This window comes from Streptomyces sp. NPDC031100, assembly GCF_055570785.1.
Genome location: NZ_JBVIGN010000008.1, coordinates 173893 through 228080, shown reverse-complemented (window position 1 = coordinate 228080; position 54188 = coordinate 173893). Strand labels below are relative to the sequence as shown.

Sequence of the window (54188 nt, the reverse complement as noted above, 5' to 3'; positions counted from 1 at the left end):
ACACCGCGGCGCAGACGGGCGGTGCCGAAGGGGTCGGCGCCCTCGGCCGCCGGCCGCACGTACTTGCTCACGTTCACACTCTCCTCATCGACCTGAGGACGACGGTACAGCGCGAGCAGGGCGGCCGGGGCTCGGGTGCCGACGGGTGGCCGGATGGGAGACGCCCCTCAGCCGCCGAGGAGGGGCAGGGAGAGGCCGCAGCTGACGGGCTGTGCGTGGGCGGGGTCGAGGGCGTTGCGCACGAGTTGGGCGGCGTTGGAGTCGTACGCGATCGAGACGTGCTCGGAGAGGTCCCGAGGGCAGATGTCCTGGATCGTGATGTTCTTGACGGTTGCGCCCGGTCCCGCGGTCAGGAACTGGTGCGTGTAGGGGGTGACGACCTCGTCCAGCCTGGTGGCGATGACGGTGTAGTCGACCCCGGGCTGCGTGTCCCCGTCCCGGTCCAGCGTCGTGTTCACCTCGGAGCCGACCAGCTGATCCTCGTACGCCTCGCCGACGACCAGGGACACGGGCTTGTTGAGACCCAGCTTCGTGGTCAGGGTGCCGAGGCCGGAGCCGGTGGTGCCGTGGTTGGACGGCGCCAGGCCGATGAGGCTGTGCACCTTGTTCCGTTCCGGGTGCGCGGGGTCCGTGCCGCCCGCGAACCGCAGATACCAGCGGGGTGTCAGACCGCCGCCCTGGGAATGTCCGACGAGGTCGACCTGGTGGGCACCGGTGGCCTTGAGCACGCGGTCGACGTAGTCGGCGATCTGCCCGGCGGACACCGGGATGTGCGCGGTGGCCTTGACCGGATTTCCGGGCGCCCCGCCGTAGTTGACGGCGAAGACGCAGTAGCCCAGCTGCTTCAGGTACGGGGACATCAAGCCCCAGTTCTCGTGGGCGTTCGCCCAGGTTCCGTGCAGCAGGACGACCGGGCGCGGGTGTTCCTTCGTGGGCTTGCAAGTCCAGTCGTCGGCCCCGGCCGGCGGCGCGTCCGGGTGGATGAGCCCGCCGGTCGCCGCCAGGGGCAAGTCGAGGATCTGCCCCCGCGGTACGGGAGGGGCCGGGCTGGCGGATGCGGCTGCCTCACCCTGCCCCACGGCCAGCGCCAGCGCGATTCCCGCGCAGACCCCTGCCCACCTGCTGCGCCGCCGGTTCGACCGTTCTTGGGACACACACCGATCCGCCATCGGACCACTCCTCGCCTCAAGGCCGGCCGAGCGCCGACGCGGCGATGATCGAGGAGCGGGGTCCCTGCGGGGCCTGGCGGCGGGCGCAACACCTCTTATGGAGCAGCCCGTTTCATCCTGTCAGCGGGTCATCGGGTCAGCTGGTGGAGGTGTAAGTCAGGAAATCTGACCAGATGGTGGGGGTGACAAACAACTGCGTTCCCGGGGGCTGCCGTTGGACCCGGCGGCGCTCGGCGGAAATCGGTCTGACACCGGAACGCGGGGATCCGTGCTGCGGTGCCGCGAGCGGTCTTTCCCAAGGAACACGAGGGTGAAAGGACCTCACCAAACCCACCCCTCCCGCCCACGGCGCAAACTCACTCACGCGAGTGAACATCGCCAACTCGGCTGGCGTGGCGGGCGGTTGCACGCTCTACGCTCAGCGCGACAGAGCCTCAGAAATACGACGGCCCTCGCGGGGACTGGCATCCCATGGCGAGGGCCTGACCACCTAGGAAGACCAGCACCTTCCCGATGGACGTTCAGAACCCTAGCGCGCCCCCGCCCGCCCAGTCCCGAGTTGCCGCCAAGATGCACCCGAATCGGCGGCCCCGTCCCGGCGGGCTGATCCACGAGAACACCCGGCACACCGGCAACTTCACGGTGATCGGCAACCACCTGGCCCAGCACCCGACCCTGTCGGGGCTGGCCATCGGCATCGGCGCGTACATCCAGTCGCTCCCGGCCGGCGCCCGGGTGGACATCAAGACGCTCGCCGCCCGCTTTCCCGAGGGAGCGGTCCGTGTCGCCCGCGCGCTGCGGGAGTTGGAGGCCGAGGGCTATCTGCGGCGCGAGCGGGAACGCGGGCCGGACGGCCGTATCGTCACGCGCACGATCTCCTGCAACCAGCCCGGACGCCGCAGGGACGACCACGCCCCCGCCCCGAAGCCCGCACGGCCGAAGAAGACACCCCGCAAGCCCCTGCCACCGGTACCGCGCCCGGCCTGCCCCTCCCCCACGCTCATCCAGCAGGCCACGGACCTCCTCGCGGACCTCCACCGCCACGACCGGCGCCTGCTGCTCTCCGAGCACGACACAGCCCACCTGGCTCCGGGCGTCGCGGCCTGGCTGGAACGGGACGTGACCCCCACCTCCGTACGCCACGCCCTGACCGCGGGCCTGCCACCGGAGCCCCTCTGCCGCCCGGCATCCCTCCTGGCCCACCGGCTGAGGACCCAGCTGCCACCGCCGCCCCCATTTCGGGCCCCGGCGCCACCGCCGACGGTCCCAGACCGCGTCCAGAACTGCGAGGGCTGCGACCGGGGCTTCCGCTCACCGAACCCAGGACTCTGCCGTGACTGCCGCACTCCCTCTGCCACTGCCGCCTGAGCCCGTTCCGTCCCGTTGCGTGCCCTCAGGCCGGATACTCTGGCCGGGGCACCCTCTGGAGGACACCATGAGCACTCAGGCCGACCACCGGAACGAACTGATTCCCCGTCCCGAGATGACCCCTGATGCCCTGCGTGCCGCCCTTGCCATCGTCGCTCCAGGTCGCCTGGACGAGATGCAGGCCATGAAGGACGAGGCCTTCGCCAAGGCAGTCGAGTGGCAGTCTCTGAGCCCGGTAAAGAGCTGGGTTCTGGCCTGGGCCAGGGACATCGAGATCGCCCGTCGGCCGGACCTGTCCGCCCGATACGCCTGGGCACAGAACAACTTGGAACACGAGGATCCGGCCACCGCGTGGGAAGCCCTTCGCGAGCTGAGTGCGGTCCTCGACGAGGCGATGAGGGCAGTTCGCGAGTGAGCTGGAAATGGGAGTACGCGTTCGGAGCCGAAGAATCCGCCCGTACCGCTCCTGCAGACTTCCTCGCCGCTGTGGCACGCAAGGCCGAGGAACTGGTGAGGGCAGCCGAAGCTCTCCACGTCCACGGCCGGGCCCATGAGGAAGTCGACCCGAAGGGCGGAAACGTGAACGTCCCCGGCGGCATGTTCACGTACCAGGTCGTCGTGCGTAGCGAGCGCGTCTACGTCGTCCAGATCACCTACCTGGGCTTCTGAGCCGCCCGCGAGAACGCAAGCGGCCCGCCGCAGCCGACGGCGCTACGAGTGACCCAGTTCCGCCGTCTCCTCGTCGCCCGTCTCCGGGACCGAGCCCGAGTCGCGGGCCGGGCGCAGGGGGAAGACGTCGACCTTCATCTCGTCGATCACCGGCGCCGCCGGCTGGGGCGGCTTCGGCATGACCGCGGCCTCCGAGTGGCCGCCGCAGCCGTACGCCAGGGAGACCACGCGGCCGTCGGCCGGGGAGAACTCGTTCGCGCAGACGCCGAAGGCCTGGCCGAGGGAACCGCCGATGGGGGTGAGGAAGCCGCAGGTCAGGCACGTTGCCGGGGCCGCCTGGGCCATCGGCGTCTTGGGGCCGAACCCTTCCTCCCAGCGGTCGGCCGCGATGTGCAGGCCGTAGCGGGACAGGACGCGGGCCCGGCGCATGCCCAGTTCCTCGGCCACGGCGGCGATGGAGCCGCGGGTGGGGGCCGTCGGCTGGGTGGCCGGGGTGCCCGGGGTGACGTCCGCGTCCTCGGCCTCCGCCAGTTCGGCCATGTCCTCGGACACCACCGAGTTCGGCGGGGGCTGCTCCTCGCCCGTGTAGCCGGGCTCCAGACGCAGGTCCTCCTGGTCGGTGGGGAGCAGGTCGCCGGGGCCGAGGTCGCCGGGGCGCAGGCGCTCGCTCCACGGGACCCACTCGGGGGCGAGAAGGGCGTCGGGGCCGGGGAGGAGGACCACCTCGTCCAGGGTCACGATCTTGGCGCGGGAGGCGCGGGCGACCGTCGCCGCCCAGCGCCAGCCGCGGTATCCCAGTTCCTTGCACTCGAAGAAGTGCGTGACAACACGGTCGCCCTCCGACACCAGGGCGACGTGCTCACCGACGACTCCGGGCGCGGCTGCCTCCTCGGCGGCGGCGCGGGCGAGGTCCACGGCCTCGGCGCACAGACGGTCGGGGGTGCGGCTTCGCGTTGTCGCTGCGCTCACAGGTATCGCTTCTCTCCTACGCCGTCTCTGAGTGCGGCTGCCTCCGGCGGTGAAGCGGACGGAGCGGACCTGGGGACCGCATCGACGTCTGCACTCCGATCGCGCTCGGGCGCACCTCTGCCATCTATTGTGCTTGATGGCTGAGATACGCACGCTACCCCGTCGTCGGTGGTCCGGGACAGTCCGGCGCCTCGCGGCGATGTCTCCGGCCCTCCCCGACGGCCCGGCGGGCCGGGTTCGGGCCGACTCGCTCGGTTTCAAACCGCACTATCGGGGCTTGTCTCGGGGCACTATGAACGACGTGGCAGCCGCGGACAGCAGGGGCGTTCGGGGTGGCGGTTCGGGCCGGGTCGGCGGTGTCGTCCGCGCGGTCGGGCGTGCCCTGCACCTGCCGGTGACCGGCACCGCGCGCGGGATCCGCAAGGCCACGCACGCCCATGGCGCGGGCGAGTCGGGGCTGGGCAAGCTGATCGAGCTGCACGCGGTGAACGGCGCCGGGGATGTCATGATCACCGTCGCCCTCGCCTCCACCGTGTTCTTCTCCGTGCCGACCGACGAGGCCCGGGGGCGGGTCGCGCTCTATCTCGCGATCACGATGGCTCCCTTCACCGTCCTCGCGCCCGTCATCGGACCGCTGCTCGATCGGCTGCCGCACGGGCGGCGGGCGGCCATGGCGGGGGCGATGCTGGCCCGGGCGCTGCTCGCGCTGATCATTTCCGGGGCCGTGGCCAGCGGGAGTCTCCAGCTGTATCCCGCCGCGCTGGGGGTGCTGGTCGCGTCCAAGGCGTACGGGGTGGTGCGCAGTGCCGTGGTGCCCCGGCTGCTGCCGCCCGCCTTCTCCCTCGTGAAGGCCAACTCCCGGGTCACCCTCGCCGGGCTGCTCGCCACCGGTGTGGCCGCGCCGATCGGGGCGGGGCTGCATGCCATCGGGGATCCCTGGCCGCTCTACGGTGCCTTCGTGATCTTCGTGGCAGGGACGTTCCTGTCGTTCTCCCTGCCGCCCAAGGTCGACTCCGCCAAGGGCGAGGACGTGGCGCTGCTCGCGGCCGACGAGCGGCATCTGCACGGGCCGCACCGGCAGGAGACGATCAGGCGGCGGCCCGGGCTGCGGACGGTGGGACCCGCCGTGACCCATGCCCTGGGCGCCAACGCCGCGCTCCGCTGCCTGTCCGGCTTCCTGATCTTCTTCCTCGCCTTCCTGCTGCGCGAGCACCCGCTGACCGGGGAGAGCGCGGCCGTATCGCTGGGGATGGTCGGCGTCGCGGCCGGAGCGGGCAACGCGCTCGGCACCGCGGTGGGGGCCTGGCTGAAGTCCAAGGCGCCGGAGATCATCATCGTGACGGTCGTCGCCGTCGTGCTCGGTACGGCGATCGTGGCCGCCCTGTTCTTCGGGGCGTTGCTGGTGACCTGCCTGGCCGCCGTCGCCGGGTTCGCCCAGGCGCTGGCCAAGCTGTCCCTGGACGCGCTGATCCAGCGGGACGTGCCCGAGCTGGTGCGGACGTCGGCGTTCGCGCGCTCGGAGACGCTGCTGCAGATGGCCTGGGTGTTCGGCGGCGCCGTCGGCATCGTGATGCCCCTCAACGGCACCCTCGGCCTCGCGGTCGCCGCCGTCATCGTGGCCGCCGGCTGGCTGACCACGCTGCGCGGTCTGCTCGCCTCCGCGCGGCACGGCGGCAGGCCGCGGGCGCGAGTGGCGTAACGAACCGGGCACGCCGCACCCCACGTGGCCGGACGGCTCCGGGCGCCCGATAGCCTTCGGCCATGACCACGCTGCCCCGCGGCGAAGCCGCTGATGTACCACGCGTTGTGCGACGCCGCCGCGCCGTCGCCGCCGCCGGCGCCGTTTCCGCCGGACTGCTCGTCCTGTCTGCCTGCGAGAAGCCGACGCCGGTCGCCACGATCACCGTGGGCCGAAGCTCGGTCAACTCCGAGGCCCTCTGCTACAACGACGGCAACAACCTCGACGCCAAGTCTCTGGCCAAGTGCGCCAAGAAGGCCGAAGAGATCGAGTCGATCAAGGTCGACCCGGACCAGACGGTCCGCTTCGGTGTCGACCCGAAGATCGCGGACACCGGCTGGATCATCCTGGTGAACGGCCGCCAGTTCACCGACGTCAGCAAGAAGACCTACACCACCATCCCGGGCAGCGCGTTCTTCAACGCCCAGTACGGCACCCAGGGCACCAGCAACACCGTCTCCATCCAGATGGGCCAGAACCCGCCCAAGGGTCTGTGGTCCTTCAAGCTGAAGAAGGCCTGACCACGCCCCCCGTACGCGTTCTCGTGGCCACCGCGGTCCCCGTCGAACGGGACGCGGTGGCACGGGCGTTCCCGGGGGCGGGCGAGGAGGTCGCCCTGCCCGGGGTGTCCGTCCTGCGGACCGCCGCCGGGTACGACCTGCTGGCCGCCGGTGTCGGGCCCGCCCTGGCCGCCGCCTCCACCGCCACCGCGCTCACCGCCGCCGCCCTCGACGGCAGCCCCTACGGCCTCGTCGTCTGCGCCGGGATCGGCGGCGGCTTCCAGCCCGACGCGCCGGTCGGCTCGCTCGTCGTCGCCGACGCGATCACCGTGGCCGATCTGGGCGCCGAGACGGCCGACGGCTTCCTCCCGGTCACCGAACTCGGTTTCGGGACCGTCACCCACCGGCCGCCGAATTCACTCGTACGAGACGTGTCCGAGGCCCTCGGGGCCCGCTCCGGCACCGTCCTGACCGTCTCCACCGTCACCGGCACCGCCGCCCGCGCCGCCGAGCTGCGCGCCCGCCATCCGCAGGCCCTCGCCGAGGGCATGGAGGGGTTCGGCGTGGCCGAGGCGGCAGCCGGGCACGGCGTGCCCGTCCTGGAGATCCGCGCGGTGTCCAACCCGGTCGGCCCGCGCGACCGCGCCGCCTGGCGCATCGGTGACGCGCTCGCCGCCCTCACCGAGGGGTTCGGGAAGCTCGCGCCCGCATTGGAGAGTTGGAACCCGCATGACCAGTGATGCACTGCAGATCGCGTACTCCCCCTGCCCGAACGACACCTTCGTCTTCGACGCCCTCGCCCACGGCCGCGTCCCCGGCGCCCCCGCCCTGGACGTCACCTTCGCCGACATCGACATCACCAACGGCATGGCCGAGCGCGGCGAGTTCGACGTGCTGAAGGTGTCGTACGCCGTGCTGCCGTACGTCATGGACGAGTACACGCTGCTGCCCTGCGGCGGCGCGCTGGGGCGGGGCTGCGGGCCGCTGGTGCTGACCCGGGAGACGGACGTCGACCTGACGGGGCGTACGGTCGCCGTGCCGAGCGAGAAGTCGACCGCCTATCTGCTGTTCCGGCTGTGGGCCGCGGACACGCTGCCCGGCAGCGTCGGCGAGATCGTCGTCATGCCGTTCCACGAGATCATGCCGGCCGTGCGGGACGGCAAGGTGGACGCCGGGCTCGTCATCCACGAGGCCCGTTTCACCTACCAGAACTACGGGCTGCACAAGCTCGCCGACATGGGCGAGCACTGGGAGCGCACCACCAGGCTGCCGATCCCGCTCGGCGCGATCATCGCCAAGCGCTCGCTGGGAGCCGAGACCCTCGGCCGGCTCGCCGACTCCGTCAAGGCGTCCGTCCAGGCCGCCTGGGACGACCCCGAGGCCTCCCGGCCGTACGTCATGGAGCACGCCCAGGAGATGGACCCGGCCGTCGCCGACCAGCACATCGGCCTGTACGTCAACGAGTTCACCGCCGACCTGGGCGAGGACGGCTATGCGGCGATCCGCGGGCTGCTCACCCGCGCGGCGGCCGAGGGGCTCGTCCCGCCCCTCGGCCCGGATGCGCTCGCCTTCCCCTGACGGGTGCTTATACGTCCAGCTGGTCGGCGACCGCGCGCAGCAGGCCGGCGATCTTCTTGCCGGAGGCCTTGTCCGGGTAGCGGCCCTTCTCGAGCATCGGCGTGATGTTCTCGAGAAGGGTCGTCAGGTCCTGCACGATCGAGGCCAGCTCGTCCGGCTTCTTGCGCTGCGCGGCCGCGACGGACGGCGTCGGGTCGAGCACGGTCACGGAGAGCGCCTGGTCACCGCGCTGACCGGCGACGACACCGAACTCCACGCGCTGTCCCGGCTTGAGCACATCGACTCCGTCGGGGAGAACCGAGGAATGGACGAAGACGTCACCGCCGTCGTCGCGGGAGAGAAAGCCGAAGCCCTTCTCGCTGTTGAACCACTTGACCTTGCCGGTAGGCACGTCTGTCCTCGTCCTCGTACTTGTCGGGAAAACTACTTCGGAAACGGCTCTTGATAGCAGTAGAGCGGGTCGACCATGACCCGCCGCTACCAAGGCTAATGGTCTACGGGCGGGTGACAAGACGTCCCCCGGTTGTTCTCTTGCGCTGGGAACTACCCTGGTCCGGTGCGTGACAAAACCCAAACGAATTCCGCCGGGCCCGGTGACCGACTGATCCGCGCCGGTGCCGTCGTGTTCTTCCTCGGGGCCGTGGCCACCCTCGTCACGGTGGCCCCGCTGTTCCTCGGTGCGAAGCCTTTTCCGACGTACATGTTCGGCTTGAGCATGCTCATGGCCGTCGGCTTCCTGGTCGCCGGGGCGGGTGTGCTGCGCTCGATCGCCGCCGGGCGGCGTCAGGCGCGGGGCGCCTCGCGGTAGCCGGCCAGCCAGGCCGGGAAGGCGGAGAGGTCGTCCAGGACGACGTCCGCCCCCGCGGCGCGCAGCTCGTCGCCGTCGCAGGGCCCGGTGACCACGGCGACCGACAGCGCGCCCGCCGTCCGGGCTCCGCGCACGTCCCCGACGTGGTCGCCGACGTAGACGCCCGCGCCGTACTCGCGCAGGGCGTCCGCCTTCTGCTCGGCCCACAGGTCGCCCACCACCACGTCGGGCTCTATGCCCAGGTGGGACAGGTGCAGCTTGGCGTTCGGCTCGTATTTCGCCGTGACCACCATCGTCCGGCCGCCGGCCGCGCGCACCGCGTCGATCGCCTCCCGCGCGCCCGCCATCGCGGGGGTCGCGGCGATGGCGATCGACGGGTACATCTCCCGGTACAGGTCGGCCATCGCGTCGATCTGCTCCGCCGGGAACCAGTGGACCAGCTCCTCCGCGAGCGGGGGCCCGAGCCGGGTGATCGCCAGGTCGGCGTCGATGTACGTCCCCGTCCGCTCCGACAGCGCCAGGTAGCAGGCGTGGATGCCCGGGCGGGAGTCGATGAGGGTCATGTCGAGGTCGAAGCCGACGGTGAGGGCCGGGGTGGAGGTCATGGGGGCCATTGTGCCGGGTCCCCCTGTGTGACCAGCCGGCGCTAGCGCTTTCGCTGCGACCGCCAGACCAGGAACAGGGCCGACGCGATCGCTGCGCCGCGGACCATCCAGGGCCAGGTTTCGGCCAGGGCGTCGTTCATGTGGCCCTGGGCGACGGGGGCGCCCCAGCGCCCGGTGTCGCGGCCCCACAGCCAGAGCAGGCCGGCGGCCAGGGCGAGGCCGGGGACGCCCAGGACGGCCCACTTGGTCTCCGCCGGGGTCAGCCGACGGGAGCCGTAGGCGATCAGCCAGCCCAGGAGCAGCGCGAACCAGTTGCCGAGCACGGCACCGGCGACCAGCGCGGCGGCGGCCAGCAGCAGGAGCGGGTTGGTCCAGCCCCCGGCGGGGCGGGGGAGGAGGCGACGGTCGGGGCCGTCGGCCGCGGGGGGCTTGCGTGCGAACAGGCGGCGGCGGGGGGCGGCAGCCTGTTCCGCTGCTTCCGCCGGCACTTCCCGCCGGGGCTCCGACTCCTTCTCCCCCGTGTCCTTCGGCGGGCGTTTGAGCAGGTCGGGGATCTCCACTCCGCCGACGAAGCCCGGTACGTCGTCACCGGCGGCCGTCCCGAAGAGGCTGCCCTCCACCCGCCACCAGTCGGGGTGCGTCGCGCTGTCCCCGAGTTCGTGGGCGGCGGCCAGGTGCGGCGGGGAGGGTGCGGGGCTCGGGGCGGGCGTGTCCGGCGCGGCGGGGCGCGGGCGGGGTACGACCCTGCGCAGTCCCTTGGGCCGCTCCTGCTCCGCCTCCGGCTCCCGCTGTACGGGCACGGCGGCGGCCGGCTGCTGCGGCGCGCCCGCGGTGCCGCCCGCGGCCTCTACCACCTCGTCGGGGGTGCCGAGCCGGTCCAGGATGCGGCGTACGGCGGCCGGAGAGTCCACCGCCGCCTTGGCCCGGCGCCGGTCGATCTCGTTCCGCAGCTCCGAGACCAGCCGCATCCGTGTGGACGACGGCAGCTGCCGCTGCTGAGCGACGTCCCCGACGCGGCTCAGATACTCGTAGACGACCTGGTCGCTTTCGATCCCCACGGAACCCCTCCGGGGTGATGCCGACGTAACCCCGGTGAGGACGGTACCGCTTCTCTCCCGTCGCCCGGGGTCGCCCTGGGGGCTCCGCCCCCAGACCCCCGTGCTCGCTCGGCTTGGACGTGCTCACCCGCTACCGTTGGCCGGATGAGCAACGAGGAGAAGTTGGCGGCAACCCCTCGGTCCCTGGCGGAAGCGCTCCGCGCGAGGGACGACGCCTCGCTGGCCGCGCTGCTGCGCAGCCGACCCGATCTCATCACCCCCGTCCCCACCGACCTCACCCAGCTGGCCACCCGCGCCGGCACCCGCGCCTCCGTCCTGCGCGCGCTGGAGCGCCTCGACCGGTTCGCGCTGCAGACCGCCGAGGCGCTCGCCGTGGCCCCGGACCCGGCGTCGTACGAGACCCTGCTCGGCCTGATGGCGGGGGACGCCCGGGACGAGACCGTGGCCGCCGCGCTGCCCCGCGCCGTCGCCACCCTGCGCGAGCAGGCCCTGGTGTGGGGCGACGACGAACGGCTGAGGCTGGTGCGGACCGCGCGGGAGCTGCTCACGCCGTCCGCCCAGCACCCCTCCCCGACCGGTCTCGGCCCGACCGTGCAGGAGGCCACCGCGGGGATGTCCCCGGGGCGGATCCAGGAGATCGTCACGGCCGCCGGGCTGGCCTCGACGCACGACTCGGTGTCCGCCGTGGCCGCGCTCAGCGCCCTGTTCACCGACCGGACGAGGATGGCCGCGCTGCTCGCCGGGATCCCGGAGGCCTCGCGCGAGGTGCTGTCCCGGCTGGTGTGGGGGCCGCCGTACGGGCAGGTCACCGCCGAGCCGGCCGCCCATCTGCGCCGGCTGCTGGACCTCGGCCTGCTGCTGCCCACCGCACCCGGCACGGTCGTCCTGCCCCGCGAGGTGGCCCTGCACCTGAGGGAGGGCCGCGCCCACCGAAAGCCCGAGCCGCTGCCGCCGGCCGTCGAACCGGCCGCGACCCACAGCCCCAAGATCGTGGACGCCACCGCGGCCGGACAGGCGTACACCGCCCTCGCCACCGTCGAGGAGCTGCTGAAGGACTGGGACGAGGGCGGCCCGGCCGTGCTGCGGGCCGGCGGACTGAGCGTGCGGGACCTGAAGCGCACCGCCGTCGCCCTCGACGTGCCGGAGCCGGTCGCCGCGTTCTGGGTCGAGCTGGCGTACGCGGCCGGCCTGCTCGCCTCGGACGGCGAGGCCGACGAGCGGTACGCCGCCACCCCCGCCTACGACGAGTGGCTGGAGCGGCCCGCCGCCGAGCGCTGGGCGCACCTCGCCGAGGCCTGGCTCACGGCCACCCGGACGCCGGGGGTGGTCGGCGGCCGGGACGCGAAGGACCGTACGTTGTCCGCGCTGGGCCCGGGACTCGACCGGTCCGCCGCGCCCGAGGTACGGCACCGGGTACTGACCCTGCTCGCCGGTCTGCCGCAGGGCGCCGCCCCCGCCGCCGAGTCGGTGCTGGCCCGGCTGGCCTGGGAACGGCCGCTGCGCGGCCCGCAGCGCGACGGCGACGATCTGCGCGCCCGGCTCGCCCGCTGGGCCCTCTCGGAGGCCGAACTGCTCGGCATCACCGGGCGCGGGGCGCTCTCGGCGCAGGGGCGGGCGCTGCTCGGCGCGCCGGTCGCCGGGCAGGCCGCCGGCGCCCCGGAACCCTCCGGGCCCGGCGACAAGCTCCCCGTCCACCACCACCGCCCCCTCACCGTCCTCGAACCCCTCTCCGCCGCCGAGCAGGCCGTCGCCACCGCCGCCGCGGCCCGGCTCCTCGCGCCGCTGCTGCCCGAGCCCCTGGACCACGTCCTCCTGCAGGCCGACCTGACCGCGGTGGCCCCCGGCCCGCTCCAGCGTCCGCTCGCCGAGATGCTCGGCGTCCTCGCGGACGTCGAGTCCAAGGGCGGCGCGACCGTCTACCGCTTCACCCCCGCCTCGGTCCGCCGCGCCCTGGACGCCGGCCGGACCGCCGCCGACCTGCACGCCTTCCTCACCGCGCACTCCCGGACACCGGTCCCGCAGCCGCTGGCCTACCTGATCGACGACGTGGCCCGGAAGCACGGCCATCTGCGGGTGGGCGCGGCCTCGGCGTACGTCCGCTGCGACGACGACGCCCTGCTGAACGAGATCCTCGCCGACAAGCGTGCGGCCGCCCTGCGGCTGCGCCGCCTGGCCCCGACCGTCCTCGCGGCTCCGTCGGACCCTGCCACGCTGCTCGAGGGCCTGCGCGCGATGGGCTACGCGCCGGCCGCCGAATCCGCCGAGGGCGATGTCCTGATCACCCGCGCCAACGCCCACCGGACCCCGCCGCGCACCGCGCCCGAGCCGGTGCCCGAGGGTCCGCCGCCGCCCGACGCCACGCTCCTGGCGGCCGCGATCCGCGCGATCCGGGCGGGCGACCGGGCCTCCACCGCCCCGCGCAAGTCCTCCGGCTCCGACCTCGCGGGCGGCGAGCTGCCCCGCACCGGCTCCGCCGAGACCCTGGCCACCATGCAGGCCGCCGTCCTGACCGGCGAGTCCCTGTGGATCGGCTACGTCAACGCCGAGGGCACCGCCAGCCAGCGCGTGATCGCCCCGATCCGCGTCGAGGGCGGTTTCGTGACGGCGTACGACCACACGGCCGACGAGGTGCGGACGTATCCGCTGCACCGGGTCACCGGGGTCGCGGAGCTGGCCGAGGAGTAGAGCCCGTCCGGGCGGACCAGCTCCTGGGGCGGGCCCGGTCAGCAGTCCTCGACCGGAGCGTCCGCGGGCAGGCCGAAGTGCTTGCGGGCGGCGGCCTCCAGGCCGGTGGACGGCACCTCGTCCGCGGGGCCCGGCTCGGCGAAGAGGCTGAAGTGGTCTTCCACCCACTCCCCGTACCCCGCACCGTCCGGCGGCTCCTCCCGTGAGAGGACGCGGTAGCCGCCGGCCGCGCTCGCATCCCGCTTCAGCCGCAGGACCTGCGGGCCGGCGCCGCCGGAGCACTCCACAAGAGCGCCTTTCCGCTCCCCGTACTCCGTGCACAGCGTGGTCACGCCCGCCCGGACGACGCCGTCCTTCTCGTCGAGGTCCCGTGCCTTCGCGCCGCAGAACCACCGCGCCCGGAGAGCGGGCTCCGTCTCCCCGTACCCGTTGCCCTTCGAGTCGGCCGCCAGCCGGGCCTCGATCACCGGCCGCACCTCGCTCCACAGGTGCTCGTCGACGTGCGCCGGCCACACCGCCCACGCCCCCGCCACCAGCACCGCCGTGGCTCCCAGGCCCATACCCCACGTGCGTGGCGACATCGCCCCGCTCCTCCCCGGCCGCGCCTGCGCGCCGCTCCCGCGGTTCAAGACCCGTGTCGGGGGCCCATGGTTGCAGCGGCCCCGCCCTGATCATCCGCTGGTAGGGCACACTGGACGTTTGGCCGTGCGGAAGGGAAGTGCGTTGGTGAACGGACCGCTGATCGTCCAGTCGGACAAGACCCTGCTGCTCGAAGTGGACCACGAGCGGGCCGACGACTGCCGTCGGGCCATCGCGCCCTTCGCCGAGCTGGAGCGGGCCCCGGAGCACATCCACACCTACCGGGTCACGCCGCTCGGCCTGTGGAACGCGCGGGCCGCCGGGCACGACGCCGAGCAGGTCGTGGACGCGCTGGTGCAGTACAGCCGCTACCCCGTGCCGCACGCGCTGCTCGTGGACATCGCCGAGACGATGGACCGGTACGGGCGGCTCACCCTGAGCAAGCACCCGGCGCACGGACTCGTCCTGACCACCACCGACCGGCCGGTGCTGGAGGAGGTGCTGAAGTCCAAGCGGATCGCCCCGCTGGTGGGGTCGCGGATCGACCCGGACACCGTGGTCGTGCACCCCTCCGAGCGCGGACAGATCAAGCAGACGCTGCTGAAGCTGGGCTGGCCGGCCGAGGACCTCGCAGGGTACGTGGACGGCGAGGCGCATCCGATCGAGCTGCGCGAGGACGGCTGGGCGCTGAGGCCGTACCAGAAGCAGGCCGTGGAGAACTTCTGGCACGGCGGCAGCGGCGTGGTCGTGCTGCCCTGCGGTGCCGGAAAGACGCTGGTCGGCGCCGGGTCCATGGCGCAGGCGAAGTCCACCACCCTCATCCTCGTCACCAACACCGTCTCGGCCCGGCAGTGGAAGCACGAGCTGGTGAAGCGGACCTCGCTGACCGAGGACGAGATCGGCGAGTACAGCGGGACGAGGAAGGAGATCCGCCCGGTCACCATCGCCACCTACCAGGTGCTGACGACCAAGCGGAAGGGCGTCTACCCGCACCTCGAACTCTTCGACTCCCGGGACTGGGGACTCATCGTCTACGACGAGGTGCACCTGCTGCCGGCCCCCGTCTTCAAGTTCACCGCCGACCTCCAGGCGCGGCGCCGGCTCGGCCTGACCGCGACCCTGGTCCGCGAGGACGGCCGTGAGTCGGACGTGTTCTCCCTCATCGGGCCGAAGCGGTTCGACGCGCCCTGGAAGGAGATCGAGGCGCAGGGCTACATCGCGCCCGCCGACTGCGTCGAGGTCCGGGTGAACCTGACCGACTCCGAGCGGCTCGCCTACGCCACGGCCGAGACCGAGGAGAAGTACCGCTTCTGCGCCACCACCGACACCAAGCGGAAGGTGACCGAGGCGATCGTCCGCCGGTTCGCCGGGCAGCAGATCCTCGTCATCGGCCAGTACATCGACCAGCTGGACGAGCTGGGCGAGCATCTCGACGCCCCCGTCATCAAGGGCGAGACGTCCAACGCGCAGCGCGAGAAGCTCTTCGACGCGTTCCGCGAGGGCGAGATCAGCGTGCTGGTGGTGTCGAAGGTCGCCAACTTCTCCATCGACCTGCCGGAGGCGACGGTCGCCGTCCAGGTGTCCGGGACCTTCGGCTCCCGCCAGGAGGAGGCCCAGCGCCTCGGCCGGGTCCTGCGCCCCAAGGCCGACGGGCACCAGGCCCACTTCTACTCGGTCGTCGCCCGCGACACCATCGACCAGGACTTCGCCGCCCACCGTCAGCGCTTCCTGGCCGAGCAGGGTTACGCCTACCGGATCGTGGACGCGGACGAGCTCCTCTCCGAAGGCGCCGGCTGAGTCACGAAGAACGCCGCCCCCGCCAGCAGCGCCAGCCCCAGCACGGCGTACGGCGAGGCGAGCGGCTGCTGCCACCACGGCAGGTGCAGGTCGCGGTCGCCCCGGTGGGGGACCAGCCACAGGGTGCGGGCGGTGAAGAGGGCCGCTGCCAGGGCCGCGAGAGGGGTGCGGCCCTCGGCCAGGAGCACCGCGAGGAGCGGTACGCACCAGACCCAGTGGTGGGACCAGCTGATCGGGGCGATCAGCAGCGACGTGAGGGCGGTCAGGAGGATGCCCTGGCTGTCCTGGCGGGCGCGGGCCGCCAGGTACAGGCCCGCCGCTCCCACGGCCGCCGTCGGGAGGGCCCAGGCGAGTCCCGGTGCCGGGTCGTGCAGCGCACGGGAGATCAGCCCCTGGAGGGACTGGTTGTCCACGATCCATGCCTTGCCCACCCTTCCGGTGTCGTAGAGGCGTCTGGTCCAGAACTTGGCGCTGGCGGCGGGCAGGAGCAGGGCCCCGAGGAGGACCGTGGCGATGAAGGCGGCGGTGGCCGTGGCCGCCTCCCGTCCGCGTCCTCTCAGGAACAGGTAGGCGATGAAGATCGCCGGCGTGAGCTTGATCCCCGTCGCCAGACCGAGGACCAGACCTTTGGCGCGGGTGCCCGGCGCCCGGGTGAGATCCCACAGGACCAGGCAGGCGAGGGCCAGGTTGATCTGGCCGAACAGGAGCGTCTGGAAGACCGGTTCGAGCCAGAGGGCGAGGGCGGTGGCCGTGCAGAGGAGGGGCAGGGGCAAGGGGCGCGCGGCCAGGCGGGCGGAGAGGGCGACGAGGCCGGCGAGCAGGAGCGCGTTGCCCGCCAGGGACGCCGCCTTCAGAGCCGGGACCGGGATCCAGGTCGTGGGGACGAACAGGACCGCCGCGAAGGGCGGGTAGGTCGCCGGGAGCCGCCACTCGGTGACCGTGAAGCCGTACAGATCGCCGCTGTGGGAGACGGCCGCGCCCTCGGCCCGGTAGACCAGCAGGTCGGCCATCGGTGCCTGGGTCAGGACGCACAGGGCGGTGAAGGAGCCGAGGGAGACCGCGAGGAGGAGCAGGGGCAGGGCAGGGAGGGGCGTCACCGTCCGTTTCCGCACGGAGGTGACCCTATGCGGTTACTTGCGGCGTATGCCCGCTTCCTCGCCGTACTCGCCGAGGATCACGACGCGGAACGTGGCCTCCGCGAACACCTTGATGGCGCGCAGGGCGTTGCCCAGGGGGTGGTGGTGGGGGCCGCCCACTGCCGTGGCACCGGACGGGGGCCGGACAGAGGCTGGATGGATGGTGGCTGCGCTCATGCCTCCATGGTGGAACGTCGGGCAGGGATCCGGTATCGGCCTCCGGGTCCAATCCTGAAGGCCCGCGCGTAGGCCTCCAGGTGGACGCCCACCCCTACGCGGGAGGGCGGTGTCCCCTAGGGGGGCGGGGCCGCCGGAGACACGGGACCGGGCCCCGGAGACAGGCGGCGGAACCTCCGGAGGACACCGCGCGGAAATTCATTGGCCCCTTCCCCGCCACCTCCTCTAAAATCTCCGCTCTTGCCCGCCTCCCCCAGGGAGTTCCCGCCCGTCGCCCACCACCACCCTCAAACGAGGCCCTACGGGCCGCCCCAATGTTTGCCCGGCCGGAAACCGGACGGCCCCCGTCACACCGTCACCCCGACAGCAGATCCGGAGGCACTCCCTTGTCCACGGCCGCCCACGAACCGCTCGACGCCCCCCTCGCCCGGGAGCGCTCACACCTCGCCGAGTCCCGAGCCGCCCTGCGCGCCATGCGCGAGGACGTCGAGGCGCTGGACATCCGCGACGTCACCGCGAACTGGGTCAACGCCGAGGTCCTCGCCCGCCAGATCGACGAGCGCATCAAGGCGCTGGCCGACCTCAGCGACACCCCCCTCTTCTTCGGGCGGCTGGACTACCTGCACGCCCCGGGCGCAGAGCAGGCCGAAGGGGCCGAGGGAGAGAGGTTCTACATCGGGCGGCGGCACGTCCACGACGCCGACGGCGACCCCATGGTCATCGACTGGCGCGCCCCGGTCTCGCAGCCGTTCTACCGCGCGTCCAAGAAGGACCCGATGGACATCGCGCTGCGCCGCCGCTTCGGCTACACCGGTGGCGACCTGACCGCGTACGAGGACGAGGACCTGTCCGACCCGGCCGAGGCGGCGGCCACCAGCAAACTGCTCCAGCAGGAGATCGAGCGGCCGCGTGTCGGCCCGATGCGGGACATCGTGGCGACCATCCAGCCCGAGCAGGACGAGATCGTCCGCAGCGGACTGGGCGGCACGGTGTGCGTGCAGGGAGGCCCCGGCACCGGAAAGACCGCCGTCGGCCTGCACCGCGTCGCCTACCTCCTCTACGCCCACCGGGAGCGGCTCGCCCGCACCGGCACGCTCGTCATCGGCCCGAACAAGTCCTTCCTGCACTACATCGAGCAGGTCCTCCCGGCGCTCGGCGAGCTGACGGTGCAACAGGCCACCGTGGACGACCTGGTCGCCCACGTGGAGGTGCGCGGCACGGACGACGCGGCCGCCGCGATCGTCAAGGGCGACGCCCGGATGGCCGAGGTGCTGCGCCGGGCCCTGTACTCCCACGTGACCATGCCCACCGAGGCGGTCGTCGTCGTGCGCGGCTCGCGCCGCTGGCGGGTTCCGGCGTACGAACTGCAGGACATCGTCCGCGAGTTGCTGGACCGGAACATCCGCTACGGCGCCGCCCGCGAGGCCCTGCCGCAGCGGATCGCGCACGCGGTGCTGGTGCAGATGGAGCGGGCCGGGGAAGCGCCGGACGACCGCGTGCAGGACACGGTCGCCCGCAACAGCGCGGTGAAGGCGGCCGTGAAGGAGACCTGGCCGGCCGTCGACCCGGCGAAACTGGTCCTGCGCCTGCTGACGGACGCCGACTTCCTCGCCGAGCACGCCGAGGGAATCCTGGACGAGGACGAACAGAAGACGATCCTGTGGGCGAAGCCCGTGCGCAGCGTGAAGTCGGCGAAGTGGTCGGCGGCGGACGCGGTGCTGATCGACGAGGCGACCGACCTGACCCAGCGCACGCACTCGCTCGGGCACGTCGTCCTGGACGAGGCGCAGGACCTGTCCCCCATGCAGTACCGGGCCGTCGGCCGCCGCTGCACCACCGGCAGCGCGACCGTCCTCGGCGACCTGGCACAGGGCACGACGCCCTGGGCGACGCGGAGTTGGGACGAGGCCCTCGCCCACCTCGGCAAGCGCGAAGGCGTCGTCGAGGAGCTGACGGCCGGTTTCCGTGTCCCTACGGACGTCATCACGTACGCCTCCCGCCTCCTCCCCCACATCGCGCCCGGCCTCACCCCGGTCGCCTCGGTCCGTGAGAACCCCGGCTTCTTCGAGGTCCGTACGGCGACGGAGACGGCCGAAGTGGTCGCCGCCTGCGAGGAGTTGCTGCGCAACGAGGGCTCGACGAGCCTGATCGCGGCCGACGCCCGCATCCCGACCCTCGCCGAGGCCCTGACGGAGGCCGGGATCACCTACCTCGCCCCGGGCGAGGAGACCACCCGCGAGACCCGCCTCACCCTCGTCCCGGCCTCCCTCGCCAAGGGCCTGGAGTACGACTACGTGGTTCTGGACGAGCCGCAGGCGGTCGTGGACGGCGAGCCGGACGAGCGCACGGGCCTGCGGCGCCTGTACGTGACCCTCACCCGAGCGGTGTCGGGCTTGATCGTGACGCACGCGGCGCCGCTGCCTGCACAGCTGGCCTGACCCGGCCGTGCGCAGCCGTGGCGGCTACGCGGGAGCGTCCAGCGTTCTCCGCCACTCCCCCACGGCTTGTGCCGAGACCGGCCCCTCCCAGCCCTCCGGCCGGGCCGCGCCCCCGATGTGGAAGGCGTCGATGCCGGCGCGGCGGAGGGCCGGGACGTGGTCGAGGCGGAGGCCGCCGCCGACGAGGAGCGTCTGGTCGTAGCCGGGCTCGCCCCGGCGGCCCGCTTCGGCGACCAGGGTCGGCAGGCCCTCGTCGACGCCGGAGGGGGAGCCGGCGGTGAGGTAGGTGTCCAGGCCGGGCAGGTCGGCGAGCTGCTTGCGCAGGGAGTCCCGGTCGGCGGCCCGGTCGATCGCCCGGTGGAAGGTCCAGCGGCAGCCGTCGAGCGCGGCGACGACCCGCTCCACCGCGGCCAGGTCCACCCCGCCGTCCTCGCCGAGCAGGCCGAGCACGAACTGGTCGGCGCCGGCGTTCCGCATCTCCCCGGCCACCCCGACCAGGCGGTCCACGTCCCCGGCCGCGAAGCCGTCCGCGAGCCGGAGCATCACGCGCAGGTCGATGTCGACGGCGGCCCGGATCCCGGCGACCGTGGCGGCCGACGGGGTGAGCCCGTCGGCGGCCATCTCGGTGACCAGCTCCAGGCGGTCCGCGCCTCCGGCCTGGGCGGCGACCGCGTCCTCGACGTCGAGGGCGATCACCTCCAGGACTGCACGCTTGCTCATGGCACCCCATTCGTCGGCTACGGGTACAGGTCTAGTCCAATTTAAGAGTACGCCTGTACCGCGGCCGCAGGGGACGCCCCTCACCCGAAGATGTTCAGCTCCCGCGCCTCAGAGCCTGTGTCATATCCCCGGCCGGCTCGAATCCGGCTCCGCTCACCGGCCGCCCCGCCCGGGGAGTTCGGGATCACGTGGCATCTCGTGCACATCAGTCATGGGGCCCAAGCCAGGGGCGCGGCCCAGCCCGCGGCACGGAAGAATGAGCACATGGCCGACCTCGACGCCCTGCGCCTCCGCTTCGCCCGCGCCCTGGAAGGAGCCCGCGCCCCGGGCGGCGGCCCCGACCCCACCCCCTACGCCGACAACCTCCTCACCCGCTGGCAGGAGCCGCAGCGCCGCTACCACACGCTGACCCACCTCACCGCGGTCCTCGACCACATCGACGTACTGGAGAGGTACGCGACCGACCCGGACGTCGTACGCCTGGCCGCCTGGTTCCACGACGCGGTCTACCTGCCCGAGCGCTCCGAGAACGAGGAGCGCTCCGCGCACCTCGCCGAGCGAGCCCTGCCGGAGGCCGGCGTGCCGGCGGAGAAGACGGCCGAGGTCGCCCGCCTGGTCCGCCTCACCGTCACCCACGCCCCCACCGCCGACGACCTCAACGGCCAGGTCCTCTGCGACGCCGACCTGGCCATCCTCGCCGCACCCCCCTCCGCGTACGCCGTCTACACCGCCGAGGTCCGCGAGGAGTACCACTTCGTCCCGAACGACGCCTTCCGCGAGGGCCGTTCAGCAATCCTGCGCCAACTCCTCGACCTGCCCGGCCTGTTCCGCACTGCATACGGGCGGGAGCACTGGGAGCCCACGGCCCGCTACAACCTCGCGGCGGAGCTGGACCTACTGTCGGCCTGAGGCGGCAGGCCCCCTGGCCTGGTCCAGGGCTAAGCCGTCGTCGTACGAGGGCGCCGGGCTCCAGGGCCCGGACTGCTGGAAGGCAGCCCGGGCCCCTGAAGATCACCGCTCCGTCACACCTGTTGGCGGGTTCAGCGGAGGCGGGCGATGGCCAGCCCGCCCACGGCCGCCGCCGCGGCCACTGACAGGCCCAGCACACTCGCGCCGAAGCCGACGCTCGTGGCGTCCGCGAGATATCCCGTGGCCACCGGGAGTACCCCGGCGAAGAGGTATCCCCAGGCGCTCAGCGCGGCGTTCGACTCGGCCAGCCGGGACGCCGCCACCCGGGCGTTCAGGAGCGAGAAGCCGCCGAGCTGGGCCATTCCCTGGCCGGTGCCGGCACACACGGCGGCGGCGAGCAGCATGGCGACCGACTCGGTGCGCACGGCCAGCACCACCAGCACCATGCCGACGGCGGTCGCCGCGGTCGCCGTGCCCAGCAGGCGGCGCGTGGGCCACCGGCTGACGAAGAACTGCACCCCGGTGGAGGCACCGAACATCACGAAGGCCGAGCCGCCCGCCACGATCCGGTTGCCGGTGCCGAGCAGGCTCGCCAGCAGGGTCGGACCGAGGGCGAGCAGGAACGACGTCCCGGTCATGCCCGGCATGTACGCGGCCAGGCCGACCAGCAGATCCCGCCGGTTGCGGCGCGGTACGGACGGCGGACGCAGCCAGGAACCCGCGCCCGCACGGCGTACGTTCGGCAGCGAGCGGACGACCGGCAGCACCGACAGCAGCAGCACCGCCTCGACGACGAACACCGTCTGGGTCGGCGCCGGGAGCAGTTGCGCGAAGCAGCCGGACAGCAGCGGACCGGTGGCCAGACCGGCGCCCATGGCCACCGACCCGGCGAGCGAGGCCTGCCGGCGCCGGTCGGGTCCGCCGACGTCCGCCACCGCCGCCATGCCGGCCGCCACGGTGCCGCCCACCGCGAGCCCGGTCAGCAGCCGGGCGACGAGGAGGGCGGCGACGCTCGCGGCAGTCGCGTAGAGCACACAGGCGAGCAGCGCAGACAGCGCGGCCGGGAACAGGACGGTGCGCCGCCCGTACCGGTCCGACACCGCGCCCGCCACGGGCAGGGCGAGCAGCAGTCCGCCGATGTAGAAGGCGAAGACGACGGTCAGGGTGCCGGTGCCGAAGCCGATCCGGTGCTGCCACAGGACGAACAGCGGGGTCGGCACGTTCGACAGCATGAAGACGGCGGTCAGCGGCCAGGCGGCGCGCCAGACGTCCCAGTGGCGCGCCGGCCGTAAGGCCGCTGCCGCGACCTGGTCCGCAGCCCCCATCAGGCGAGGCCGCGCAGCAGCGGCAGCAGTTCATCGGCCGTCCGCTCCAGGGCCGCCCGGTAGCGTGGCTCGTGCAGGTCGGCGGTGGGCAGCCGGAGCACCAGATGGCGGGCGCCGGCCGCGAGGTAGCCGCCGAGCCACTCGGCGACCTGCTCGGCGGTGCCGCCGAAGATGCCCTGGGTGGTGCGCATGGTGGGCAGGTCGAGGCGGTAGTAGGCGCGGAAGTAGGCCTCCAGGGTCTCCTCGGCCTTCTCGACGCTGTCGTCGACGGCGACCGACAGATAGACGGCGCCGGTGACGTCGGACTCGGGGCGGCCCGCGGCCTCGCGCGCCTCCTGCACCCGCAGCCATCCCTTCGCGTACGCCCCTGACGTGGTGCTGGTCGGCATCCAGCCGTCGTACTGGCGGCCGGTGCGCTCCAGCATCTTCTCGCCGGAGTGCGCGATCCACACCGGTGGGCCGGACGGCTGCTCGGGTACCGGCAGCAGCGCCACGTCGTCGAGCCGGTGGTAGCGGCCCTCGTACGACACCGGCTCGCCTTCGGCGCGCCACAGCGCCCGGCAGATCTCCAGGGTCTCCCGCATCCGGCCCACCCGTTGCCCGAACGGGATGCCGTACGCCTCGAACTCGGCTTCGGCGGCGGGCGAGTTGAAGCCGGAGCCGAGGCCGGCGATCAGGCGTCCGCCGGAGATCCGGTCCAGGCAGGCGAGTTCGTGGGCGAGGTGCACCGGCGGGCGCAGCGGCAGCAGCACTGCGGTGCCGAGCCCGACCCGTTCGGTGGTGGTGGCCGCCGCGGTCAGTGCGAGCAGCGGGTTCATCCGGGAGCGGGCCAGCGGGGACTCACCGGCCCAGATCGAGTCGTAGCCCAGTTCCTCTATCTTCTGGGCGAGTTGTCCGAGGTGGCGGGGGTAGTCGCCGCGTTCGACGACGGATTCGCGGCCGGGCAGGACGACACCGACGCGCAGGCCGGAGGGTGAGGGGGGCATGAGGTTCCTCTGTGGGTTCATGTCTGTGGGGGGCGGGCTCAGGCGAAGACGGCGTCGACCAGTTCGCGGGCCTGGCGCGGATTGAGCCGTGGGTCGCAGAGCGTCTCGTAGCGTTCGGGGACCAGGTGTTCGCCGGTGACCGGGCCGCCGACGCATTCGGTGATGTCGGCCGCCGCGGTCTCCAGGTGCAGGCCGCCGACGTGCAGTCCCTGGTCCTCCAGGGCCTGGCGGACGGTGGACGCCTCGCAGATGGCGTCGGCGAGGTGACGGGTCTTGAGCCCGGACGCGGTCCTGACGGTGTTGCCGTGCAGCGGGTCGCTCAGCCAGACCACGGGGTGTCCGGCGCGGCGCACGGCCTCGGCGATCGCGGGCGTCGCCGCCTCGGCCGCGCGCACGCCCATCCGCAGGATCAGCGTGAGGCGGCCGGGCAGCCGGTGCGGGTCCAGGACCTGGCACAGCCGCACCACCTCCTCGGGCGTCGCGGACGGGCCGATCTTGCAGCCGACCGGGTTGGCCATCGCGGCCAGCAACTCGACGTGCGCCAGCCCGGGTTGCCGGGTGCGCTCGCCGATCCACGGGAAGTGGGTGGAGGCCAGGTAGGGTGCCCCGGTCTGCGCGTCGCGGCGGACCAGGGCACCCTCGTAGTCCATCACCAGCGCCTCGTGGCTGGCCCACGGGCCCTGCGGGCCGATACGCCGGACGTCCAGCTCGTGCAGGACGCGCGCGCTCGCCCGGTACGCCGCGAGCATCCGGTGCGGGTCGTGGCGGCGGGCCGCGGCGGTCGGCTCGGGCGCATTGACGAGGTGGCCGCGGAAGACGGGCAGGTCCGCTCCCTCGTACCTCTCGGTCGGGGTGCTGCGCGGCTTGGCGAACTGGCCGCCCATCCGGCCCACGCGCACCACCGGCTGCCCGGTGTGCAGGGCGAGCCGGTCGCCGAGCTCGTCCAGCACCTCGGCCTTCGGCGCGGTGTGCTCCGGGGTGCACTCCCGGATGTCCTCCGCGCAGTCGCCGGTCTGCAGCAGCCGGGCGCGGCCCAGGGCGACCTGGGCGAGCTGCTGCCGCAGCGCCCTGACGTCCGGCGCGGCGGTGAGCGCGGGAGCCGCACGCAGCTCCTCCAGGATGTCCTGGAGTTCGGGGTGGGCGCCCCAGTGCGGCTGCTGCTCGGCGGGCAGCAGATCCCACACCGCGGGCGCCCGGCCCTCGCGCAGGGAGAGCGGCGAGGTCTCGCTCATCGGGTCCACTCCGGGCCGGGGACGAGCCCTTCGATCTCGACGAGCAGATCGTCCCGGCACACGGCCACGTTCAGGTACACGGTCTCCGTGTCCGGGCCGAGCGCCTCGCTGCAGCGGGCGCGCACCACCGGCAGGTCCCGCTCGTGGCGGACGTACACCTTGACCAGGCGGAGGTCCTTGAGTTCGTGGCCGCCGTCCAGGCCTGCCGCGGCCAGGTTGGGGCCGCTGATCAGCTCGGCGATGTTGTCCAGGACCACGTCGGTCTGGGCGGCGATGTCGCCCTGGTGGACGGTCTCGTGGCCGAGGATGCTGGCCGTCCCGGAGACGTAGAGCGTGCCGCCGGGCTCCAGCAGGGTGGCGCGGGCGAAGCTCGGCGGCTTCGGGCCGTACTGCTCGGGATAGTGGTAGGCGGGCGTCTGGCGCTGGTTCTCCACGTGCCGGGGCTCGCCGGTGCGGGTGGCCAGCAGGACGAAGGAGATGCCCTCGCCCCGGGTGCCGATGCCGGTCGCGGCCGGCATGTGCCCGGTGCCGTCGCCGTGGTGGGAGGCGAACGCCTCGGCGCGGCCGGACACGAAGTCCTGGTAGATCTCCAGGCCTTCGGCGTTGGCACCGAGAATGTCGCCGACGAAGTTCCACATCCGGAAGATGTGCCGGTAGCCGAGCTCCGCGACGAGCGCGAACGCCGCCTCGTAGGTCGCCCGCACCGTGGGCGCGTACACGGACCGCGGTGCGATGGTGCCGGAGACGAAGAGGTGCTCGCCGTCGTGCGCGAAGACCAGGCCGTCGCGGGTGCCGGAGACCGGCTCGGCCGTGGTGGTCCACACCTCGCGGAAGGCGTCGAAGCCCGGCGAGGACATGGGAACGGCGAGCTCGGGGTGCCCGTGCGGGTCGAGGGCGAGGCCGAAGCGCTCGCCGAACGCGACCGTGGCGAGGACGTGCCGGCCGAGGATCGGCTGGGGTGTGCCGGTGAGAGGGGCGAAGTAGGCCTGTAAGGAGGGCTGCTGGGTCATGTGTGTGCCTTTCGGGGGTGGGGGGAGGCGTCCGCGCGGTGCACGGGGACGTCGTCTTCCAGGGGGTGGGCATAGCGGCGGAAGCCGGGGACGTACTCGGCCCGGTGCAGTGCACCCCGGTACAGGACCATGCCGTGGACGGTGGTGCCGTCGTCGCGCCAGCACACGAGGGGGAGCCGACGGGCGTCTCCCTCGTCGGTGACGAACAGGGCCACGTGCCCGTCGGCCGCCAGCAGGCTCATGCCGCGCCGCCCGGCGGCTCGGTGCTGAACAGCCGGCCGTACCCGGTGATCCGGCGGGCCGCTTCGTCCGCTCCTGCCAGGTGCAGGGCGTGCCAGAACAGGACCTGGTTGGCGGTCAGGACCGCGAAGTCCAGTTCCTGCTCCAGGGCGTTGATGACGCCCACCGCGCGGATGCCGTTGCCGGCCACCAGGACGGCGTCGGGCCGGTGCCCGGCGACCGTGGTGCGGATCCACTCGGACAGCGCCTCGGGGGTGATCAGCTTCTGGTTGCTGGGCAGCCCGCACGGGCCGTGGTGGACGACCTCGAAGCCCTGTTCGGTGAAGTAGTCGGCGCCGAGCCCGGAGAGCCGGTCGTCGAACCACGGCGGGTTGACGAGGGCGATCCGCCGGGCGCCGAGCGCGGTGAAGCCGGCCACGGCCGCCGTGGTGGTGCCGGTCAGCGGCAGGCCCCGCGTGTACCGCGCGAGCCGGTCGAACAGCTCCTTCTCGCCGCTCGCTCCGAGGACGTAGGCGGAGCTGGTGAAGCCGAGCGCGATCACGTCGAGCGGGGAGGCGGCCAGCAGCTCGACAGCGTTGTCGATGTGCGGCGGCTCCACGAAGGCCCGCACCGGGTCGTGCGGGATCTTCGGGTCCATCTCGCCGCCGGCCCGCATCGCGCCGAAGTGGACGCGCGAGCCGTGCACGAACACGTCCTCGGGCGCGATCGCCTGGAACTCCGACTCCGGGCCGACGTCCGCGTGCGGTACGACCACGCCGATGCGCGCCCGCGCCTCCCAGCCGTCCTTCTCAGCTCGGATGGTGCTCATCTCGGTGTCTCCTCGTCGTCGGGCCGGATCAGGCGGACGCCTCGGCGGCCAGCGAGCCGCCGCGGACCGTGCCGGTGCCGGTGTCGTTCAGGAAGCCGGGGTGCTTGCGGCGCATGTTGTCCATCACGAACTCGTAGGGGACGTCGTCGAAGCCGCCGTGGTCGGCCAGGAACTCCATGCTCTGGCGGCCCTCGTCGTCGAAGGGGTGGTGCAGGCTGTCGGCGGTGCCGTCGAACTCCAGCGGCTTCATCCCGTACAGGCGGCACAGGATCTTGTTGAAGACCGGGGTGGCCTTGACCCACTTGCCGTCCAGGTGGACGGAGTTGAGGCCGTGGAAGAAGACGTCCCCGCCGATGTGGGCGCGCAGCCGGTCGGAGGCGAGGTGGTTGCGCACATCGCCGTAGTGGACGCGGGCGGGAATGCCCACGGCCCGGCAGGCCGCCGCGTACAGCGCCGACTTGTGCAGGCAGAAGCCCTTGCGGGTGGACGCGGTGTGGCTGGCCCGCAGTCCCTGCGGGGACAGGTCGGCCCCGTACACCTCGTAGAAGACGTCGTCGCGGACGGCGTGGTAGAGCTCGACGGCCAGCCGGCGCTTGTCCGCGCCGCGGTCGGTGACCGCCTCGTCGACGAAGGACTGGACCGGGTCGCTTTCGTAGTCGAGGAAGTCGGTGGGCGCGGTGAGCCGTCGGAGGTCGTCCGGAGTGAGTGCGTTCATGGTGACCCTTTCGTCAGCTCCCGGCTCACAGGCCCAGGAGGGAGGCGATGCGGTTGCGCTGGATCTCGCTGGTGCCGGAGTAGATGGTTCCGCCGACCGCGTTGCGGACGTCCCGCTCGATGCCGGTGGCGGTGAGATAGCCCTGGCCGCCGAAGATCTGCACGGCGTCGAGCGCGGTGCGCTTGTTGGCCTCGCTGACCACGGTCTTGGTCGCGGCGACGTCGATCGCGGCGTCCTGGCCGGCCTCCACCTTGGCGCCGGTGTCGGTGAGCCACTTGCGGGTGGTCTCCACCGCGATCTTCATGTCCGCGATCTTGTGCGCGACGCCCTGGAAGGCGCCGATCGGTTCGCCGAACTGGCGGCGGGACTTGGCGTACCCGAGCACGCGCTCCAGACGGTGCTCCATCTCGCCCAGCGTGAGGGAGAAGGAGAAGAGGATCTCCCGCTTCATCACATGGTCGAGGATCAGGAAGCCTGCGCCCTCCTGACCGATGCGCCGGGCGGCGGGCACGCGCAGCCCCTCGAAGGTCACCTCGCTCAGCGGGGAGGTGCGCAGCCCCATCTTGCCGAGCGGCTCGCCGACCCGGAGACCGGGGGTGTCCCGATCGACCAGGAAGACGCTCAGACCGAACGGACCGGGCTTGCCGGTCCGTACGTACAGCAGAAAGAGATCGGCGATCGGAGCGTTGGTGATGAACATCTTGCCGCCGTCGATGACGTAGTCGTCGCCGTCCCGGGTCGCGGTGGTGGAGATGTTCAGGGCGTCGGAGCCGTTGCCCGGCTCGGTGATGGCGTGCGCGGTGATCAGATCGCCCGTGACGATCCCCGGCAGGAAGCGGGACTTGAGCTCCGCGGAGCCGAACGCCTGCAGCGGGACGCCGACGCTGACGATCTGTGTGGAGGCGGAGAAGCCGAGGCCGGCGTCGCGGCAGACGCGCCCGAGGCCCTCCAGGGCACGCATCGTGTCGGTCAGGGTGCCGCCACGGCCGCCGTACTGCGTCTCGAACGGTACGGCGAGCAGTCCCGAGCGCTGGATCGTCTTCCACTTCTCCCAGGGGAACTCCGCGCGGGCGTCCCACTCCTCGACGTCGTGGTTGAGTTCGTCCGCCCAGGGGGCGGCGAGGGTGTACGGGTCCGGTCCGGTGCCGTCGGTGTGCGGTGCGGACGGTGCGGGTGTCATACGTGTGCTGCCTTCCGGTACGTCGCTGGTCAGGGCCGGGGCCCGCGCCGCTGTCGGCGGGGCGGGCCCCGGATCGCGGAACTCAGTACTGGGAGAAGCCGTCGGGAGACAGCGTGTGCTTCTCGTCGCCGCGCAGGGCCGGGCTGAACACGGAGATCAGCCTCAGGTCCTCGTAGTCGGAGGCTATGAGGTAGTGCGCGTCGTTCTCGTTGAGGGCGTATATGGTGCCCTCTGTGATCTTGTAGCGCTCACCGGACGTGGTGACGACCTCGCCGGAGCCACCCGTGCAGTAGCAGGCCTCGAGGTGGCTGCGGTACTGCAGGGCGCTCGAGGTTCCCTTGCGGACCAGGGTCTCGCACACGGTGAAGCCCATGCCGTCGGCCTCGGTGAGCAGGCGGTGGCTGGTGCCGTTGCCCCACTCGACGGGGGCCAGCTCGCTGGTGCTGCGGACGATCATGAAAGTCTCCTTGTGAGTGACAGGTTCTTCGTGTGTGACACGTTTTTCCGGAAGATCTTTTGGAAGCGCTCGGTGAGCGCTTTCCGGTCTGCTGCAGAAGTCGGGGCGCAGGCTCAGGCGGCGGTCTTCGTCGCGTTCTCGACGAATGCCGAAATGGCGCCGATGCTGCGGAAGTTGTCCGGGGTCAGCGGAATGTCGTCGATCGGGATCGAGTAGGTCCGGGAGATATGCGAGACGACCCGGACCACACCCAGGCTGTCGACGACACCGCTGTCGATGAGATCGAATTCGGCGGTCAGGTCGGCCGTGTCCTCTCCGTCGAGGAACTCGGCGACGACGTAGTCGCGAATTTCGTCCGCCAGGGAGGTCATGCGGGATTTCCCTTCTGTCGTGCTGCCTTGATGAGGTTGCGGTCGGGCTTTCCGGTGGACGTGCGCGGCAGCGGGGCGTCGCCCACGTGCACGGAGGACGGGATGGCATGGCGGGGCAGGCGCTCGGCGCTGTGCGAGCGCAGCCGCAGTGAGGTGAGCGAGGTGCCGGGCCGCCGGGTCACCTGGGCGTGCAGCCGGTAGCCGGCCTCGGGGTCGGGGATCGCCACGACGGCGGCCTCGGCGACCTCGGGGTGGGCTCCCAGGACGTTCTCGACCTCCTGCACATTGGTCCGCACCCCGCGGACCTTGACCTGGAAGTCGGTGCGTCCCTGCAGCCAGTGCAGGCCGTCGGCGTCCCGGGTGACGAGGTCGCCGGTGCGGTAGAAGACTTCGCCGCCGCCGTCGGGGGCCGGCACGAACACCCCTTCGTTGCGGGAGCGTTGCAGGTATCCGAAGGTCTGGAACGGCGTGGTCACGAGAAGTTCACCGGTGCCGGGACCGTCGAGGACCCGTCCCTCGCCGTCGAGCAGCAGGGCCCGGACCCCGGGCAGCGGCCGGCCGATGGGGGTCTGCTCGCCGGCCTCCACGGGGTCGGCGTCGTGGATGAAGCTGTCGTTGGTCTCGGTGCATCCGAAGACGTTGTGGAAGCCGGCGCCGGGGAAGGCCGTGCCCAGCTGCCGCAGCAGCGCCTGTGACATCGCGTCCCCGGTGAAGATCACCGTGCGAACCGTCGGATGGACGGCACCGTCCTGGGTGAGCAGCCGGTGCAGCATGGGCACGCCCTGGACGAAGGTGACCTCGTGCCGGGTGACCAGGTCCTGCAGGTGACGTGCGTCCGCACTGAACTCCTGCTCGACAAGAACGGCTCGGGCGCCCAGCCGCAGCGCGGTCCACACGTCGAGCAGGGAGAGGTCGAAGTTCAGGGGTGCGTAACTCAGCAGGGTGTCCTGCTCGGTGAGGCCGAACCGGCTGGTCGCCCAGTCGGCGAACCGCTCGAAGGCATCGCCCGGGATGGGCACGATCTTCGGCGTACCGGTGGAGCCGGAGGTGGTGAGCAGCAGGGGTGCGGTGGCAGGGTCCACGGTGTCGAAGTCCCGGGCGGCCTGCTCGTCCGGCACGACCGGGGCGGTGTCGAGCACCCCCTGGTCGTCGACGGTCAGCACCTGGGAGCACCGGGCCTGCGCGGCGAGCGCCGCACGGGCTGAGGAGCCCAGTTCGGGTGAGGGCATGAGGACCGCGTAGCCGGCCCGGAAGGCGCCGATGAGCAGGGCGATCGTCGCGGGCGTCTTGTGGGCGGGCACGCACAGCGGCTGCCGCCGGTCGAGCCCGAGACCGTCCAGGGCGCCGGCTAAGTCCTCGGCGAGGTCGACCAGCCGGCGGTACGTCACCTGCTGCTCGCCCCTGATCAGGGCCACCTGATCGGGCCGACGCCGGGCGTGCGCGGCGAGCGCGTCAAAAAGGCGTGGTAACGGCACAGTTCCCCCTATTCATGCACCTGTCCATGTGAAAGCGACCAGCCCAAGGGGGGTGACGGCGCTTGAGTCGCGCCCAAGAAATCGCGGAGCCCGGCGGTCAACTGCTCGGGTCGGCCCCGCATCACTCCCCCGTGATCGAGCCATGATCAACCGTACTGCGTTTACATGCAGAGTCAAGCATGTAATTGGCCGTGCGAGCAGTGACGCACATCACTCGAACAGGAACGGGTTCGAGTGCTGAGTTTGCTTGGTGAACTATGTGTTTCGAGTTGACGGAAAAGCTTTCGTCAAGGTGTCGCATCGTTTAAGGAATGGTGCGCCGAGCGGAATCGGCGTTCGCCCGGGCATGCCCACGACCGGGTACGAAACGCCGAAAGCCGTCCCAAGGGACGGCTTTCGGCAGGTGGCTCTTCGGGGCGGAGCGGGAGGGCGACGACGATGCAGGTCAGAGGGCGCTGCGCAGCGCCTGGACCGTACCGGCCAGCTCCACGGTGGCGCCGGCGGTGTTCAGCGCCGCACTGAGGACCTCGGAGTAGGTGGCGCGCGCGTCGGCGTAGCGCTGCCTGCCCTCGTCGGTGAGCACGGCGTAGACACCGCGTTTGTCGTCGGGACACAGATCCCGGAAGGCGAAGCCGGCCGAGAAGAGCCGGCCGACCAGCCGGGTCACCGAGCTCTGCCCGAGTCCGACCTTGTCGGCAAGTTCCTGCATGCGCAGCTCGCTGTCCTTGGCCTGGACGAGAGACTCCAGGGCGCGGAACTCGGACAGCCCTATCCCGTGCTTGCGCTGCAGGGCCTGGGTGAGCTGGCGCTCCACATGCGCGTGCAGGGTGAGGACTCTCCCCCACATGGCCTGGTCGGACGAGGCGGCCGACGCATAGGAGATCGTGGACATGAGGCAGCTCCCTCTTAAGCGGCTCGTTGACAACAAGATACATGTTCATGCAAGCTTCAGCCGTTCGCCCTACCCGTCCGCCCGGATCTTATGAGATAAAACAACATGCACGTACAAGCAACGATTGAGGGTTCCATGCCGGATGCCACGGCACCCACAGCCAACGGTTCCCCTTCCAGGGGCCGGGCCTGGCTGCTGGATGTTGATCAGAAGACCACCGCCTGCCGGCCGACCTCCTTCACGGTCTGAGCCGGGGAGCAAAGGTGTCCCGTTCCGAGCTCTCAGAGAGCGAGCTGACCGAGTACGCCCGCGAGGCGGTACGGATCAGCCGCGAGCACGTCGCCAAGGGCGGCATCCCGTTTTCCGGTGTGGTGGTCAACGGCGGCCGTATCCTCGGCACCGGCTTCAACCGGGTACGCGAGGACAACGACCCCACCGCGCACGCCGAGGTGGTTGCGCTGCGTGAAGCCGCCGCCAGGTACGGGCTGCACGCCACCGCCGGAGCCACGCTGTTCGCCTCCGGTGAGCCCTGTGCCCTGTGCTACATGGCCTCGCTGTACTTCAACGTCAGCCACATCGTCCACGTGGCCGACCGCAGGACGGCCGCACAGTACGGCTTCGACTACTCGGGGTCCTACTCGATCTTCGCCGACGACCCGGCGGCCTGGCCGATCAAGGTCACCTCGCTGCCGATCCCGGAAGGGACGGAGCCGTTCGAAGAATTCCTCGCCATGAACCGGAGGCGGTTATGACCGACACGGAAACCGGCAAAGTCAGCATCAAAGTCTGGTCGGACTACGTCTGTCCGTTCTGCATGCTTGCCGAGGGCCCGCTGCACGAGGCCACCCGCGACCTCGACGTCGAGATCGAGTGGATGCCGTTCGAGCTGCGGCCTCACCCGACCCCGACACTACGGCCGGAGGACGAGTACCTGCCGGCGATCTGGGCCCGCTCGGTCTACCCGATGGCCCGCCGGATGAACGTGGACATCACCCTGCCCACCGTCTCACCACAGCCCTACACCCGGCTGGCGTTCGAGGGCTACCAATACGCGGCCGAGCACGGCAAGGCCGCGGAATACACTCCGCGCGTGCTGCGGGCCTTCTTCCAGGAGAACCGGGACATCGGTCAACTGGACGTCCTCGCCGACATCGCATCCGAACTGGGCCTGGACGAAGCCGGTTTCACCGAGGCGCTGACAGTCGGGACGTACACCGAAGCCCACCAGGAGGCGCTGCGGACCGCCGCGGCGTACCGCATCTCCGTCGCTCCCACGATCATCATCGGCGAACACCACCGCATCGAAGGTGTCCCCGCCGCAGCCCAGATCCGCAAGGCCGTGCTCGACATCCAGGCCGAACAGGCAGTCGCCGGAGGTGCCGCCTGCGGCATCGACGGGTGCTGACATGACACGAAGCAGTCGGATGCCCCGGCGTGTCCGTCCCGGCTGTTTGCGAGCCGGGCGATTCCGAGCCGGACGAACCCAGGCCGCCTGATCCCAGGCCGGACGCACCCGACTCCACCCGGCGTCCCGGCGGACCACCGCTTCGCCGTGCCCACCACCGTTCACGCGCCACGGCCCCCCACGGCGGGCCGGCCCCGCGGCGCCGGCCTCCATCGAACGAAAGGACTTCCCATGCAGTGGGTCTACCTCGCCATCGCAGACATCTTCGAGATCGCCGTCGCCATCGCAGCCGGCAAGGCCGAAGGCTTCAAGAACCGCAAGTGGACCATCGCAACCCTGGTCAGCGGCGCCTTCGGGACCTACTTCCTCAGCAAGGCACTGCTGACCTTCAACGTCGGCGTCGGCTACGCCATCTGGACGTCCATCGCCGGTATCGGCATCGCCCTTCTCGGAGCGCTGCTCTTCGGCCAGCGCCTGGACTGGCGCAAGGCACTCGGCATCGTCGCCATCATCGTCGGGGTTGTCGGCCTCCAGCTCAGTGGTGCCGCCTGAGCATCCCGCCGTTACCCGGACCATCTCTACGAAAGGACTTGCGCACATGTCCAACACCGGCCGCTCCTCAGCCAACTCCTGGCTCACGCTCCTCCTCGCCGGAGTGTTCGAAGTCGGCTACGCGCTCTGCGTCGGCGGAAGCCACGGCTTCACTCGCCTGTCGTGGTCGCTGGTCGCCGTCGTGTTCTTCCTGCTGACGCTCTGGGCACTGAGCGTCGCGCTCCGCACCATCGACGTCGGTATCGGCTATGCCGTCTGGGCTGGAATCGGGGCAGCCGGTGCGGCGCTGCTGGGCCCCGTCTTCTTCGACGAGACCCTCACCCTGGTCCAGGCACTGTGGTTGGGCGTCATCATCGCCGGCGTGGTCTGGCTCAAGCTCGCCGACAGGCCGCAGAAGGGCCAGGAGCCCGACGCCGCGCTGCAGGGCGCCCAGGAGATCGCCGCCAGGCAGCAGCAGACCCAGGGTGCAGAACGCTGAGAGCCTGTGTCATATCCCCGGTCGGATCAGCGCGCGGCGTCTGGTGCGTGCGATCGCAAGGCGCCGGAGCGCCCTCGATGGGGGTGCCCCCGCGCGAGCGAAGCCGAGCGTGGGGGAGGAGCCACGTGGGTGGTTCGGCAACGCGGCTGGGGGTCCCCCCACGCCCTTAAGGCAGTGGGGGAGTGCGTGCCAGGCGTCGCGCGCCCGGCCGGGGATATGACACAGGCTCTGAGGGGGATTCATCCCAAGTCCGCCGGCTCACCGTCCACGACAGCGGTCGGCCCGGGCCACGTCACTGATCCAGGGACTGTCCACGGTCGGGATCACGGTCCGGGCCCGGGCCTCGGACGGGGTGCCGGCCAGGCAGGACTTCTGTGTGCATCCGCCGGGCCTCATGCCTCTTCGGACGGCGCAGACCGGATTCCCTCAGCAGCCGCACCACCTCCCGGCTGCTGACCTCCACCGCCCCCGCGGCCACCGCGTCCGCGTACCGGTGGGACGGGAGGTCGTAGTGGTCGCGCTCGAAGGCCCGGCCGGGGACGCCCAACTCTTCCGCGAACAGGTGCAGTTCGGCGTACGACACATCGCTCACCAGGTGCGACCACATGCGTCCGTGACCGGGCCAGGCCGGTGGGTCGATGTACACCGTCACGGGCGCCTCACGAGGACTGCATCCCGCCCGTGGCCCGCCCCAGCGAACCCACCGCGGCCACCTTCACGCCCGCCTTGTGGCACACCCAGTGCGGGTCGGGGCCCAGCTCCGGCTCCACGTCCAGCGCATGCGGGTCGCCCGAGGGGCAGACCGGGCACAGCGGCCAGCGGCCGTACCGCTCCAGCAGCGCGTCCTGTACGTCCTGCGCGACCAGCCCGGCCAGGTACTCGACGCCGTCCGGCCACTGCTCGACCCACCAGCGGCGCTGTGCGACGGAGTCCTCGACCAGTGAGATCACATCAGCCTCGGCGACCTCGCGCGCGACCAGATCGGCGAGCACCAGCGCGCGGGCAGCGTGGAGCGCCTGCTCAAGCGGGGTTACAGACTCCATGGTCCCATTGTGCGCACTCTTGACCGCGACGCCGAACCGAAAATATCTTTCACAGGTGACCCAGGACGTGAAGGAAATTTTCGGCAGTCCGGGCGGCTCTCTCGCCGCCAAGGTGCGCACCCTCGCCCCCTCCATGACCCGGTCCATGCAGCGCGTCGCCGAGGCGGTCGCGAGCGACCCGGCCGGCTGCGCCGCCCTGACGGTCACCGGCCTGGCCGAGCTGACCGGCACCAGCGAGGCGACCGTCGTCCGCACCGCCCGTCTGCTCGGCTACCCCGGCTACCGCGACCTGCGCCTCGCCCTCGCCGGGCTGGCCGCACAGCAGCAGTCGGGCCGCGCGCCCGCGATCACGACGGACATCGCGGTGGACGACCCCATCGCCGACGTCGTGGCCAAGCTCGCCTACGAGGAGCAGCAGACCCTCGCCGACACGGCCGCCGGACTCGACACCGCGCAGCTGGGCGCGGCCGTCACCGCACTCGCCGGCGCCCGCCGCACCGACGTGTACGGCATAGGGGCGTCCGGTCTGGTCGCCCAGGACCTCACACAGAAGCTGCTGCGGATCGGGCTCATAGCCCACGCGCACAGCGATCCGCATCTCGCGGTGACGAACGCGGTGCAGCTGCGGGCGGGGGATGTGGCGATCGCGATCACGCACTCCGGCTCGACGGGGGATGTCATCGAGCCGCTGCGGGTCGCGTTCGAGCACGGGGCGACAACGGTGGCCATCACCGGGCGGCCCGACTCCCCGGTCACGCAGTACGCCGACCATGTGCTGACGACGTCCACCTCGCGGGAGACCGAATTGCGGCCCGCCGCGATGTCCTCCCGGACGAGTCAGCTGCTGGTGGTGGACTGTTTGTTCGTGGGGGTTGCGCAGCGGACTTATGAGAGTGCGGCGCCTGCGCTGGCGGCGTCGTACGAAGCGTTGGCTCATCGGCATCGGAGTTCGCCTCGTTAGGCCGTAGGACCGACTGCCCGGGGAATTGACCCGCCCTGAACCGGAAAGAGCCGCCCTCGATGACCTCCACCCCCCGTCACCTCCAAGCCGAACTCGCTTCCCTGACCACCGAAGCCTTCCGGCCCGAACTCGCCGACATCGACCAGCTGCCCACCCTCGACATCGCCCGCCTCATGAACGGTGAGGACGCGGGTGTCGCCGCTGCCGTGTCCGTGCGCCTGCCGCAGATCGCCCGCGCCATCGACGCCGTCGCCGCACGCATGGCCCGCGGCGGACGCCTGATCTACGCCGGTGCCGGTACCGCCGGGCGGCTCGGTGTGCTCGACGCCTCCGAGTGTCCGCCCACCTTCAACACCGACCCGGCCCAGGTCGTCGGGGTGATCGCGGGCGGGCCCGAGGCCATGGTCACCTCGGTCGAGGGGGCGGAGGACTCGAAGGAACTGGCCCGCCGGGACCTGGACGCGCTGAAGATCGGTGCGGACGACGCCGTCGTCGGCGTCTCCGCCTCCGGCCGCACCCCGTACGCCATCGGCGCCGTCGAGCACGCCCGTGCGCTGGGCGCCCTGACCGTCGGCCTGGCCTGCAACGAGCACAGCGCGCTCGCGGCCGCCGCCGAGCACGGCATCGAGGTCGTCGTCGGCCCCGAGCTGATCACCGGTTCGACACGGCTGAAGGCGGGCACGGCGCAGAAGCTGGTGCTCAACATGCTGTCGACGATCACGATGATCCGGCTCGGCAAGACGTACGGGAACCTGATGGTCGACGTCCGCGCCTCCAACGACAAGCTCCGGGCCCGCTCGCGCCGGATCGTCGCGCTGGCCACGGGAGCCGCCGACGAGGAGATCGAGCGGGCGCTCACCGAGTCGGGCGGCGAGGTGAAGAACGCCATCCTGACCATCCTCGCCGGTGTCGACGGCCCGACGGCCGCCCGCCTTCTGGAGGAGTCCGGCGGTCATCTGCGTGCCGCGCTGGCGGTCGCGGGCACCTGACCCGCACGCTCGGGGCGTGCGCAACGACCCCGCCTCCACCGCAGCCGCCGTCCTCGCCCGGGTCGGCGGCCCCGCGAACGTCACCTCCGTGGCCCACTGCATGACCCGGCTCCGACTGGGCGTCGCGGATCCCGCGGCGGTGGACGAGCAGGGGCTGCGGGGGCTGCCCGGGGTGCTGGGGGTGGTCGCGGACGGGAAGTCGTCGGTACAGGTCGTGCTGGGGCCGGGGGTGGTCGGGGAGGTCACCGCTGCGGTGCAGTTGCTGGTCGACGAGGTCACGGCAGCGGTGCAGACGCAGGTCACTGATCAACCCCAGGTCACTGATCAACCGGATCGGCCGATCAGTACCGGTACCGGCGCCCATGTGGGCGCCCATGTGAAGGAGCAGCTCCGGCTCCGCAACGCCACCCCCTTCAAGACCGTCCTCCGCCGTGTCGCCGCCGTCTTCGTGCCGCTCATCCCCGCCCTGATCGGCTGCGGCATCCTCGCCGGGATCAACGGGCTGCTGGTCAACGCCGGATGGCTGCCCGGTCTGACCCCCGCCCTGGCCGCCGTCGCCTCCGCGTTCATGGCGCTGATCGCGGTGTTCGTCGGGCACAACACGGCGAAGGAGTTCGGCGGCACGCCGGTGCTGGGGGGTGCGGTGGCAGCCGTGGTCGTGTACCCGGGCGTGGCGAAGGTGGCGGCGTTCGGGGTGCATCTGGCCCCGGGCCAGGGCGGGGTGCTCGGCGCGCTCGCGGCGGCGCTGCTGGCGACCCGGGTGGAGAAGTGGTGCCGGGGCCGGGTGCCGGGAGCGCTGGACGTGCTCCTGACCCCGACCGTGACCGTCCTCGTCTCCGGCCTGGTCACGCTGTACGGCCTGATGTACGCGGCCGGTGTCGTCGCCTCGGCGATCGGTACGGCGGCCAACTGGCTGCTGGCCACGACCGGAGCCATGGCCGGACTGGTCCTAGGCGGCCTCTTCCTGCCCCTGGTCATGCTGGGCCTGCACCAGGCCCTGATCCCCATCCACACCACCCTCATCGAGCAGCAGGGCTACACGGTGCTGCTCCCCCTGCTGGCCATGGCCGGCGCGGGGCAGGTGGGCGCGGCGCTCGCGGTGTACGTCCGCCTGCGCCACGACACCTCGCTGTGTACGACGATCAGGTCGGCGCTCCCGGCCGGGCTGCTGGGCGTGGGCGAGCCGCTGATCTACGGGGTGTCCCTGCCGCTCGGGCGGCCGTTCGTGACGGCGTGTGCGGGCGGGGCGGCCGGCGGGGCCTTCGTCGGGTGCTTCGCGATGCTCGGGGACAAGGTCGGGGCGACCGCCATCGGCCCGTCGGGCTGGGCCCTGTTCCCGCTGCTGGCGGGGAACAGGAGCCCGGGGTTGACGGCGGCCATCTACGGCGGCGGGCTGCTCACCGGTTACGCGGTGGGGTTCGCGGCGACGTATCTCTTCGGCTTCCCCCGCCGCTCCCGGGTGGCCGCATCGGCGTGACGCACCGTCGGCAGCGGTCGTTTCCCCGGGCATGATGAAGAAGATGCTCCTGGCCACCGCGGCCCTGACCGCCTGCGGCGCCGCTCTGGCGGCCCCCGCCCACGCCGACGTCCACTGGACCAAATCGCCCACCGGCACCGCCACGTGCGCCGGGAAGCTCGCCGTGTTCCCCGTGCTCAGGGCCATGACGCCGCTGCCGGTGCCCGATGCCGCCCCCGCGTGCGGCGACCTCCTCCCGCGGCGCGGCACCAGCACGGGCATCACGGTCCTACAGCGGTGACGACGACGGCCGGCGAGGGGTCGGGGTCCTTCGTGCCGAGCCGGATCCGCCGGTGTTGTGCCAGACGAGGGTGTAACGCCAGAAGAGACGGCGGCGGAGCCGGGCACCCGGAAGGATCTCGCGCGCCCCTCGGGAGATCTCGGAGAAGGTCATCTCCGGGTCGCGGGTGCGGGCGGTCATGGAGACGGGCCGAGCCCCCGGTCGGCCTCGGTTCCTGACCCATCCGACCGCCGCGTTGAGGGGTAGGGCAAGCAGCCCGAGCGCGTGGTCCCCGAGGCTCGCGGCCCGCGCACAGCCGACGACGACCAGGGTGCCGCCCGGGGTCAGCTCCGCCCGGAGACGAGCGAGCGTGTCGGCGAAGGGGAGGTGGTGGAGGACGGCGACGCAGGTGATGACGTCGTAGGGGCCTGCGGGCAGGTCGTGCGGGGCGGCGGCGACGGTGTAGGTGACGGGGATGCCGGCATCGGTCGCCTGCCTCGCCCGGTCGATGATGTCCGCGTCCGCGTCCATCCCGTCGACGGTGTCGGCCCGGGCGGCGAGCAGCCGTGCCAGATCACCGCTCCCGCACCCCACGTCCAGCGCCCTGCCGAAGCGGCGGGGTAACCGCCGTAGCAGCCAGCGGTGATAGTGCGCGTTGTGATCCCACGGGTGGGCGGCATTGAAGCGGTTCAGGGCACCGAGGAGCCGATCCACGAGCGTCGTCGTCATACGCCCACCTCACCACGAGCCCCGCCTGCCGCGGCGGCCCCGGTTAGGGTGCGGGCATGAATCACGCCCAGCTCACCGCCCTCGGCCGGGCGCTCCGACTGCTCGGGGAGCACGGGGAGGCCCTCACGGCCGACACCCCGGACGCCCGGCTGCACGAGATCAAGGCCGATCTGCGGCGCGCCCTCGACCTGCTGGACGAGAGCGTCTCGGCGGGCGCGCCCTCGACCCGGTGCCCCGAACATCCGCACGGGCCCGTCGACGAGGGCGCCCCCGATCTGTGTCTGCTCTGCGAGACCCGGCGCCGGGCCGCCCGGCGGTCGGAGTTCCAGGGCAGCAGAGCGCACACGGCCGAGCCGGTTGCCGCCGCGCCCTCCCGCTACGGCGTCCGCGCCGACCGCCCCCAGCCCCAGCAGCGCTGGCTGCCGGAGGCCTGGAACGGGCGCGAGTGGCAGCTGTGCGGGACGCCCCGGCGGGACCGGCACGAGGCCGAGGCGTATCTGGCCGCCCAGCGACGCGGCTCCCGGCCCGCCATGGCCTACCGCCTCGTGCACGAGTTCACCGACTACGAGGTGCTGCGGATCTGGGGGACCCCGGTGCAGGTGGACATCGAGCCGCTGGGGGGCTTCTAGGCCAGCAAAGGCAGGGGACGGAAGTCGTACCCCTCCCACAGGCGTCTGCTGCGCTCCTCCGGGTAGGCCGTGACCGTCGGCTCCGCGTCGAGGATCTGCACCAGGCGTGCCTCGGTGTCGTACGCCGGCCAGCCCGGGTCTCCCGTCCGGGCGAAGGACGTCCACGCGCGGCGGAAGCGGGACGACAGCTGCTTCGCCTCGGCCGGTATGTCGACCCCGGCGAAGAGCAGCTTCCCGAGGTCGGCGCGGTAGCCGCCGAAGAGCAGGGTGACGTCCAGGGTGTGGCAGGCACCCAGTGCGCCGCCGCTGCCGGGTGCCGGCCAGGTCAGTTCGTAGACGTGGGCCCTGCCGCCGCCCGCCAGCTGGGCCTCGGCGAGATGCAGGGTCGGCATCGCGAACAGCCAGTCCGTCTGGACCCGTTCGAACAGCGCGGACGGGGAGGCGTCCGGGAAGGCCGCGCGGTACGCACGCTCGCCCGCCGCGCCGCCCGGGGCCAGCAGGCGCAGGGCCCCGGTCACCTGCTCGTCCGTGATCTTGTCAAGGATGAGGCCCATGGCCAGGAAGAGACGGAACTCGTCGCGGTTGTGGCCGACCAGGAGGTCGACGTCCCGGGCCGCGCCCGCGGCCAGGGCCTGCCAGGGGGTGGTGGGCAGGACGTCGCCGTCGACGACCGGGGAGAAGGGCGTGACCGTCGGAGCCGCCTGGCCCCATCGGTCCGTGTACTGGAGCATCTTGGCGCTCAACGCCTGCCCGGTGGTCGTCAGTTGACGCGGGTCGACGGCGGACAGGTCCGCCGCAGTGGGCTGCCGTCCCGCCTCGGCCGCGAGCGCCCGCGCCATGTCACGCGCCAGCTCGTCGGAGAAGAAGGTGCCCGGCACGCTCTGGGCCACCGCCCGCCGGAACAGGCCGCGGGCCCTCGGCATCGCCAGCAGCGCGGCCACCGAACCCGCTCCGGCCGACTCGCCGAAGACGGTGACCTGGCCGGGGTCGCCGCCGAACCCCGCGATGTTCTCCCGCACCCACTCCAGGGCGGCCACCTGGTCCAGCAGACCCCGGTTCGCCGGTGCGCCGTCCATGCGGGTGAAACCCTCTATGCCCACCCGGTAGTTGAAGGTGACCACGACGACGTCGCCGGTCCGGGCGATGCGCTGGGCGTCGTAGGCCGGCTGGCCCGCGTGGCCCATCTTGTACGAGCCGCCGTAGATCCACACCATGACCGGGCGGCCGGCGGACCGGTCCGGCTCCGGCGTCCACACGTTCACCGTCAGCCAGTCGTCACCCGTGGGGCCGGTCACCGCGCCCGGACGGCCGTGGATGCCGATGTCCTGCGGAGGAGGCGGTCCGAAGGCGTACGCCTCCCGGGTGCCGTCCCAGGGCCGGGCCGGGCGCGGGGCCTGGAACCGGGCCTCGCCGACCGGCGGTTCGGCGAAGGGGATGCCCCGGAAGACCGCCAGACCGTCCTCGTGGCGGCCGCGCACCGCGCCGGAGGCGGTGCGCACCACGGGCCCGGCGGTCCCCGTCGCCCGGTCCTCGGCCTCACTCGTCGTCATGCTCGCTCCTCACTGGTCATCAGAGGAACGGACAGGAACGATCACAAGTGCCCGGCGGCCCGGACCAGTTCAGCTGAGGGTCTTCAGCGCGGCTGCGTCGTACGGCTTCAGCTCGTCGAAGCGGTCGGAGAGCACCTTCGCCGCCCACTCGGGGTCCTGGAGCAGCGCACGGCCGACGGCGACCATGTCGAACTCCTCGGCCTCCATGCGGTCCAGCAGGTTGTCGATGCCCTTGACCGGGGAGCCCTCGCCCACGAAGGCCTTGATGAAGTCGCCGTCGAGGCCGACCGAGCCGACGCTGATGACCGGCTTTCCGGTGAGCTTCTTCGTCCAGCCCGCGAGGTTCAGGTCGGAGCCCTCGAACTCGGGCAGCCAGTAGCGGCGGGTGGAGGCGTGGAAGGCGTCGACGCCGGCGGCGGCGAGCGGGGTGAGGATCGACTCCAGCTCCTCGGGGGTCTCGGCGAGGCGGGCGCCGTAGTCCTGCTGCTTCCACTGCGAGTAGCGGAAGATGACCGGGAAGTCGGGGGACACCCGCTCGCGGACCGCCGCGACGATCTCCGCCGCGAACTGGGCACGGGCCACCGGGTCGCCGCCGTACGCGTCCGTACGGCGGTTGGTGCCCGCCCACAGGAACTGGTCGAGGAGGTAGCCGTGGGCGCCGTGCAGCTCGATGCCGTCGAAGCCGATGCGCTCGGCGTCGGCGGCGGCCTGGGCGAACGCGGCGATCACGTCGTCCAGGTCCGCTTGCGTCATGGCCTTGCCGGTGGGCTCGGCACCCTCCGTGACCAGGCCGGACGGGCCCATCGCGGGAGCGTCCGCGAACGGCGGCTCGCCCTGCTTGCGCACCATGCCGATGTGCCACAGCTGGGGCACGATCGTGCCGCCCGCGGCGTGCACCGCCTCGGCGACCTTCGCCCAGCCCGCCAGCTGCTCCTCACCGTGGAACCGGGGCACCCGGTCGCTCTGCCCGGCCGAGTCGTGCCCGACGTACGTCCCCTCGGTGACGATGAGCCCGACACCGGCGGCGGCACGGCGCGCGTAGTACGACAGGACGTCCTCGCCGGGGATGCCGCCCGGGGAGAACATCCGGGTCATCGGCGCCATCGCGATCCGGTTGGGCACGGTGAGCCCGTTGAGCGCGATCGGGCGGGAGAGTATCTGGGCCGCACGGGAGGCGGGAGGCGTCGTGACGGTCACGTGGGGGCTCCTGGTGAGTGAGTCGGTCGACCGGCTGGTATGTGCACACGCATTGTTGCACTCACTGAAGAAACGGCCTATGCGGTGGCCCACATTCCCCGCACGGGAGCCGGCCCACTGTGACCCCGGACACGCCCCTGCGTCAGGGCAGCTCAGCCACCGGGCGTGAGCGGGTCTCCCGGTTCAGCCGCCGCACCCTTTCCCGCAGCACCTCGTCGGGCGCCGCCTCACCGCCCCGCGCCCGCAGGGCGGCCGCCAGCCGTGAGGCCACGCCCAGGTTGCAGCGGCCCAGGTCGACCAGGGCGTACGGGTGGCCGTACGCGCCGGTGACCGGGTCGATCCGCAGCGAGGGGAGGATGATCCCCAGGTCGTGCAGGGCCGAGCGCAGCCGTTCGACGGCCTCCTCCGCGGACCGGGCGGGCCGCTCGTCCGTCCTCGTTTCCTTGCTCTCCATTGCGCCAATCCCTCCACGCTGAGTATTCAGGTTCACTACACAGCGTGGCCGCAACTCCTCTAGCCTGGCAAGATACGGCGTCCCAACAACCCCGCTTGTAGGACCAGGGAGTTGCCATGGCAGGACCGAAGGACCTTGATCCCTCGTCGTCGCCACGCGCGTTGTTGGGCGCGGAGTTACGGCATGCGCGGGAGCGGAAGGGCCTGAGTCAGGCGGAGTTGGGCCAGAGGCTGTTCGTGAGCGGGTCGTTCATCGGGCAGTTGGAGGCGGGGACTCGGCGGATGCAGCCGGAGTACGCGGCGTTGCTGGACGAAGTCCTGGACACAGGGGGCTTCTTTGCGCGGAACTGCAATGCGGCGGCCAAGTCGAAGTATCAGCACCACTACGCAGACGTAGTGGAGGCCGAGGCTCTGGCCACGACGATCAGGCATTACGTTCCGCTCCTGATCCCCGGACTGCTCCAGACGCCCGCGTACGCACGGGCCGTGGACCAAGTGTGGGCGGCGATGACGCCGGAGGAGACCATCAACGAGTGGGTGGAAGGCCGTTTGGAACGGGCCCGTCTGCTCGATCACCCAACAAAGCCCGTGTTGTGGGCGGTGCTTGACGAGGCGGCGCTGCGCCGGGAAGTCGGTGGCCCGGCGGTGATGGCGGAGGCACTACGCCATGTCGCCGGCCTGGCTCGCCGGAACCGGATCGTCATGCAGGTGGTGCCGTTCAGCTCGGGCGCACACACGGCGATGCAGGGCGCTCTGAAGCTGATGGAGTTCGAGGACGCCCCTCCGCTGGCCTACATGGAAGGGCTGAGCACTGGACGACTGGAGGACGACCCGGCCACCGTCGCCCGACTGAGGTTCGTGTACGACCTGCTCGTGGCCTCAGCGCTCTCACAGACGAAGTCCCTGGCGCTCATTGAGGCGTTGGCAGAGGATTACGTACATGAGGAACATCCCTGACCGCGGCCCGAGCACGGCCGTATGGATCAAGTCGAGCTACAGCGGCGGCGACGAAAACTGCCTCGAAGTCACCCGCGGCTTCCCCACCCTCATCCCCGTCCGCGACTCAAAGAGGCCCCACGGCCCGAAGCTCGCGTTCCGGGCGGAGGCCTGGTCGGTGTTCGTCGAGGCGTTGAAGCGAGCCTAGTTTCCAAGTGGCCGTTGGGGCCGCCCGCTTCTTTGCCAGTGTCGTGCTTCCACGGCCCGCCTCAAGGGCGCTGCGCGTCGCCTTCGGCGATGGGCCTGCGGCCCACCCTTGACCCGGGCCGCTCCAGCACGGGTGAGAAGCGAGCGAGCGGCCCTGAAAGGCGGGTGCCCGGCCGGTGTTCGCGATCCCGGTCGGCTGCGCAGTGGCCCTTCGCCGACGGGCGCGCTCGCATCTCGCCTGCACGCCGGGCCGGCTTGGCGGCTGCGGGTGAGTGGGCCAAGGAAACGGGAGGTTCGGAGGTTCGCAGGCAGGAAACCTGGCAGCCAGTCGGGCCGATGGGCCTGAGTGGTGAAAGTGTTCCACCCAGCCTCGTCGGACCTGCCCGGCCGGGGCCCCTTCACCAAGGGTAGGTGGAACAGATGCACCACTCACCAGGTGACGCGAGCCTGAAGGGGCCTGTGTGACGGTCGAGACGTGGACGGGGCGCGAGGGGTCCCGGTCCCGGCCTTCCCCCACAGCTGGCGCGACCTGGCGCGACCCACCCACCGGCCGCAAGCCGCTACGCCGAACCGGCGTGCAGGCGAGACGCGAGCGCGCCCCCGTCACCCCGGCCCAGGACGCAGCCCACCCAAGGGCGTACGCCCTGAGTCGCCCACTGCTCCCCGGCCGCCCGCTCGCTTCTCACCCGTGCTGGAGCGAGCCGAGTCAAGGGTGGCCCGGAGGGCCATCGCCGAAGGCGACGCGGGAGTGGAGCGCAGCGGAACGGGAGCGCCCTTTACTCGGCTCGCGGAAGCACGACACTGGCCAAGAAGCGGGCGGCCCAACGGTCACTGACCAACTCCCGAGGCTCAAGCACCAAGCCCCGAGCTTCCTTTCATGGAATGGGTGGGGGTTCAACCCACCCTCCCACCCTGCGAGTTGACTTCCCGCATTCGACTTGCCACGCACAGTCACGAGGCTCTAGCGTGCCCGCATAACGAACAGCCCCCGCCAGGTGCGCGAACACCTGCGGGGGCTTGACCTACGAGATCGGAGAAAGCGATCCCGTGGCTGACGCCAAGCTTAGTGCTGCCCCCCTGCCCGCGCACGCGTCCCCGCACCCGATGGCCAATCCGGGTTACGGCAAGCGCTCCGCACCGGACCAACTCACCCGCACCAACCACGACTTCGCGCACCTCCCGCCCCGCGAAGCCGCCATCGCCGCGTACATCGACCGCCTTCCCGACGGCGCCGACATCTCCGTGAAAACGCTGGCCAAGACGCTCCCGTACGGCCAGTGCGCACTCCGCACGGCCCTCAACCGGCTCCAGGCGACAGGCCACTTACGGCGAGGAAGGGAGCGGCTGGAGACGAAGGACGGCAGCTCGCGCTGGATCACCCGATCGTGGTGGTCCCGTACCGCACGCGACGACGGCTGGTGGGCGGCCTTCACGCGCGGCGACGTACCAGAGGACCCACCCGAACGGCCCGGCCCCACCCGCTCCCGTGCCCACATCCTCCTCGCCGCCCTGGGCCGAACGGCCCCGGTCCTGTCCCTCTCCGCCGCCGACTGCGCCGCGCTCGCCCCGCTCCTGACGGAGTGGTTCGCACGCGGAGCCACCGACGAGACCGTACTCCGCGCCCTGACCGAGGGCCTGCCCACCCCGGTCCACCACCCGGCCGCCCTGGTCCGCCGCCGGCTGATCGACAAACTCCCGCCGGAACCGGTCCGCCGCCCACCCCGCCGGGTCCTGGAGTGCGCGGAGTGCGGGGTGCCGGGGCGGCCGGAAGCACTGCCGGGGGGCGTGTGTGGCGACTGCCGGGGCGAACACGCGCCGTCGCACTCCAACGCGCCCCTGCCCACTTCAGCGGTCCAAGTCCACGCAGCGGAGATCCGCGCTGCGATGTCCCTCAGACGACGAGAAAGGGCACCCGTATGACAGCTTCCACGGTCCGACATGACCACTCAGGGGCACGATGGAGGGGAGGAGGCGACGCCATGACCCCTGACACCGAAGAACACCCGCAGATGTCCGTCGAGGACTTCGAGGAACTCGTCCGCAGGGCTCCTAGGGAACTGCGGTACCGCCTGGAGTTCCTCGGCGGAAGGCTGTGCGTTCGGCACGGCCCGCTCGACGTCGAGGAGTTCGAGGAGTTGGCCGCAGTGGCACCCGAAACCGTGCGGCTTGAGTACATCAACGGAAAAGTCGAGGTCAAGGCAGTGCCGGACGGCAACCACCGCTCAATCTTCATGTGGCTGTTGCGCCAGTGCATGCAGCACCGTCCCGACCTCGATCTCGTACCCGAGTCCGGTGTCAAGGCTGAGGCATACCGCAAGGGCCGCGCCCGCACGGACGGGACCCTCGTACCGGTGGACCACTTCACAGGCGATGGCGAGTGGTCGAAAACCGACGGTGTTCTCATGGCCGTGGAGATCACCTCCCACGACCGCGACACCGACCAGCGTGACCGCATCGACAAGCCCACCGGCTACGCGGCGGCCGGCATCCCCGTCTACCTCCTCATCGACCGCGACAGCAACACAGTCGTCGTCTACAGCGAGCCCAAGGACGGGCAATACCAGCGGTCTCCGTCCTACCCGTGGGGCACCACTGTCGAGCTGCCGCCGCCCGTGAGCATCACCCTCGACACCGAGCAACTCAAGCGGTACGCCGACTGACCTCAGTAAACGCCCGAGGGCGGCACCCCCAGCCACAAGCTGGAAGCACCGCCCTCGGTCGATGGGACAGGCGATCAACCGTCAGGTCGATCAGAAGTCCATGTCACCGCCCGGCATGCCGCCCGGAGCAGCCGCGGCGGCCTTCTCCGGCTTGTCGGCGATGACGGCCTCGGTGGTGAGGAACAGCGCGGCGATGGAGGCGGCGTTCTGCAGGGCAGAGCGGGTCACCTTCGCCGGGTCGATGATGCCCTCGGCGATCATGTCGACGTACTCGCCCGTGGCGGCGTTCAGACCGTGGCCGACGGCCAGGTTGCGCACCTTCTCCACGACGACGCCGCCCTCGAGACCACCGTTGACGGCGATCTGCTTCAGCGGAGCCTCCAGCGCGAGCTTCACGGCGTTGGCGCCGGTCGCCTCGTCACCCTCGAGCTCCAGCTTCTCGAAGACGCCCGAGGCCTGCAGCAGGGCCACGCCACCACCGGCGACGATGCCCTCCTCGACGGCGGCCTTCGCGTTGCGGACGGCGTCCTCGATGCGGTGCTTGCGCTCCTTGAGCTCCACCTCGGTGGCGGCACCGGCCTTGATGACCGCGACACCGCCGGCGAGCTTCGCCAGGCGCTCCTGCAGCTTCTCGCGGTCGTAGTCCGAGTCGCTGTTCTCGATCTCGGCGCGGATCTGGTTCACCCGGCCGTTGACCTGCTCGGAGGAGCCGGCACCGTCGACGATGGTGGTCTCGTCCTTGGTGATGACGACCTTGCGGGCGCGGCCCAGGAGGTCCAGGGTCGCGTTCTCCAGCTTGAGGCCGACCTCCTCGGAGATGACCTCGCCGCCCGTGAGGATGGCGATGTCGCCGAGCATGGCCTTGCGGCGGTCGCCGAAGCCCGGGGCCTTGACGGCGACGGACTTGAAGGTGCCGCGGATCTTGTTGACGACCAGGGTCGACAGGGCCTCGCCCTCGACGTCCTCGGCGATGATCAGCAGCGGCTTGCCCGACTGCATGACCTTCTCGAGGAGCGGGAGCAGGTCCTTGACGGAGCCGATCTTGGAGTTGGCGATGAGGATGTACGGGTCCTCGAGCGACGCCTCCATGCGCTCCATGTCGGTCGCGAAGTAGGCGGAGATGTAGCCCTTGTCGAAGCGCATGCCCTCGGTGAGCTCGAGCTCCAGGCCGAAGGTGTTGCTCTCCTCGACGGTGATGACGCCTTCCTTGCCGACCTTGTCCATGGCCTCGGCGATCAGCTCGCCGATCTGGGTGTCGGCGGCGGAGATGGACGCGGTGGAGGCGATCTGCTCCTTGGTCTCGACGTCCTTCGCCTGCTCGAGGAGGGCGGCGGAGACGGCCTCCACGGCCTTCTCGATACCGCGCTTGAGAGCCATCGGGTTGGCGCCGGCGGCTACGTTGCGCAGGCCTTCCTTGACCAGGGCCTGGGCCAGGACGGTCGCGGTCGTCGTGCCGTCACCGGCTACGTCGTCCGTCTTCTTCGCGACTTCCTTGACCAGCTCGGCGCCGATCTTCTCGTACGGGTCCTCGAGCTCGATCTCCTTGGCGATGGAGACACCGTCGTTGGTGATCGTGGGGGCGCCCCACTTCTTCTCGAGGACGACGTTGCGGCCCTTGGGGCCGAGCGTCACCTTCACGGCGTCCGCGAGCTGGTTCATGCCGCGCTCGAGGCCGCGCCGCGCCTCCTCGTCGAACGCGATGATCTTGGCCATGTGAAGTGGTCCCTCCAGGACTGGGGGTGATTCCTTCGGACCGCGCCCGCGCCCGCGACGGACGGCTCGCCGACCTGTGGTTCCTTGCCCCACCTGGCCTGCGGGCCTCACCGACCCGGTCCTTCTTTGTCACTCTCACCTTCAGAGTGCTAACGCCAATGATTAGCACTCGGCACCCCCGAGTGCAAGCGCCTCGGGGGTGACGGAGGGGGTACTCAGCCGCGCGCGAACACGGGGGCGGCGGGCATGACGAAGGGCCCGCACCCCAGGAGGTACGGGCCCTTCGAAGATGAGCAGTAGAACGTCGCTGTCAGTCGACGCGTGCTTCAGCTGGTCGCCAGCCGGACCATGTCCGCCTGCGGGCCCTTCTGGCCCTGCGAGATCTCGAAGTCGACCCGCTGTCCCTCTTCCAGGGTGCGGTAACCGTCCATCTGGATCGCGCTGTAGTGGACGAAAACATCCGCACCACCGTCGACCGCGATGAAGCCGTACCCCTTCTCCGCGTTGAACCACTTGACGGTGCCCTGAGCCATGCCTAACTCCCCTATTACTGGCCCTTGCACAGATCCACACTTCGCGGACCCGGGTCAGACCTCACCCCCCATTGGTCGGGGGCGTGCGCCGGAACGCGTCGACCGCGGCTGAATGTATCTGTCCAACTGCCGTCTGCAACAGGTCAATCGGACGAGAATTCTGGACGAGCCCGGTCCGGAATCTGCCGAGAATTCGTCCGAATTCAGGGCAAGTCGGGCTCCACAAATGGCGCGAATGCCGCATATCGCCCGCACACTTTGGCTACTTCTCATCGGGGCGGACGGCATGTTTCCGAGGCTTGCGACCCGCAAGCCCGGAGCGCGTTCCCCAACTGTACCGCGCTCAATCACACAGAATTGCCCCCTCCGCTTCTCTCACGGAGGGGGCAATGGGATGAACATTCAGTGACCGGGGTTACCGAAGGTAATGATCGGTCATTCTGTCAGCCGCCGGCGACGGCCGGAATGATGGAGACACCGGCGCCGTCCGGGGTCGCGGTCTCCAGGCCCTGCTCGAAACGCACGTCGTCGTCATTGACGTACACATTGACGAACCGACGCAGCTTGCCCTGGTCGTCCAGCACGCGGGCGGCGATCCCGGTGTGGTTCTTCTCCAGGTCCGCGATGACCTCGGAGAGGGTCGCGCCCTCGGCGGCGACCTCGGCCTGGCCGCCGGTGTAGGTGCGCAGGATGGTGGGGATGCGAACGGTCACGCTCATGCGAGGCCAGCCTCTCGGAAGGAGTCCAGGGTCGGGCGGATGGTGGCGGTGAGGCCGGTGCCGGCCACCGCGTCGAGGGTCTTGAGGCCGTCACCCGTGTTGAGGACGACCGTGGTCAGGGACGGGTCCAGGACGCCGTTCTCGATCAGCTTCTTCGTCACGCCGACGGTCACACCGCCGGCGGTCTCCGCGAAGATGCCCTCGGTCCGGGCCAGCAGCTTGATGGCGTCGACGACCTGCTCGTCCGTCACGTCCTCCACCGCACCGCCGGTACGGCGCGCGATGTCGAGGACGTACGGGCCGTCGGCCGGGTTGCCGATGGCGAGGGACTTGGCGATGGTGTTCGGCTTCTGGGGGCGGACCACGTCGTGGCCGGCCTTGAAGGCCGTGGACACCGGCGAGCAGCCCTCGGCCTGCGCACCGAAGATCTTGTACGGCCTGTCCTCGACCAGACCGAGCTTGATCAGCTCCTGCAGGCCCTTGTCGATCTTCGTCAGCTGGGAGCCGGAGGCGATCGGGACCACGATCTGGTCCGGGAGCCGCCAGCCGAGCTGCTCGCAGATCTCGTACGCCAGGGTCTTGGAGCCCTCCGCGTAGTACGGCCGCAGGTTGACGTTGACGAAGCCCCAGCCCTCGCCGGCCGGGTCGCCGATCAGCTCGGAGCAGAAGCGGTTCACGTCGTCGTAGTTGCCCTCGATGCCGACGAGTTCACCGCCGTAGACCGCGGCCATGACGACCTTGCCCTGCTCCAGGTCGTGCGGGATGAACACGCAGGAGCGGAAGCCGGCCCGGGCGGCGGCGGCGCCGACGGCGCCGGCCAGGTTGCCGGTCGAGGAGCAGGAGAGCGTGGTGAAGCCGAAGGCGCGCGCGGCCTCCAGGGCCTGGGCGACCACCCGGTCCTTGAAGGAGTGCGTCGGGTTGCCGGAGTCGTCCTTCACGTACAGCCCGCCGGTGACACCCAGCTCGCGCGCCAGGTTGTCGGCCTTGACGAGCTTGGTCCAGCCGGGGTTGATGTTGGGCTTGTCGGCCACGTCGGCGGGGACGGGCAGCAGCGGCGCGTAACGCCAGATGTTCGCGGGGCCGCCCTCGATGCGCTTACGCAGCTCTTCGGTGTCGTACGCGGAGAAGTCGTAGGCGATCTCCAGCGGGCCGAAACACTCCTCGCAGGCGAACAGCGGCCCGAGGGGCACCCGGTGACCGCACTCGCGACAGCTCAGCGCCGCGGCGGGGCCGAGGTCTACGGTGGGATTGCTGGTGCTTGCAACTGTCTGCACAGCCATGGAGGCGAGGCCCTTTCTCCTCATCTTCCTCACGACGCATCTCGCCGTGAGACGGATTTGGCACCTTCCCTAGCCGGGAGCCTCGCTGGAGAACGAGAAACCGACTGGAGGGTTGCCGGGGCTTCATCGGGCCGTGTCCCTCTGCCCCTCTGGATGAGCGGTATGTAGTTGTCAACGCGTGGTTGACCCTCGACATGCGATGGTCATCGGCGTTGTTCAAGACTGTAACCGAAGGCCAGGACAGTTGAGATAGTCGTCCGAACCGCGAGACACGTGAGGAGCCGCTGACTGTGCTGGAAGAAGTCGAGCGCTGGCTGGCCACCCGCTCCTGGTCCGTGACCGATCGCCCGCTCCACCAGATCCTGGCGGCCAAGCAGCGCACGGGCCAGTCGGTCTCCGTCGTGCTGCCCGCGCTCAACGAGGAGGAGACGGTCGGCGACATCGTCGCAGTCATCCGTCACGACCTCATGGAGCAGGTCCCGCTGGTCGACGAGATCGTCGTCGTCGACTCCGGGTCCACCGACCGCACCTCCGCGGTGGCCGCCGCCGCGGGCGCGCGGGTCGTCCACCGCGACGACATCCTCCCCCGCATCCCGGCCGCCCCCGGCAAGGGCGAGGTGCTGTGGCGCTCGCTGCTGGTGACCCACGGCGACATCGTCTGTTTCATCGACGCCGACCTGAAGGAGTTCTCCTCCGACTTCGTCTCCGGCATCGTCGGCCCGCTGCTCACCGAACCGGACGTCGACCTGGTCAAGGCGATGTACGACCGTCCGCTCGCCGGCGCGGCGGGGCAGGGCGGCCGGGTCACGGAACTCATGGCCCGCCCGCTGCTCAACATGCACTGGCCGCAACTGGCCGGATTCGTGCAGCCGCTGGGCGGCGAGTACGCGGCCCGCCGCTCGCTGCTGGAGCAGCTGCCGTTCCCGGTGGGCTACGGCGTGGAACTGGGCATGCTGGTCGACGCTCTGCACCTCGTCGGCCTGGACGCCCTCGCCCAGGTCGACGTCGGCGTCCGCAAGCACCGGCACCAGGACGGCCAGGCCCTCGGCCGCATGGCCGCGGCGATCTACCGCACGGCCCAGCTCCGGCTGGCCCGCGGCCATCTCGTCCGCCCCTGCCTCACCCAGTTCGAGCGGGGTGAGGACGGGTTCGAGCCGCGCACCTATTCGGTGGACACCGAGGAGCGGCCGCCGATGGCGGAGATCGCGGAGTACGCGGCGCGCCGGGTGGCGTGAGGCGCGCGCGAGAACGGCTGTATACAGCCCCCTTCCGGGGCAGACCGTACGTTTGAGCGTTTCGGGGCCGGGCTAGGTTGAGGACCATGGCTTCCACCCACGGTGCTGACGTTCTGGTCGCGTCCAATCGCGGCCCGGTTGCGTACGAGGCCCTCGAGGACGGCTCGCTGCTCGCCAAACGGGGCGGCGGCGGGCTGGTCTCGGGGCTGTCGGCCATCGGTCCGGACACCAACGCGGTGTGGGTGTGCGCCGCGCTGGGCGGCGGCGACCGGGAGGCGGTACGGCGCGCGGGCGGCGGGCTGCTGCCGGCCGAGGAGACCGGCGGGCAGCGGGTGCGGATGCTCGACATCGACGCGACCGTGTTCTCCGACGCGTACAACGGCATCGCCAACTCGGTGCTCTGGTTCGTCCACCACATGCTGTACCAGACCCCGCTGGAGCCGATCTTCGACGCGGAGTTCCGGCGGCAGTGGGCGTCGTACGAGGCGTACAACCGCGCCTTCGCCGAGGCGCTGGCCGAGGAGGCGGCGGACGGCGCGGCGGTGCTCATCCAGGACTACCACCTGGCCCTCGCCCCCCGGATGCTCCGGCAGCTCCGTCCCGACCTGCGCATCGGCCACTTCTCGCACACCCCGTGGGCCCCGCCGGACTACTTCCGCCTGCTGCCCGACGACATCGCGGCCGAGCTGCTGAGCGGCATCCTGGGCGCGGACCGGGCCGCGTTCCTGACCCGGCGGTGGGCGGACGCCTTCACCGACTGCTGTCACGCGGTGCTGGGTCCCGGCATCCCGTCCGGGACCCGGATCGGGGTGCACGGGCTGGGGGCGGACGCGGACTTCCTGCGCGAGCGGGCGCACCGGCCGGACGTGGCCGAACGGATGGCCGCGCTGCGGGACGAGATCGGCGAGGGGCGCCGGACGATCGTCCGGGTGGACCGCACCGAGCTGTCCAAGAACATCGTGCGCGGCCTGCTGGCGTACCGGCAGCTGCTGGAGGACCACCCCGAGTGGCGCGAACGGGTCGTCCATCTCGCCTTCGCCTACCCGTCCCGGCAGGACCTCGCCGTCTACCGCGAGTACACGGCGGAGGTGCAGCGGGAGGCGGAGACGATCAACTCCGTGTACGGGACCGCGGATTGGACCCCCGTCATCCTCCACGTCAAGGACGACTTCGCCCGCTCCCTGGCCGCGTACCGGCTCGCGGACGTGGCGCTGGTCAATCCGATCCGGGACGGCATGAACCTGGTCGCCAAGGAGGTGCCGGTCGTCTCCGACGAGGGGTGCGCGCTGGTGCTGTCGCGGGAGGCCGGGGCGTACGAGGAGCTGGGCGAGGATGCGATCGGGGTGAACCCGTACGACATCGGGGGGACGGCGAGGGCGCTGCACACTGCGCTGAGCCTGCCGGCGGACGAGCGGGCGGAGCGGTCGAAGAGGTTGGCTGCCGCCGCTACCGGGTTGCCGCCTGCGCAGTGGTTCCTGGATCAGCTGCACGCACTCGACGACTAACCCAGGTGTGCCGCCAAGGAGCGGAGGAGGGCTACGACTCCCTCCGGGCCCTCCACCACCACGTCCGACCGTTCCGCCAGTTCG

At 71.4% G+C, this 54188-nt stretch carries 59 protein-coding genes, 1 pseudogene and 1 riboswitch (2 of these 61 only partly in view); of the genes and pseudogenes, 27 read left to right on the top strand and 33 right to left on the bottom strand.

The genetic code is table 11. The features are described 5' to 3' along the window. Together ACZ5DS_RS23695 and ACZ5DS_RS23690 are read right to left on the bottom strand one after the other, a co-directional pair. A protein-coding gene (locus ACZ5DS_RS23695; RefSeq protein ID WP_468241813.1) for a sacsin N-terminal ATP-binding-like domain-containing protein crosses the window boundary here: on the bottom strand, positions 1-71 show its 5' portion. Its footprint begins 3058 nt before the window's first position; 71 of the gene's 3129 nt are visible here — the first part of the coding sequence; the start codon lies at positions 69-71; its stop codon lies off the left edge, out of view. Positions 72-167: 96 nt separating this feature from the next. Beyond that, the gene (locus ACZ5DS_RS23690) at positions 168-1010 is read right to left on the bottom strand and encodes an esterase/lipase family protein (RefSeq protein WP_468241810.1); all 843 of its coding nucleotides are present in this window, start codon (positions 1008-1010) and stop codon (positions 168-170) included. Between the two features lie 672 nt (positions 1011-1682). Between ACZ5DS_RS23690 and ACZ5DS_RS23685 the strand changes: the two genes are divergently transcribed. The 3 genes from ACZ5DS_RS23685 (at position 1683) to ACZ5DS_RS23675 (ending at position 3206) form a co-directional block, all read left to right on the top strand. Then, on the top strand, positions 1683-2537 hold the full coding sequence (locus tag ACZ5DS_RS23685) for a helix-turn-helix domain-containing protein (protein WP_468241808.1): 855 nt from the start codon (positions 1683-1685) through the stop codon (positions 2535-2537). 67 nt (positions 2538-2604) lie between these two features. Continuing rightward, a complete protein-coding gene (locus ACZ5DS_RS23680; RefSeq protein WP_468241806.1) occupies positions 2605-2952 on the top strand; it encodes a hypothetical protein in 348 nt (115 codons plus the stop codon). Beyond that, positions 2949-3206 (top strand): hypothetical protein, encoded by a 258-nt coding sequence (locus ACZ5DS_RS23675; protein WP_468241803.1) that lies wholly within the window; start codon positions 2949-2951, stop codon positions 3204-3206. The genes ACZ5DS_RS23680 and ACZ5DS_RS23675 overlap by 4 nt, the downstream gene beginning before the upstream one ends. Positions 3207-3248: 42 nt before the next feature. Here ACZ5DS_RS23675 and ACZ5DS_RS23670 read toward each other — a convergent pair whose 3' ends face one another. Then, positions 3249-4175, bottom strand: a complete 927-nt coding sequence (locus ACZ5DS_RS23670; protein WP_468241801.1) for a DUF3027 domain-containing protein — start codon at positions 4173-4175, stop codon at positions 3249-3251. A 292-nt stretch (positions 4176-4467) separates the two neighbouring features. On the opposite strand from ACZ5DS_RS23670, the gene ACZ5DS_RS23665 reads away from it, so the two are divergent. From ACZ5DS_RS23665 to ACZ5DS_RS23650, 4 genes are all read left to right on the top strand, one after another. Beyond that, on the top strand, positions 4468-5874 hold the full coding sequence (locus tag ACZ5DS_RS23665; protein ID WP_468242177.1) for an MFS transporter: 1407 nt from the start codon (positions 4468-4470) through the stop codon (positions 5872-5874). A gap of 62 nt (positions 5875-5936) precedes the next feature. Continuing rightward, on the top strand, positions 5937-6434 hold the full coding sequence (locus ACZ5DS_RS23660) for a DUF2771 domain-containing protein (RefSeq protein ID WP_468241799.1): 498 nt from the start codon (positions 5937-5939) through the stop codon (positions 6432-6434). Between the two features lie 23 nt (positions 6435-6457). Next, a complete protein-coding gene (locus tag ACZ5DS_RS23655) occupies positions 6458-7153 on the top strand; it encodes a futalosine hydrolase (protein ID WP_468241796.1) in 696 nt (231 codons plus the stop codon). After that, positions 7143-7991, top strand: coding sequence for a 1,4-dihydroxy-6-naphthoate synthase (locus ACZ5DS_RS23650; protein WP_468241794.1), 849 nt, complete (start codon positions 7143-7145; stop codon positions 7989-7991). Before ACZ5DS_RS23655 ends, ACZ5DS_RS23650 begins: the two co-directional genes overlap by 11 nt. A gap of 7 nt (positions 7992-7998) precedes the next feature. Here ACZ5DS_RS23650 and ACZ5DS_RS23645 read toward each other — a convergent pair whose 3' ends face one another. After that, positions 7999-8382, bottom strand: coding sequence for a cold-shock protein (locus ACZ5DS_RS23645; protein ID WP_468241792.1), 384 nt, complete (start codon positions 8380-8382; stop codon positions 7999-8001). Positions 8383-8547: 165 nt separating this feature from the next. On the opposite strand from ACZ5DS_RS23645, the gene ACZ5DS_RS23640 reads away from it, so the two are divergent. Next, on the top strand, positions 8548-8799 hold the full coding sequence (locus ACZ5DS_RS23640; RefSeq protein WP_468241790.1) for a hypothetical protein: 252 nt from the start codon (positions 8548-8550) through the stop codon (positions 8797-8799). On the opposite strand, the gene ACZ5DS_RS23635 is transcribed toward ACZ5DS_RS23640, so the two are convergent. After that, positions 8775-9404 (bottom strand): HAD family hydrolase, encoded by a 630-nt coding sequence (locus ACZ5DS_RS23635; protein ID WP_468241788.1) that lies wholly within the window; start codon positions 9402-9404, stop codon positions 8775-8777. The two genes, ACZ5DS_RS23640 and ACZ5DS_RS23635, sit on opposite strands and share 25 nt — an antisense overlap. 41 nt (positions 9405-9445) lie before the next feature. Next, positions 9446-10462 carry a hypothetical protein gene (locus tag ACZ5DS_RS23630; RefSeq protein ID WP_468241786.1) on the bottom strand — a complete coding sequence of 339 codons (1017 nt, stop codon included), beginning with the start codon at positions 10460-10462 and terminating at the stop codon, positions 9446-9448. 144 nt (positions 10463-10606) lie between these two features. Here ACZ5DS_RS23630 and ACZ5DS_RS23625 point away from each other — a divergent pair, with 144 nt between their 5' ends. Next, positions 10607-13147, top strand: coding sequence for a helicase-associated domain-containing protein (locus ACZ5DS_RS23625; protein WP_468241783.1), 2541 nt, complete (start codon positions 10607-10609; stop codon positions 13145-13147). A gap of 38 nt (positions 13148-13185) precedes the next feature. On the opposite strand, the gene ACZ5DS_RS23620 is transcribed toward ACZ5DS_RS23625, so the two are convergent. Then, entirely contained in the window at positions 13186-13728 is a 543-nt protein-coding gene (locus tag ACZ5DS_RS23620) for a hypothetical protein (RefSeq protein WP_468241781.1), read from the bottom strand. Positions 13729-13873: 145 nt separating this feature from the next. On the opposite strand from ACZ5DS_RS23620, the gene ACZ5DS_RS23615 reads away from it, so the two are divergent. Further along, entirely contained in the window at positions 13874-15523 is a 1650-nt protein-coding gene (locus tag ACZ5DS_RS23615) for a DNA repair helicase XPB (protein WP_468241779.1), read from the top strand. On the opposite strand, the gene ACZ5DS_RS23610 is transcribed toward ACZ5DS_RS23615, so the two are convergent. After that, a complete protein-coding gene (locus tag ACZ5DS_RS23610; RefSeq protein WP_468241776.1) occupies positions 15475-16635 on the bottom strand; it encodes a glycosyltransferase 87 family protein in 1161 nt (386 codons plus the stop codon). The genes ACZ5DS_RS23615 and ACZ5DS_RS23610 overlap by 49 nt on opposite strands. A gap of 18 nt (positions 16636-16653) precedes the next feature. Continuing rightward, entirely contained in the window at positions 16654-16836 is a 183-nt protein-coding gene (locus ACZ5DS_RS23605) for a hypothetical protein (RefSeq protein WP_468241774.1), read from the bottom strand. A gap of 386 nt (positions 16837-17222) precedes the next feature. Here ACZ5DS_RS23605 and ACZ5DS_RS23600 point away from each other — a divergent pair, with 386 nt between their 5' ends. After that, a complete protein-coding gene (locus ACZ5DS_RS23600; RefSeq protein WP_468241772.1) occupies positions 17223-19274 on the top strand; it encodes a HelD family protein in 2052 nt (683 codons plus the stop codon). 24 nt (positions 19275-19298) lie between these two features. Here ACZ5DS_RS23600 and ACZ5DS_RS23595 read toward each other — a convergent pair whose 3' ends face one another. Further along, positions 19299-19994, bottom strand: coding sequence for a copper homeostasis protein CutC (locus tag ACZ5DS_RS23595; RefSeq protein ID WP_468241770.1), 696 nt, complete (start codon positions 19992-19994; stop codon positions 19299-19301). 264 nt (positions 19995-20258) lie between these two features. Between ACZ5DS_RS23595 and ACZ5DS_RS23590 the strand changes: the two genes are divergently transcribed. Further along, positions 20259-20903, top strand: coding sequence for an HD domain-containing protein (locus ACZ5DS_RS23590; RefSeq protein ID WP_468241768.1), 645 nt, complete (start codon positions 20259-20261; stop codon positions 20901-20903). A 131-nt stretch (positions 20904-21034) separates the two neighbouring features. On the opposite strand, the gene ACZ5DS_RS23585 is transcribed toward ACZ5DS_RS23590, so the two are convergent. The 12 genes from ACZ5DS_RS23585 to ACZ5DS_RS23530 form a co-directional block, all read right to left on the bottom strand. After that, a complete protein-coding gene (locus tag ACZ5DS_RS23585; RefSeq protein WP_468241766.1) occupies positions 21035-22228 on the bottom strand; it encodes an MFS transporter in 1194 nt (397 codons plus the stop codon). Continuing rightward, a complete protein-coding gene (locus tag ACZ5DS_RS23580; RefSeq protein WP_468241763.1) occupies positions 22228-23214 on the bottom strand; it encodes an LLM class flavin-dependent oxidoreductase in 987 nt (328 codons plus the stop codon). Before ACZ5DS_RS23580 ends, ACZ5DS_RS23585 begins: the two co-directional genes overlap by 1 nt. A gap of 38 nt (positions 23215-23252) precedes the next feature. Further along, entirely contained in the window at positions 23253-24446 is a 1194-nt protein-coding gene (locus tag ACZ5DS_RS23575; RefSeq protein WP_468241761.1) for a 3-deoxy-7-phosphoheptulonate synthase, read from the bottom strand. Further along, entirely contained in the window at positions 24443-25456 is a 1014-nt protein-coding gene (locus tag ACZ5DS_RS23570; protein ID WP_468241758.1) for an FkbO/Hyg5 family chorismatase, read from the bottom strand. Before ACZ5DS_RS23570 ends, ACZ5DS_RS23575 begins: the two co-directional genes overlap by 4 nt. Beyond that, complete coding sequence (locus tag ACZ5DS_RS23565) at positions 25453-25698, bottom strand: DUF6253 family protein (RefSeq protein WP_468241756.1); 246 nt, start codon at positions 25696-25698, stop codon at positions 25453-25455. The genes ACZ5DS_RS23570 and ACZ5DS_RS23565 overlap by 4 nt, the downstream gene beginning before the upstream one ends. Beyond that, entirely contained in the window at positions 25695-26504 is an 810-nt protein-coding gene (locus ACZ5DS_RS23560) for a maleate cis-trans isomerase family protein (RefSeq protein WP_468241754.1), read from the bottom strand. The genes ACZ5DS_RS23565 and ACZ5DS_RS23560 overlap by 4 nt, the downstream gene beginning before the upstream one ends. A 28-nt stretch (positions 26505-26532) precedes the next feature. Beyond that, complete coding sequence (locus tag ACZ5DS_RS23555) at positions 26533-27219, bottom strand: transglutaminase-like domain-containing protein (RefSeq protein WP_468241752.1); 687 nt, start codon at positions 27217-27219, stop codon at positions 26533-26535. A gap of 25 nt (positions 27220-27244) precedes the next feature. Further along, positions 27245-28399 carry an acyl-CoA dehydrogenase family protein gene (locus ACZ5DS_RS23550; protein ID WP_468241750.1) on the bottom strand — a complete coding sequence of 385 codons (1155 nt, stop codon included), beginning with the start codon at positions 28397-28399 and terminating at the stop codon, positions 27245-27247. Positions 28400-28481: 82 nt separating this feature from the next. Further along, the gene (locus ACZ5DS_RS23545) at positions 28482-28856 is read right to left on the bottom strand and encodes an ectoine synthase (protein WP_468241748.1); all 375 of its coding nucleotides are present in this window, start codon (positions 28854-28856) and stop codon (positions 28482-28484) included. A 113-nt stretch (positions 28857-28969) separates the two neighbouring features. Then, the gene (locus ACZ5DS_RS23540; protein WP_468241746.1) at positions 28970-29227 is read right to left on the bottom strand and encodes an acyl carrier protein; all 258 of its coding nucleotides are present in this window, start codon (positions 29225-29227) and stop codon (positions 28970-28972) included. Beyond that, complete coding sequence (locus tag ACZ5DS_RS23535; protein WP_468241743.1) at positions 29224-30702, bottom strand: AMP-binding protein; 1479 nt, start codon at positions 30700-30702, stop codon at positions 29224-29226. Before ACZ5DS_RS23535 ends, ACZ5DS_RS23540 begins: the two co-directional genes overlap by 4 nt. A gap of 445 nt (positions 30703-31147) precedes the next feature. After that, positions 31148-31594, bottom strand: coding sequence for a MarR family winged helix-turn-helix transcriptional regulator (locus ACZ5DS_RS23530; RefSeq protein WP_468241741.1), 447 nt, complete (start codon positions 31592-31594; stop codon positions 31148-31150). Positions 31595-31857: 263 nt separating this feature from the next. On the opposite strand from ACZ5DS_RS23530, the gene ACZ5DS_RS23525 reads away from it, so the two are divergent. The 4 genes from ACZ5DS_RS23525 to ACZ5DS_RS23510 all read left to right on the top strand — a co-directional run bounded on the left by ACZ5DS_RS23525 (position 31858) and on the right by ACZ5DS_RS23510 (position 34029). After that, positions 31858-32346 (top strand): nucleoside deaminase, encoded by a 489-nt coding sequence (locus ACZ5DS_RS23525; RefSeq protein ID WP_468241739.1) that lies wholly within the window; start codon positions 31858-31860, stop codon positions 32344-32346. After that, positions 32343-32999 carry a DsbA family oxidoreductase gene (locus ACZ5DS_RS23520; protein ID WP_468241737.1) on the top strand — a complete coding sequence of 219 codons (657 nt, stop codon included), beginning with the start codon at positions 32343-32345 and terminating at the stop codon, positions 32997-32999. The genes ACZ5DS_RS23525 and ACZ5DS_RS23520 overlap by 4 nt, the downstream gene beginning before the upstream one ends. 231 nt (positions 33000-33230) lie before the next feature. Continuing rightward, a complete protein-coding gene (locus ACZ5DS_RS23515; RefSeq protein WP_468241735.1) occupies positions 33231-33551 on the top strand; it encodes a DMT family transporter in 321 nt (106 codons plus the stop codon). A 46-nt stretch (positions 33552-33597) separates the two neighbouring features. Then, on the top strand, positions 33598-34029 hold the full coding sequence (locus ACZ5DS_RS23510; protein WP_468241733.1) for a DMT family transporter: 432 nt from the start codon (positions 33598-33600) through the stop codon (positions 34027-34029). 397 nt (positions 34030-34426) lie between these two features. On the opposite strand, the pseudogene ACZ5DS_RS23505 reads toward ACZ5DS_RS23510, so the two are convergent. Further along, a pseudogene (locus ACZ5DS_RS23505) lies at positions 34427-34681 on the bottom strand (DUF4031 domain-containing protein); the annotation flags it as partial. Between the two features lie 7 nt (positions 34682-34688). Beyond that, the gene (locus tag ACZ5DS_RS23500) at positions 34689-35072 is read right to left on the bottom strand and encodes a hypothetical protein (protein ID WP_468241731.1); all 384 of its coding nucleotides are present in this window, start codon (positions 35070-35072) and stop codon (positions 34689-34691) included. A 55-nt stretch (positions 35073-35127) separates the two neighbouring features. Between ACZ5DS_RS23500 and ACZ5DS_RS23495 the strand changes: the two genes are divergently transcribed. Genes ACZ5DS_RS23495 through ACZ5DS_RS23480 form a run of 4 tightly spaced genes read left to right on the top strand, consistent with a single transcriptional unit; the run spans position 35128 to position 38779 of the window. Beyond that, the gene (locus tag ACZ5DS_RS23495) at positions 35128-36033 is read left to right on the top strand and encodes a MurR/RpiR family transcriptional regulator (RefSeq protein ID WP_468241729.1); all 906 of its coding nucleotides are present in this window, start codon (positions 35128-35130) and stop codon (positions 36031-36033) included. 59 nt (positions 36034-36092) lie between these two features. After that, positions 36093-37022 carry an N-acetylmuramic acid 6-phosphate etherase gene (murQ, locus tag ACZ5DS_RS23490; protein WP_468241726.1) on the top strand — a complete coding sequence of 310 codons (930 nt, stop codon included), beginning with the start codon at positions 36093-36095 and terminating at the stop codon, positions 37020-37022. Between the two features lie 16 nt (positions 37023-37038). Continuing rightward, on the top strand, positions 37039-38499 hold the full coding sequence (locus ACZ5DS_RS23485; protein WP_468241724.1) for a PTS transporter subunit EIIC: 1461 nt from the start codon (positions 37039-37041) through the stop codon (positions 38497-38499). 43 nt (positions 38500-38542) lie between these two features. Further along, positions 38543-38779, top strand: a complete 237-nt coding sequence (locus ACZ5DS_RS23480) for a hypothetical protein (RefSeq protein WP_468241722.1) — start codon at positions 38543-38545, stop codon at positions 38777-38779. Here the strand turns inward: ACZ5DS_RS23480 and ACZ5DS_RS23475 are convergent. After that, entirely contained in the window at positions 38768-39487 is a 720-nt protein-coding gene (locus ACZ5DS_RS23475) for a class I SAM-dependent methyltransferase (protein WP_468241720.1), read from the bottom strand. The genes ACZ5DS_RS23480 and ACZ5DS_RS23475 overlap by 12 nt on opposite strands. Before the next feature lie 56 nt (positions 39488-39543). Here ACZ5DS_RS23475 and ACZ5DS_RS23470 point away from each other — a divergent pair, with 56 nt between their 5' ends. Further along, entirely contained in the window at positions 39544-40116 is a 573-nt protein-coding gene (locus tag ACZ5DS_RS23470; protein ID WP_468241718.1) for a hypothetical protein, read from the top strand. Here ACZ5DS_RS23470 and ACZ5DS_RS23465 read toward each other — a convergent pair. From ACZ5DS_RS23465 to ACZ5DS_RS23455, 3 genes are all read right to left on the bottom strand, one after another. Continuing rightward, a complete protein-coding gene (locus tag ACZ5DS_RS23465) occupies positions 40113-41666 on the bottom strand; it encodes a carboxylesterase/lipase family protein (protein ID WP_468241715.1) in 1554 nt (517 codons plus the stop codon). The two genes, ACZ5DS_RS23470 and ACZ5DS_RS23465, sit on opposite strands and share 4 nt — an antisense overlap. A gap of 69 nt (positions 41667-41735) precedes the next feature. Continuing rightward, on the bottom strand, positions 41736-42863 hold the full coding sequence (locus tag ACZ5DS_RS23460; protein ID WP_468241713.1) for an NADH:flavin oxidoreductase: 1128 nt from the start codon (positions 42861-42863) through the stop codon (positions 41736-41738). A 142-nt stretch (positions 42864-43005) separates the two neighbouring features. After that, complete coding sequence (locus ACZ5DS_RS23455; protein WP_468241711.1) at positions 43006-43317, bottom strand: hypothetical protein; 312 nt, start codon at positions 43315-43317, stop codon at positions 43006-43008. Between the two features lie 116 nt (positions 43318-43433). Here ACZ5DS_RS23455 and ACZ5DS_RS23450 point away from each other — a divergent pair, with 116 nt between their 5' ends. The 4 genes from ACZ5DS_RS23450 (at position 43434) to ACZ5DS_RS23435 (ending at position 47119) form a co-directional block, all read left to right on the top strand. Further along, positions 43434-44273, top strand: coding sequence for a helix-turn-helix domain-containing protein (locus tag ACZ5DS_RS23450; protein ID WP_468241709.1), 840 nt, complete (start codon positions 43434-43436; stop codon positions 44271-44273). Then, on the top strand, positions 44257-44460 hold the full coding sequence (locus tag ACZ5DS_RS23445) for a DUF397 domain-containing protein (RefSeq protein WP_468241706.1): 204 nt from the start codon (positions 44257-44259) through the stop codon (positions 44458-44460). The genes ACZ5DS_RS23450 and ACZ5DS_RS23445 overlap by 17 nt, the downstream gene beginning before the upstream one ends. A gap of 1103 nt (positions 44461-45563) precedes the next feature. After that, on the top strand, positions 45564-46379 hold the full coding sequence (locus ACZ5DS_RS23440; protein ID WP_468242175.1) for a hypothetical protein: 816 nt from the start codon (positions 45564-45566) through the stop codon (positions 46377-46379). A 59-nt stretch (positions 46380-46438) separates the two neighbouring features. Continuing rightward, on the top strand, positions 46439-47119 hold the full coding sequence (locus tag ACZ5DS_RS23435) for a Uma2 family endonuclease (protein ID WP_468241704.1): 681 nt from the start codon (positions 46439-46441) through the stop codon (positions 47117-47119). Positions 47120-47209: 90 nt separating this feature from the next. On the opposite strand, the gene groL is transcribed toward ACZ5DS_RS23435, so the two are convergent. From groL to thrC, 4 genes are all read right to left on the bottom strand, one after another. Beyond that, positions 47210-48832 (bottom strand): chaperonin GroEL, encoded by a 1623-nt coding sequence (groL, locus tag ACZ5DS_RS23430; RefSeq protein WP_468241702.1) that lies wholly within the window; start codon positions 48830-48832, stop codon positions 47210-47212. A gap of 326 nt (positions 48833-49158) precedes the next feature. Then, positions 49159-49365 (bottom strand): cold-shock protein, encoded by a 207-nt coding sequence (locus ACZ5DS_RS23425; protein WP_019057200.1) that lies wholly within the window; start codon positions 49363-49365, stop codon positions 49159-49161. 443 nt (positions 49366-49808) lie between these two features. Further along, positions 49809-50084: a MoaD/ThiS family protein gene (locus tag ACZ5DS_RS23420; RefSeq protein ID WP_468241699.1), complete on the bottom strand. Its 276-nt coding sequence runs from the start codon at positions 50082-50084 to the stop codon at positions 49809-49811. Next, positions 50081-51364: a threonine synthase gene (thrC, locus tag ACZ5DS_RS23415; RefSeq protein WP_468241696.1), complete on the bottom strand. Its 1284-nt coding sequence runs from the start codon at positions 51362-51364 to the stop codon at positions 50081-50083. Before thrC ends, ACZ5DS_RS23420 begins: the two co-directional genes overlap by 4 nt. A 17-nt stretch (positions 51365-51381) precedes the next feature. After that, positions 51382-51524: riboswitch (SAM riboswitch) on the bottom strand. A gap of 130 nt (positions 51525-51654) precedes the next feature. Between thrC and ACZ5DS_RS23410 the strand changes: the two genes are divergently transcribed. Together ACZ5DS_RS23410 and ACZ5DS_RS23405 are read left to right on the top strand one after the other, a co-directional pair. Continuing rightward, entirely contained in the window at positions 51655-52599 is a 945-nt protein-coding gene (locus ACZ5DS_RS23410) for a glucosyl-3-phosphoglycerate synthase (protein WP_468241693.1), read from the top strand. Positions 52600-52685: 86 nt separating this feature from the next. Continuing rightward, positions 52686-54104 carry an alpha,alpha-trehalose-phosphate synthase (UDP-forming) gene (locus ACZ5DS_RS23405; protein WP_468241691.1) on the top strand — a complete coding sequence of 473 codons (1419 nt, stop codon included), beginning with the start codon at positions 52686-52688 and terminating at the stop codon, positions 54102-54104. Here the strand turns inward: ACZ5DS_RS23405 and otsB are convergent. Further along, positions 54101-54188, bottom strand: the end of a protein-coding gene (otsB, locus tag ACZ5DS_RS23400; RefSeq protein WP_468241689.1) for a trehalose-phosphatase. Its footprint extends 746 nt past the window's final position; the window shows 88 of its 834 coding nt (coding positions 747-834); the start codon falls outside the window, past its right edge; the stop codon is at positions 54101-54103. The two genes, ACZ5DS_RS23405 and otsB, sit on opposite strands and share 4 nt — an antisense overlap.

Coding starts and splice junctions, on each gene's coding strand:
- ACZ5DS_RS23570 (WP_468241758.1), bottom strand. CDS start 25,456: ATGACCCAGCAGCCCTCCTTACAGGCCTACTTCGCCCCTCTCACCGGC.
- ACZ5DS_RS23515 (WP_468241735.1), top strand. CDS start 33,231: ATGCAGTGGGTCTACCTCGCCATCGCAGACATCTTCGAGATCGCCGTC.
- ACZ5DS_RS23425 (WP_019057200.1), bottom strand. CDS start 49,365: ATGGCTCAGGGCACCGTCAAGTGGTTCAACGCGGAGAAGGGGTACGGC.
- ACZ5DS_RS23420 (WP_468241699.1), bottom strand. CDS start 50,084: ATGAGCGTGACCGTTCGCATCCCCACCATCCTGCGCACCTACACCGGC.
- ACZ5DS_RS23480 (WP_468241722.1), top strand. CDS start 38,543: ATGCTCCTGGCCACCGCGGCCCTGACCGCCTGCGGCGCCGCTCTGGCG.
- groL (WP_468241702.1), bottom strand. CDS start 48,832: ATGGCCAAGATCATCGCGTTCGACGAGGAGGCGCGGCGCGGCCTCGAG.
- ACZ5DS_RS23500 (WP_468241731.1), bottom strand. CDS start 35,072: ATGGAGTCTGTAACCCCGCTTGAGCAGGCGCTCCACGCTGCCCGCGCG.
- ACZ5DS_RS23455 (WP_468241711.1), bottom strand. CDS start 43,317: ATGGAGAGCAAGGAAACGAGGACGGACGAGCGGCCCGCCCGGTCCGCG.
- ACZ5DS_RS23475 (WP_468241720.1), bottom strand. CDS start 39,487: ATGACGACGACGCTCGTGGATCGGCTCCTCGGTGCCCTGAACCGCTTC.
- ACZ5DS_RS23465 (WP_468241715.1), bottom strand. CDS start 41,666: ATGACGACGAGTGAGGCCGAGGACCGGGCGACGGGGACCGCCGGGCCC.
- ACZ5DS_RS23650 (WP_468241794.1), top strand. CDS start 7,143: ATGACCAGTGATGCACTGCAGATCGCGTACTCCCCCTGCCCGAACGAC.
- ACZ5DS_RS23685 (WP_468241808.1), top strand. CDS start 1,683: ATGGACGTTCAGAACCCTAGCGCGCCCCCGCCCGCCCAGTCCCGAGTT.
- ACZ5DS_RS23405 (WP_468241691.1), top strand. CDS start 52,686: ATGGCTTCCACCCACGGTGCTGACGTTCTGGTCGCGTCCAATCGCGGC.
- ACZ5DS_RS23520 (WP_468241737.1), top strand. CDS start 32,343: ATGACCGACACGGAAACCGGCAAAGTCAGCATCAAAGTCTGGTCGGAC.
- ACZ5DS_RS23530 (WP_468241741.1), bottom strand. CDS start 31,594: ATGTCCACGATCTCCTATGCGTCGGCCGCCTCGTCCGACCAGGCCATG.
- ACZ5DS_RS23560 (WP_468241754.1), bottom strand. CDS start 26,504: ATGAGCACCATCCGAGCTGAGAAGGACGGCTGGGAGGCGCGGGCGCGC.
- ACZ5DS_RS23595 (WP_468241770.1), bottom strand. CDS start 19,994: ATGAGCAAGCGTGCAGTCCTGGAGGTGATCGCCCTCGACGTCGAGGAC.
- ACZ5DS_RS23580 (WP_468241763.1), bottom strand. CDS start 23,214: ATGCCCCCCTCACCCTCCGGCCTGCGCGTCGGTGTCGTCCTGCCCGGC.
- ACZ5DS_RS23440 (WP_468242175.1), top strand. CDS start 45,564: ATGGCCAATCCGGGTTACGGCAAGCGCTCCGCACCGGACCAACTCACC.
- ACZ5DS_RS23470 (WP_468241718.1), top strand. CDS start 39,544: ATGAATCACGCCCAGCTCACCGCCCTCGGCCGGGCGCTCCGACTGCTC.
- ACZ5DS_RS23635 (WP_468241788.1), bottom strand. CDS start 9,404: ATGACCTCCACCCCGGCCCTCACCGTCGGCTTCGACCTCGACATGACC.
- ACZ5DS_RS23445 (WP_468241706.1), top strand. CDS start 44,257: ATGAGGAACATCCCTGACCGCGGCCCGAGCACGGCCGTATGGATCAAG.
- ACZ5DS_RS23585 (WP_468241766.1), bottom strand. CDS start 22,228: ATGGGGGCTGCGGACCAGGTCGCGGCAGCGGCCTTACGGCCGGCGCGC.
- ACZ5DS_RS23605 (WP_468241774.1), bottom strand. CDS start 16,836: ATGAGCGCAGCCACCATCCATCCAGCCTCTGTCCGGCCCCCGTCCGGT.
- ACZ5DS_RS23625 (WP_468241783.1), top strand. CDS start 10,607: ATGAGCAACGAGGAGAAGTTGGCGGCAACCCCTCGGTCCCTGGCGGAA.
- ACZ5DS_RS23545 (WP_468241748.1), bottom strand. CDS start 28,856: ATGATCGTCCGCAGCACCAGCGAGCTGGCCCCCGTCGAGTGGGGCAAC.
- ACZ5DS_RS23620 (WP_468241781.1), bottom strand. CDS start 13,728: ATGTCGCCACGCACGTGGGGTATGGGCCTGGGAGCCACGGCGGTGCTG.
- ACZ5DS_RS23565 (WP_468241756.1), bottom strand. CDS start 25,698: ATGAGCCTGCTGGCGGCCGACGGGCACGTGGCCCTGTTCGTCACCGAC.
- murQ (WP_468241726.1), top strand. CDS start 36,093: ATGACCTCCACCCCCCGTCACCTCCAAGCCGAACTCGCTTCCCTGACC.
- ACZ5DS_RS23555 (WP_468241752.1), bottom strand. CDS start 27,219: ATGAACGCACTCACTCCGGACGACCTCCGACGGCTCACCGCGCCCACC.
- ACZ5DS_RS23680 (WP_468241806.1), top strand. CDS start 2,605: ATGAGCACTCAGGCCGACCACCGGAACGAACTGATTCCCCGTCCCGAG.
- thrC (WP_468241696.1), bottom strand. CDS start 51,364: ATGGCTGTGCAGACAGTTGCAAGCACCAGCAATCCCACCGTAGACCTC.
- ACZ5DS_RS23550 (WP_468241750.1), bottom strand. CDS start 28,399: ATGACACCCGCACCGTCCGCACCGCACACCGACGGCACCGGACCGGAC.
- ACZ5DS_RS23660 (WP_468241799.1), top strand. CDS start 5,937: ATGACCACGCTGCCCCGCGGCGAAGCCGCTGATGTACCACGCGTTGTG.
- ACZ5DS_RS23575 (WP_468241761.1), bottom strand. CDS start 24,446: ATGAGCGAGACCTCGCCGCTCTCCCTGCGCGAGGGCCGGGCGCCCGCG.
- ACZ5DS_RS23510 (WP_468241733.1), top strand. CDS start 33,598: ATGTCCAACACCGGCCGCTCCTCAGCCAACTCCTGGCTCACGCTCCTC.
- ACZ5DS_RS23665 (WP_468242177.1), top strand. CDS start 4,468: ATGAACGACGTGGCAGCCGCGGACAGCAGGGGCGTTCGGGGTGGCGGT.
- ACZ5DS_RS23540 (WP_468241746.1), bottom strand. CDS start 29,227: ATGACCTCCCTGGCGGACGAAATTCGCGACTACGTCGTCGCCGAGTTC.
- ACZ5DS_RS23435 (WP_468241704.1), top strand. CDS start 46,439: ATGACCCCTGACACCGAAGAACACCCGCAGATGTCCGTCGAGGACTTC.
- ACZ5DS_RS23450 (WP_468241709.1), top strand. CDS start 43,434: ATGGCAGGACCGAAGGACCTTGATCCCTCGTCGTCGCCACGCGCGTTG.
- ACZ5DS_RS23590 (WP_468241768.1), top strand. CDS start 20,259: ATGGCCGACCTCGACGCCCTGCGCCTCCGCTTCGCCCGCGCCCTGGAA.